Annotated in this window: 56 protein-coding genes (2 of these 56 running past the window's edge); 29 read left to right on the forward strand and 27 right to left on the reverse strand. The window is 36.7% G+C overall.

Annotation, left to right across the window (positions count from 1 at the left end; genetic code table 11):
• Window positions 1–167, reverse strand: partial view of a hydroxymethylglutaryl-CoA reductase, degradative gene (locus FT993_RS09305; protein ID WP_147862347.1) — the start only. 1,150 nt of this gene lie to the left of the window's left edge; 167 of the gene's 1,317 nt are visible here — the first part of the coding sequence; it begins with the start codon at window positions 165–167; its stop codon lies beyond the left edge, outside the window.
• Between the two features lie 168 nt (window positions 168–335).
• Here FT993_RS09305 and FT993_RS09310 point away from each other — a divergent pair, with 168 nt between their 5' ends.
• The 4 genes from FT993_RS09310 to FT993_RS09325 are packed head-to-tail and all read left to right on the forward strand — an operon-like array spanning window position 336 to window position 7,055.
• Complete coding sequence (locus FT993_RS09310; protein WP_147862272.1) at window positions 336–2,519, forward strand: S9 family peptidase; 2,184 nt, start codon at window positions 336–338, stop codon at window positions 2,517–2,519.
• Window positions 2,520–2,535: 16 nt separating this feature from the next.
• Window positions 2,536–4,350 carry a peptide MFS transporter gene (locus tag FT993_RS09315; protein ID WP_147862273.1) on the forward strand — a complete coding sequence of 605 codons (1,815 nt, stop codon included), beginning with the start codon at window positions 2,536–2,538 and terminating at the stop codon, window positions 4,348–4,350.
• A gap of 11 nt (window positions 4,351–4,361) precedes the next feature.
• Window positions 4,362–6,470, forward strand: coding sequence for a peptide MFS transporter (locus FT993_RS09320; RefSeq protein ID WP_147862274.1), 2,109 nt, complete (start codon window positions 4,362–4,364; stop codon window positions 6,468–6,470).
• Window positions 6,471–6,515: 45 nt separating this feature from the next.
• Window positions 6,516–7,055 carry a thioredoxin fold domain-containing protein gene (locus FT993_RS09325; RefSeq protein WP_147862275.1) on the forward strand — a complete coding sequence of 180 codons (540 nt, stop codon included), beginning with the start codon at window positions 6,516–6,518 and terminating at the stop codon, window positions 7,053–7,055.
• Here FT993_RS09325 and FT993_RS09330 read toward each other — a convergent pair.
• The 5 genes from FT993_RS09330 to surE are packed head-to-tail and all read right to left on the reverse strand — an operon-like array spanning window position 7,052 to window position 11,758.
• Window positions 7,052–9,073 (reverse strand): ComEC/Rec2 family competence protein, encoded by a 2,022-nt coding sequence (locus tag FT993_RS09330; protein WP_147862276.1) that lies wholly within the window; start codon window positions 9,071–9,073, stop codon window positions 7,052–7,054. The two genes, FT993_RS09325 and FT993_RS09330, sit on opposite strands and share 4 nt — an antisense overlap.
• Window positions 9,074–9,100: 27 nt before the next feature.
• The gene (locus tag FT993_RS09335; RefSeq protein ID WP_147862277.1) at window positions 9,101–9,577 is read right to left on the reverse strand and encodes a C40 family peptidase; all 477 of its coding nucleotides are present in this window, start codon (window positions 9,575–9,577) and stop codon (window positions 9,101–9,103) included.
• The gene (gene lpxB, locus FT993_RS09340) at window positions 9,574–10,689 is read right to left on the reverse strand and encodes a lipid-A-disaccharide synthase (protein ID WP_147862278.1); all 1,116 of its coding nucleotides are present in this window, start codon (window positions 10,687–10,689) and stop codon (window positions 9,574–9,576) included. Before lpxB ends, FT993_RS09335 begins: the two co-directional genes overlap by 4 nt.
• Before the next feature lie 12 nt (window positions 10,690–10,701).
• Window positions 10,702–10,983, reverse strand: coding sequence for a hypothetical protein (locus FT993_RS09345; protein ID WP_147862279.1), 282 nt, complete (start codon window positions 10,981–10,983; stop codon window positions 10,702–10,704).
• A complete protein-coding gene (gene surE, locus FT993_RS09350) occupies window positions 10,976–11,758 on the reverse strand; it encodes a 5'/3'-nucleotidase SurE (RefSeq protein ID WP_147862280.1) in 783 nt (260 codons plus the stop codon). Before surE ends, FT993_RS09345 begins: the two co-directional genes overlap by 8 nt.
• A 271-nt stretch (window positions 11,759–12,029) precedes the next feature.
• Between surE and FT993_RS09355 the strand changes: the two genes are divergently transcribed.
• The 3 genes from FT993_RS09355 to FT993_RS09365 are packed head-to-tail and all read left to right on the forward strand — an operon-like array spanning window position 12,030 to window position 15,696.
• On the forward strand, window positions 12,030–14,174 hold the full coding sequence (locus tag FT993_RS09355) for a carboxy terminal-processing peptidase (RefSeq protein WP_147862281.1): 2,145 nt from the start codon (window positions 12,030–12,032) through the stop codon (window positions 14,172–14,174).
• On the forward strand, window positions 14,174–15,289 hold the full coding sequence (locus tag FT993_RS09360) for an ABC transporter permease (protein WP_147862282.1): 1,116 nt from the start codon (window positions 14,174–14,176) through the stop codon (window positions 15,287–15,289). Before FT993_RS09355 ends, FT993_RS09360 begins: the two co-directional genes overlap by 1 nt.
• A gap of 17 nt (window positions 15,290–15,306) precedes the next feature.
• Entirely contained in the window at window positions 15,307–15,696 is a 390-nt protein-coding gene (locus tag FT993_RS09365; protein ID WP_147862283.1) for an HIT family protein, read from the forward strand.
• Here the strand turns inward: FT993_RS09365 and FT993_RS09370 are convergent.
• Window positions 15,686–16,843, reverse strand: a complete 1,158-nt coding sequence (locus FT993_RS09370; protein ID WP_147862284.1) for a HAMP domain-containing sensor histidine kinase — start codon at window positions 16,841–16,843, stop codon at window positions 15,686–15,688. The two genes, FT993_RS09365 and FT993_RS09370, sit on opposite strands and share 11 nt — an antisense overlap.
• Window positions 16,844–16,941: 98 nt before the next feature.
• Between FT993_RS09370 and FT993_RS09375 the strand changes: the two genes are divergently transcribed.
• The 3 genes from FT993_RS09375 to aat are packed head-to-tail and all read left to right on the forward strand — an operon-like array spanning window position 16,942 to window position 18,892.
• Window positions 16,942–17,820: a flavin reductase gene (locus FT993_RS09375; RefSeq protein WP_147862285.1), complete on the forward strand. Its 879-nt coding sequence runs from the start codon at window positions 16,942–16,944 to the stop codon at window positions 17,818–17,820.
• Between the two features lie 4 nt (window positions 17,821–17,824).
• Complete coding sequence (locus FT993_RS09380; protein ID WP_147862286.1) at window positions 17,825–18,193, forward strand: DUF3127 domain-containing protein; 369 nt, start codon at window positions 17,825–17,827, stop codon at window positions 18,191–18,193.
• Window positions 18,194–18,247: 54 nt separating this feature from the next.
• On the forward strand, window positions 18,248–18,892 hold the full coding sequence (gene aat, locus FT993_RS09385; protein WP_147862287.1) for a leucyl/phenylalanyl-tRNA--protein transferase: 645 nt from the start codon (window positions 18,248–18,250) through the stop codon (window positions 18,890–18,892).
• 3 nt (window positions 18,893–18,895) lie between these two features.
• Here the strand turns inward: aat and FT993_RS09390 are convergent, their stop codons facing one another.
• Window positions 18,896–19,612, reverse strand: a complete 717-nt coding sequence (locus tag FT993_RS09390; protein WP_147862288.1) for a DUF2490 domain-containing protein — start codon at window positions 19,610–19,612, stop codon at window positions 18,896–18,898.
• A gap of 152 nt (window positions 19,613–19,764) precedes the next feature.
• A complete protein-coding gene (locus FT993_RS09395; RefSeq protein ID WP_147862289.1) occupies window positions 19,765–20,328 on the reverse strand; it encodes a DNA-3-methyladenine glycosylase I in 564 nt (187 codons plus the stop codon).
• 50 nt (window positions 20,329–20,378) lie between these two features.
• Between FT993_RS09395 and FT993_RS09400 the strand changes: the two genes are divergently transcribed.
• Window positions 20,379–20,987 carry a thioredoxin family protein gene (locus FT993_RS09400; protein WP_147862290.1) on the forward strand — a complete coding sequence of 203 codons (609 nt, stop codon included), beginning with the start codon at window positions 20,379–20,381 and terminating at the stop codon, window positions 20,985–20,987.
• Here the strand turns inward: FT993_RS09400 and truB are convergent.
• Genes truB through FT993_RS09420 form a run of 4 tightly spaced genes read right to left on the reverse strand, consistent with a single transcriptional unit; the run spans window position 20,979 to window position 23,663 of the window.
• The gene (gene truB / locus FT993_RS09405; protein ID WP_147862291.1) at window positions 20,979–21,692 is read right to left on the reverse strand and encodes a tRNA pseudouridine(55) synthase TruB; all 714 of its coding nucleotides are present in this window, start codon (window positions 21,690–21,692) and stop codon (window positions 20,979–20,981) included. The genes FT993_RS09400 and truB overlap by 9 nt on opposite strands.
• 10 nt (window positions 21,693–21,702) lie before the next feature.
• Window positions 21,703–22,488 (reverse strand): undecaprenyl-diphosphate phosphatase, encoded by a 786-nt coding sequence (locus FT993_RS09410; protein WP_147862292.1) that lies wholly within the window; start codon window positions 22,486–22,488, stop codon window positions 21,703–21,705.
• Window positions 22,488–22,757, reverse strand: a complete 270-nt coding sequence (locus FT993_RS09415) for a DUF3098 domain-containing protein (protein WP_147862293.1) — start codon at window positions 22,755–22,757, stop codon at window positions 22,488–22,490. Before FT993_RS09415 ends, FT993_RS09410 begins: the two co-directional genes overlap by 1 nt.
• Window positions 22,758–22,784: 27 nt before the next feature.
• Complete coding sequence (locus tag FT993_RS09420; RefSeq protein WP_147862348.1) at window positions 22,785–23,663, reverse strand: ABC transporter permease; 879 nt, start codon at window positions 23,661–23,663, stop codon at window positions 22,785–22,787.
• A 145-nt stretch (window positions 23,664–23,808) separates the two neighbouring features.
• On the opposite strand from FT993_RS09420, the gene leuS reads away from it, so the two are divergent.
• A complete protein-coding gene (gene leuS / locus FT993_RS09425) occupies window positions 23,809–26,682 on the forward strand; it encodes a leucine--tRNA ligase (RefSeq protein WP_147862294.1) in 2,874 nt (957 codons plus the stop codon).
• A 50-nt stretch (window positions 26,683–26,732) separates the two neighbouring features.
• Here the strand turns inward: leuS and FT993_RS09430 are convergent, their stop codons facing one another.
• A complete protein-coding gene (locus FT993_RS09430; RefSeq protein ID WP_147862295.1) occupies window positions 26,733–27,203 on the reverse strand; it encodes a LysM peptidoglycan-binding domain-containing protein in 471 nt (156 codons plus the stop codon).
• Between the two features lie 173 nt (window positions 27,204–27,376).
• Here FT993_RS09430 and FT993_RS09435 point away from each other — a divergent pair, with 173 nt between their 5' ends.
• Complete coding sequence (locus FT993_RS09435; RefSeq protein ID WP_147862296.1) at window positions 27,377–28,069, forward strand: zinc metallopeptidase; 693 nt, start codon at window positions 27,377–27,379, stop codon at window positions 28,067–28,069.
• A 52-nt stretch (window positions 28,070–28,121) separates the two neighbouring features.
• Here the strand turns inward: FT993_RS09435 and FT993_RS09440 are convergent, their stop codons facing one another.
• A complete protein-coding gene (locus FT993_RS09440) occupies window positions 28,122–29,492 on the reverse strand; it encodes a saccharopine dehydrogenase family protein (protein ID WP_147862297.1) in 1,371 nt (456 codons plus the stop codon).
• A gap of 70 nt (window positions 29,493–29,562) precedes the next feature.
• Here FT993_RS09440 and FT993_RS09445 point away from each other — a divergent pair, with 70 nt between their 5' ends.
• The gene (locus FT993_RS09445; protein WP_147862298.1) at window positions 29,563–29,952 is read left to right on the forward strand and encodes a DUF423 domain-containing protein; all 390 of its coding nucleotides are present in this window, start codon (window positions 29,563–29,565) and stop codon (window positions 29,950–29,952) included.
• A gap of 71 nt (window positions 29,953–30,023) precedes the next feature.
• On the forward strand, window positions 30,024–31,619 hold the full coding sequence (gene pckA / locus FT993_RS09450) for a phosphoenolpyruvate carboxykinase (ATP) (protein WP_147862299.1): 1,596 nt from the start codon (window positions 30,024–30,026) through the stop codon (window positions 31,617–31,619).
• 78 nt (window positions 31,620–31,697) lie between these two features.
• On the opposite strand, the gene FT993_RS09455 is transcribed toward pckA, so the two are convergent.
• Window positions 31,698–32,444 carry a uroporphyrinogen-III synthase gene (locus FT993_RS09455; RefSeq protein WP_147862300.1) on the reverse strand — a complete coding sequence of 249 codons (747 nt, stop codon included), beginning with the start codon at window positions 32,442–32,444 and terminating at the stop codon, window positions 31,698–31,700.
• Between the two features lie 29 nt (window positions 32,445–32,473).
• Window positions 32,474–33,127, reverse strand: coding sequence for a DUF4271 domain-containing protein (locus tag FT993_RS09460; protein WP_147862301.1), 654 nt, complete (start codon window positions 33,125–33,127; stop codon window positions 32,474–32,476).
• A 91-nt stretch (window positions 33,128–33,218) separates the two neighbouring features.
• On the opposite strand from FT993_RS09460, the gene FT993_RS09465 reads away from it, so the two are divergent.
• From FT993_RS09465 to FT993_RS09475, 3 genes are read left to right on the forward strand one after another with little or no spacing between them, the layout of a single operon-like run.
• The gene (locus tag FT993_RS09465; RefSeq protein ID WP_147862302.1) at window positions 33,219–33,947 is read left to right on the forward strand and encodes a polyprenol monophosphomannose synthase; all 729 of its coding nucleotides are present in this window, start codon (window positions 33,219–33,221) and stop codon (window positions 33,945–33,947) included.
• Window positions 33,944–35,287 carry a dihydroorotase gene (locus FT993_RS09470; RefSeq protein ID WP_147862303.1) on the forward strand — a complete coding sequence of 448 codons (1,344 nt, stop codon included), beginning with the start codon at window positions 33,944–33,946 and terminating at the stop codon, window positions 35,285–35,287. Before FT993_RS09465 ends, FT993_RS09470 begins: the two co-directional genes overlap by 4 nt.
• The gene (locus tag FT993_RS09475) at window positions 35,284–35,670 is read left to right on the forward strand and encodes a DUF4296 domain-containing protein (RefSeq protein WP_147862304.1); all 387 of its coding nucleotides are present in this window, start codon (window positions 35,284–35,286) and stop codon (window positions 35,668–35,670) included. The genes FT993_RS09470 and FT993_RS09475 overlap by 4 nt, the downstream gene beginning before the upstream one ends.
• Before the next feature lie 10 nt (window positions 35,671–35,680).
• Here the strand turns inward: FT993_RS09475 and FT993_RS09480 are convergent, their stop codons facing one another.
• Window positions 35,681–36,700 (reverse strand): NAD-dependent epimerase/dehydratase family protein, encoded by a 1,020-nt coding sequence (locus FT993_RS09480; protein ID WP_147862305.1) that lies wholly within the window; start codon window positions 36,698–36,700, stop codon window positions 35,681–35,683.
• A 72-nt stretch (window positions 36,701–36,772) separates the two neighbouring features.
• On the opposite strand from FT993_RS09480, the gene tyrS reads away from it, so the two are divergent.
• Window positions 36,773–38,071, forward strand: a complete 1,299-nt coding sequence (tyrS, locus tag FT993_RS09485; RefSeq protein ID WP_147862306.1) for a tyrosine--tRNA ligase — start codon at window positions 36,773–36,775, stop codon at window positions 38,069–38,071.
• Window positions 38,072–38,229: 158 nt separating this feature from the next.
• On the opposite strand, the gene FT993_RS09490 is transcribed toward tyrS, so the two are convergent.
• The 4 genes from FT993_RS09490 to FT993_RS09505 all read right to left on the reverse strand — a co-directional run bounded on the left by FT993_RS09490 (window position 38,230) and on the right by FT993_RS09505 (window position 45,204).
• Window positions 38,230–39,213, reverse strand: coding sequence for an acyl transferase (locus tag FT993_RS09490; protein WP_147862307.1), 984 nt, complete (start codon window positions 39,211–39,213; stop codon window positions 38,230–38,232).
• A gap of 84 nt (window positions 39,214–39,297) precedes the next feature.
• On the reverse strand, window positions 39,298–41,031 hold the full coding sequence (locus FT993_RS09495) for a T9SS type A sorting domain-containing protein (protein ID WP_187240796.1): 1,734 nt from the start codon (window positions 41,029–41,031) through the stop codon (window positions 39,298–39,300).
• A 198-nt stretch (window positions 41,032–41,229) separates the two neighbouring features.
• Entirely contained in the window at window positions 41,230–42,399 is a 1,170-nt protein-coding gene (locus FT993_RS09500) for a hypothetical protein (RefSeq protein WP_147862309.1), read from the reverse strand.
• Between the two features lie 18 nt (window positions 42,400–42,417).
• On the reverse strand, window positions 42,418–45,204 hold the full coding sequence (locus FT993_RS09505) for a TonB-dependent receptor (protein WP_187240797.1): 2,787 nt from the start codon (window positions 45,202–45,204) through the stop codon (window positions 42,418–42,420).
• 184 nt (window positions 45,205–45,388) lie between these two features.
• Between FT993_RS09505 and FT993_RS09510 the strand changes: the two genes are divergently transcribed.
• Complete coding sequence (locus FT993_RS09510) at window positions 45,389–46,072, forward strand: response regulator transcription factor (RefSeq protein ID WP_147862311.1); 684 nt, start codon at window positions 45,389–45,391, stop codon at window positions 46,070–46,072.
• A 6-nt stretch (window positions 46,073–46,078) separates the two neighbouring features.
• Window positions 46,079–47,131 (forward strand): cell wall metabolism sensor histidine kinase WalK, encoded by a 1,053-nt coding sequence (locus FT993_RS09515; protein WP_147862312.1) that lies wholly within the window; start codon window positions 46,079–46,081, stop codon window positions 47,129–47,131.
• Here FT993_RS09515 and FT993_RS09520 read toward each other — a convergent pair.
• Window positions 47,100–48,155: a glycosyltransferase gene (locus FT993_RS09520; RefSeq protein WP_147862313.1), complete on the reverse strand. Its 1,056-nt coding sequence runs from the start codon at window positions 48,153–48,155 to the stop codon at window positions 47,100–47,102. The two genes, FT993_RS09515 and FT993_RS09520, sit on opposite strands and share 32 nt — an antisense overlap.
• A gap of 88 nt (window positions 48,156–48,243) precedes the next feature.
• Between FT993_RS09520 and trmB the strand changes: the two genes are divergently transcribed.
• The 7 genes from trmB to FT993_RS09555 all read left to right on the forward strand — a co-directional run bounded on the left by trmB (window position 48,244) and on the right by FT993_RS09555 (window position 52,855).
• The gene (trmB, locus tag FT993_RS09525) at window positions 48,244–48,918 is read left to right on the forward strand and encodes a tRNA (guanosine(46)-N7)-methyltransferase TrmB (protein ID WP_147862349.1); all 675 of its coding nucleotides are present in this window, start codon (window positions 48,244–48,246) and stop codon (window positions 48,916–48,918) included.
• 3 nt (window positions 48,919–48,921) lie between these two features.
• The gene (locus FT993_RS09530) at window positions 48,922–49,542 is read left to right on the forward strand and encodes a LysE family translocator (protein ID WP_255504460.1); all 621 of its coding nucleotides are present in this window, start codon (window positions 48,922–48,924) and stop codon (window positions 49,540–49,542) included.
• Window positions 49,543–49,552: 10 nt separating this feature from the next.
• Entirely contained in the window at window positions 49,553–49,888 is a 336-nt protein-coding gene (locus tag FT993_RS09535; protein ID WP_147862314.1) for an MGMT family protein, read from the forward strand.
• Between the two features lie 101 nt (window positions 49,889–49,989).
• Complete coding sequence (locus tag FT993_RS09540) at window positions 49,990–51,123, forward strand: Mrp/NBP35 family ATP-binding protein (protein WP_147862315.1); 1,134 nt, start codon at window positions 49,990–49,992, stop codon at window positions 51,121–51,123.
• An 8-nt stretch (window positions 51,124–51,131) separates the two neighbouring features.
• Window positions 51,132–51,386: a NifU family protein gene (locus tag FT993_RS09545; RefSeq protein ID WP_147862316.1), complete on the forward strand. Its 255-nt coding sequence runs from the start codon at window positions 51,132–51,134 to the stop codon at window positions 51,384–51,386.
• 68 nt (window positions 51,387–51,454) lie between these two features.
• Window positions 51,455–52,516, forward strand: a complete 1,062-nt coding sequence (locus FT993_RS09550; protein WP_147862317.1) for an NAD(P)/FAD-dependent oxidoreductase — start codon at window positions 51,455–51,457, stop codon at window positions 52,514–52,516.
• Window positions 52,517–52,519: 3 nt separating this feature from the next.
• Window positions 52,520–52,855 (forward strand): 2Fe-2S iron-sulfur cluster-binding protein, encoded by a 336-nt coding sequence (locus FT993_RS09555; protein ID WP_147862318.1) that lies wholly within the window; start codon window positions 52,520–52,522, stop codon window positions 52,853–52,855.
• A 216-nt stretch (window positions 52,856–53,071) separates the two neighbouring features.
• On the opposite strand, the gene FT993_RS09560 is transcribed toward FT993_RS09555, so the two are convergent.
• From FT993_RS09560 to FT993_RS09575, 4 genes are all read right to left on the reverse strand, one after another.
• The gene (locus FT993_RS09560) at window positions 53,072–54,250 is read right to left on the reverse strand and encodes an acyl-CoA dehydrogenase family protein (protein ID WP_147862319.1); all 1,179 of its coding nucleotides are present in this window, start codon (window positions 54,248–54,250) and stop codon (window positions 53,072–53,074) included.
• A 1,197-nt stretch (window positions 54,251–55,447) separates the two neighbouring features.
• Window positions 55,448–56,170, reverse strand: a complete 723-nt coding sequence (locus FT993_RS09565; RefSeq protein ID WP_147862320.1) for a tRNA1(Val) (adenine(37)-N6)-methyltransferase — start codon at window positions 56,168–56,170, stop codon at window positions 55,448–55,450.
• A gap of 39 nt (window positions 56,171–56,209) precedes the next feature.
• Window positions 56,210–56,734, reverse strand: a complete 525-nt coding sequence (gene rimM, locus FT993_RS09570; protein ID WP_147862321.1) for a ribosome maturation factor RimM — start codon at window positions 56,732–56,734, stop codon at window positions 56,210–56,212.
• Window positions 56,735–56,751: 17 nt separating this feature from the next.
• A complete protein-coding gene (locus FT993_RS09575; RefSeq protein ID WP_147862322.1) occupies window positions 56,752–57,294 on the reverse strand; it encodes a 30S ribosomal protein S16 in 543 nt (180 codons plus the stop codon).
• 134 nt (window positions 57,295–57,428) lie between these two features.
• Between FT993_RS09575 and FT993_RS09580 the strand changes: the two genes are divergently transcribed.
• A protein-coding gene (locus tag FT993_RS09580) for a DUF6252 family protein (protein WP_147862323.1) crosses the window boundary here: on the forward strand, window positions 57,429–57,671 show its 5' end (the start). Its footprint extends 426 nt past the window's final position; the window shows 243 of its 669 coding nt (coding positions 1–243); it begins with the start codon at window positions 57,429–57,431; its stop codon lies off the right edge, out of view.

Below are 57,671 nucleotides of genomic sequence, written 5' to 3' on the forward strand. Positions count from 1 at the left end.
GTGTTTTCGGTAAATTCATCGTGTAATTGTTGTAGTTGTTGGTTCGAATTCCAATACTGCATCAAAGTTTGTTTGGCCAAATCTGCATTTTGAAAAAAATGAGTTGCTAGCCATTCGATCTTATCTTGCTTACTTAATTTAGAAAAACCTTGAATTTGCTTCATTATATTTGAATTATTACTGGGCAAAGATACTAAGCTCAATTCAATTAAAAGCTAAGAAGATAATGAAGCTAACTTTTTTACTTAACATAATCTTAGTATTTAACAACAAAAACCCGTAAAAATCCGTTAATTTTTAGTAAACTTGGATTCGTAAAAAATGAAATATAGATTATGAGAATTTTTAGGCCTTTCGCGCTAGTTTTTTTTATGGGTATTTTTTCGTTAAGTGCTCAAAATAAGCAAGTTACTTTAGAAGAGATTTGGGGAGGAGCTTTTAGGCTGGCCTATATGGAATCTTTAACTTCATTAAACAACGGAAAAGAATATATAGTGCAACATTACGACCGCAGTAACCAAAATATGCGGGTTGATGCCTATAGCTACGAGACGGGCGAGCAAACGAGAAATATTTTATCTTCAAATAAAATCAAACAACTTAATTATTTCGAGACCTACCAGTTAAGTCCTAATGAAAATTTTGCTTTGTTGGGAGTAAATACAGAGGCGATCTATAGACGTTCTACCCGCGCCATTTACTTTGTTTATAATTTAAACAATGGAGAGAATATTATGTTAGCTGCTCATCCAGTTCAAGAGCCTCAATTTTCGCCAGACGAAACCAAAGTAGCCTATGTTTACGAAAACAATATTTACGTTAAAGATTTAGCTTCTGGAAACACCACTCAGTTAACCCAAGATGGTAAAAAGAATGAAATCATAAACGGGATTACCGATTGGGTTTACGAAGAAGAGTTCGCTTTTGTTCGCGCATTTGATTGGAGTGCAGATGCTTCTAAGATAGCTTACTTGAAGTTTGACGAAACCCGTGTTCCTGAGTTTTCAATGGATATTTATGGGAGTTATAACAATCAGTTATATCCTAGTCAACAGGTGTTTAAATACCCTAAAGCGGGTGATGATAATGCTAAAGTGAGTTTGCATATTTTTGATTTAAACCAGAAAGAAAGTAAGTCGGTTAAGCTGCCAAAAAATTATGAATATTTGCCGCGTTTAAAATGGACCAAAGACAAAGATGTTTTAAGTGTACAGGCTTTAAACAGACATCAAAATGAAATGGATTTATTGTTTGTAAATGCTACTTCGCTTGAAGCGGATGTAATTCTAGAAGAAAGAGATGAGGCCTATGTAGATGTTACCGATAATCTTACTTTCTTAAACAACAATAGCTTTATTTGGACAAGTGAAAAAGACGGCTATAACCATATTTATCATTATAGCAAAAAGGGTGAGTTAATCAAACAAGTAACTCAAGGTGATTGGGAAGTGACAGCGTTTTACGGATTTGACCCCAATACGGGAAGAATCTTTTTTCAAAGTACAGAGAACGGTAGTGTAAACCGCGATGTATATAGCATTTTGGCTAATGGAAAAAATAAGCTGCGTTTAACGCCTAAAACTGGAACCAATAATGCAGACTTTAGTGCAGATTATAGTTATTTTATCAATGATTATTCAAGTGTTAATACGCCAAGCGTCTACACTTTACATCAAGCTAAAAATGGCAAGTTGGTACGTAAAATACAAGACAATAGTGCTTTAGCAGAAAAAGTAAAAGACTACGGTTTTTCTCCAAAAGAATTAAGCACCATCCGTGTAAACGGCGAAGATTTAAATATGTACATGATTAAACCCCAAGATTTTGATGAGAATAAAAAATACCCGATGCTGATGTATCAATATTCGGGTCCTGGTTCGCAATCGGTGGCCAATACTTACTTTTCTACTAATGATTATTGGTGCCAATTATTGGCCAACCAAGGCTATATAGTAGTTACCGTTGATGGTCGAGGTACGGGGTTTAAAGGAGCTCAGTTTAAGAAAGTCACCCAGAAAGAATTGGGTAAATATGAATTAGAAGATCAAATCGCTGCTGCAAAATTATTGGGGGAGCGTGATTATATAGACGAAGATCGTATTGGAATATGGGGTTGGAGTTTTGGTGGTTATATGTCTTCAAATGCAATTTTTAGAGCAGGAGATGTATTCAATTTAGCCATCGCAGTAGCACCCGTTACAAGCTGGCGTTTTTATGATACTATATATACAGAGCGTTACATGACTACACCTCAAGAGAATCCTACGGGTTACGATGAGAATTCACCCATTACGCACGTCAGCAAATTTGACGATACCAATCATTTTTTGCTTATACATGGTAGCGCAGATGATAATGTTCACGTACAAAATACCATGCAATTAATCGAAGCTTTGGTGCAAGAAAATAAACAATTTGATTGGCGCATATATCCCGATAAAAACCACGGAATTTACGGAGGAAATACCCGCTTGCACTTGTATACACTAATGACAAATTATATTTTAAAAAACTTATAAATCAACCTAAACATAAATGGCAGCAATTACGAGAGAAAGAAGAGAAATTTTTGGACACCCAGTAGGGCTTTTTATATTGTTTTTCACCGAAATGTGGGAGCGATTCTCCTACTATGGAATGCGGAGTATTTTAACCTTGTATATTGCGGCCTCGGCCACAGCGGTAGATCCGGGTTTGGGATGGAGTAGTAAAGATGCCATTTGGCTGTACGGTTGGTATACTATGTTGGTATATGTTGCCTCAATTCCTGGAGGTTGGATTGCCGATAAATTTTTAGGCCAAAAGAAAACGGTAATGTGGGGAGGTATACTGCTGTGTTTAGGGCATGGTATTTTAGCGATTCCCCAAGACTGGGCATTTTTTACCGGCTTACTGCTTATTGTGTTGGGAGTAGGAGGACTTAAGCCAAATATTTCAACAATGGTAGGTGGTCTCTATGAAGAGGGTGATATTAGAAGAGATAGTGGTTTTACTATTTTTTATATTGGTATTAACATCGGTGCGTTTTTAGCTAGTATAAGTGTAGGTTTGGTGGCCTATTATTACGGATGGCACTATGGATTTGGTCTAGCTGGTATAGGAATGTTGTTAGGTCAAGCCGTTTATATTTGGGGACAAAAGTTTTTAAAAGGTGTTGGAGAATTTAGTGGAGGCTCTTTGGTAAGTGCCGAAGAAAAGGAAGCAGCCAAAAGACCACTAACTAAGATAGAGAAAGATCGAGTAATCGTCTTATTCATTTCTTTCTTGATTGTTATTGTTTTTTGGGGTGCCTTTGAACAAGCTGGTGGATTAATGAACTTGTACACCGATGCTAAAATAGATAGAAGCATTGGTTTAAGTTGGTTAGAAGAGATTCCAGCTGGTGTTTTTCAATCGCTTAACGCCGCTTACATCATAATTTTTGGAACCGCAATTGGAGCCTTCTGGGTATGGTGGAAAAAGAAGGGTAGAGAGTCTTCTTCACTTTTCAAAATGGCCATAGGTACTATTATTATGGGACTTGGATATGTATTCATGATGTTTGCATCACAAGAAGCCAGTCAAGAGACTTTTGGTAAAGCAGCTATGTTTTGGATTTTCTTGGCTTACTTATTTCACACTATTGGTGAATTGAGTACATCTCCTGTAGCCTTATCTTTTATCACTAAGCTTGCACCGCTTAAATATGCCTCGATAATGATGGGGGTTTATTTTGCAGCCACTGGTTTTGGTAATAAATTGGCAGGAAGCATTGGGGAGTCTGCTCAGTTAGAGCCCTATTCGGGAACGATGCTATACAACAAAGAACAGATTATTCCTTTTATGTCAAAAGATAGCATTGAGATTAAAAACGAGCAAAATAAAGTGGTTACGGTTTATGATTACCCGATAAACCAAGATAAAAATTTCACCCTTAAATCAACCGTTTTCTTAGAAAATGATCAGGTTAAATTTAAACAATACCAAGCAGAAAAAATCTTAAACCCGATTTTTGAATTGGATGATGAGGCGGTGAATAAGTTCAAAACAACACTTCAAGAAAATCAAGTAACAGCAGAAAATCCTTATCACGCGATCTTAACATTTGAGAAAGATCCAGATGCCGCCCAGCAAGTAGAAAATAAGGGAGATGGTAAAAACTATCAGGTTTCTTTTGTCTTGAGCGAAGAGCAGAACAAACAAGAATACAATACCTTTTTGTTCTTGACTATTTTTACAGTGGCCTTCGGATTTTTAGTAATCCTATTTCTGAAGAAACTAAAGAAACTAACCCACGGAGCAGAAGATAAAGAAGTAGAAAAATTGGAACAAGAGGGCTACGAAATAGCCGATACAGAAATAAAAGAATAATTTAAACACCTATGTCAGCAATTAGTGATACTCAGCACAGTGAGTTTTTTAAAAGTAAAGTTTTAGGCCATCCAGCCGGTTTATTTGTCTTATTTTTCACAGAAATGTGGGAACGCTTCTCTTTTTACGGGATGCGTGTGTTATTGATTAACTTCTTAACCATGGCAGCCATTGGTTATAATCCTGGTTGGGAGTGGACTACCGAAAATGCTGGAGCACTTTTTGGTACCTATGCCATGTTGCTTTATATCACGCCAATTATTGGTGGAGTTATCGCCGATAAATTTACAGGGTATAGATGGGCAGTAGTTATTGGTGCAGTAATAATGACTTTGGGACACGCCGCAATGGCCGTTGAAACTGAGTTTTGGTTATACATAGGATTAGCTTTACTGGTAATTGGTACTGGATTCTTTAAGCCTACAATGACCTCAATAATCTCCGAAATGTATAAAGATTTGCCCAAGAAAAAAGATGGTGCATATACCATTTTTTATATGGGTGTAAATGCCGGTGCATTTTTTGGAATGATGCTTTGTGGTTACTTAGCTGAGCGCGTGGGTTGGTCCTGGGGATTTGGTCTAGCGGGAGTTTTTATGCTATTAGGGACACTGCAATTTTGGTTAGCTAAACCATTATTTGGGAAAATAGGAGATGTACCTTCTAAAGAAGAGCAAAACGTTAAGCAAGAAGTAGAAAGTGACGGAGAACCTGTAAAATACAATCCGTTTACTAGTATAGATAAAATCTTAATAGTCATTACCTCTATAATAGGATTAGCATATGCCATTAATGACCCGCTTTCTAAAATCGCTGACATCAATTTGTTTCCATTTGAGATGTTTGGAATGGAAGGGCAGTATGTAGTAGTACTATTTGGTTTGGTGCTCTTTTTGTATCTTACTTTAGGGCGTATAAACAGATATGCGACCGTCGTGCGTAATAGGATGTACGCTGTTATTGTTTTTGCATTCTTTACCGTTCTCTTTTTCTTAGGTTTTGAGCAGGGCGCTACCTCTTTGGTTCTTTTTGCTCGTGATTATATCGATCGAGAACTCATTGGCAATGCAGCTATTACTTTTAACATTGTAAACGCCTTATTAACCATAGTTCCATTAGCTATAATTACCTATGTTTTGGTGCTTTTAGCGAAACAGACCTTCGCAAAAATTCCTGGATCAAATATTGTTCTAGCGATTTGTTTTGTCGGAATATGGGGAGTGGTTATTTATATGCTAAACAGAGATTTTAATACCACTGCCTATGAAGTGGAGTTTCAAGCTCAAAAGGTTGCGGTTATAGATGAAGAAACCAATGAGCCTAAATTGGCAAAGAATGGTGAGTTAATTTTTATGGAAACACCAATCTCTGTTGATCAAGATATTTCCCAAATTGAAAATGATATTATCACTAAAAAAGTGGTGATAGGTGAGGCTTTTAGTGATTTTAAAGAAGGACAAGAAATCAATATCATTACCAAAGACGCAAACTTCGCTAAGTTTGGCTATTTAACTCCAGAAAGATTAGAAGCCGCTAAGAAAAATGCCGAAAACTTAGGTCGAGATAGTGGCGTGATTCAAGCTAAAGTTACACAGGTTAAAAATCACTGGGTTGAGATTACTGCTTCTTGGTTTAGTATTTTAAATTCATTCTTTATCATTGCGTTTGCAAGTTTATTCTCTAAATGGTGGGAGAGCAAATACAACCCTTCTGCACCACAGAAATATGGTATAGGCCTTATCCTATTGGCACTAGGTTTTGGTATGCTTGCTTTTGGTACCTTTGGAGTAGAAGACGGGGTTAAAGTTAGTATGATCTGGTTAATATTGGCTTATCTCTTTCATACCTTTGGAGAGCTCTGTATTTCACCTGTAGGTTTATCTTACGTATCCAAATTAGTTCCTGCCCGTATGATTGCCTTTATGTTTGGTATGTGGTACTTGGCAATCGCAATAGGTAATAAATTTGCCGCCGTACTGGGTGGGCAACTAGAGAATATTAGAGAAGAATATTCACTAACTACCTTTTTCTTGATTTTTACGGTGGTCCCAATCGCTGCTGGTCTATTGATAATCGCGGTGAATAAACCTATTAAAAAGTTAATGAAAGGGGTAGATTAAAAAAGTGGAACAATAATTGTTTCTTAATGCATTAAAATTTATCGTATGAAAAAAATAATAGGGGCGCTAGTTTTATTACTTAGTTTTAGCACGCAAGCCCAAGAAATCAATTGGATGACTATGAATGAAGCTTTAGAAGCTCAAAAAGAAAATCCAAAGAAGATCTTTATGGATGTTTATACTGATTGGTGCGGACCTTGTAAATTGCTAGATAAAAACACATTTAGTAATAAGCAAGTTGCGCAGTATGTGAATAAACATTTTTATCCGGTGAAGTTTAATGCAGAGGGAACAGAGGAAGTAACCTATAAAGATTTCACCTATACAAACCCAAAATATAAGCCGGGAAGAAAAGGTAGAAATAGTCAGCATCTTTTTGCTCACGCTCTTAAAATTACAGCTTACCCTAGTATGGTCTTCTTTGATGAAAAAGGAGAAGTTATTTCTCCAGTAGCGGGATATCATACCCCTTCTCAGCTTGAGATTTATTTAAAGATGATTGCCAACGACGATTACAAAAATTTAAAAACAAGCGAAGCCTGGACAAGTTATCAAAAAAACTTTAAGGGAGAATTTAAAGATTAAGGTTTAGACATAATGTAAAAGGTCCCTTTCTTTGCGCTGTCAAAGAAAGGGATTTTTTCTTTTAAGGCAGTTCTTTGCCAACGGGTAACGTAACTTTTGTAATTGCTTTGATCGGCTACAATGGTTTTAGGCTGTACGAGTTTTATTACGCGCTCTAAATTGATACGAGGAGAATGACTTAACCACAATACGTCTACTGGTGTTTTAGAAGGTTTTGTGTAAAATTCATTGTCAATACGTAGCACCGATATACCATCTATTTCTAAAGCCCGATTTAAGCGTTTATTTTGCTGAATATCGTTGATGAAATACTTAGTTTTATAATTGTCTAAAACCTTTGTAGGCACAATAGAATCGGTGTAGATCTGCATTGCGTTAGGATTATGTATAGCTAGGGTGCTGGTTTTATAATAAGGTAAAATCATAGCTTTACGGATTTGTTTTGCATTTTGATAGTCTATGATATAAACCAACTGTGTGGCTATTAGTGCACTCAGTGCAAACAATCCGAATATTCTTTTTTGCGAACTATAAAAAAATCCGATAAGGCTAAAAAAAGAAAAGACAGACAAAGCTAACATGTATTTAGAAAAATACACGTGGTCAAAGTAATACGCATCTTGCTGGGCAATAGACTCAATAACCCACATTAAACCATCAATTATGTGTGTAGTTAATTCTTGAATCCATTCTAATTCAATAAAATAAAAGCTCCCCATAATGCTGATGATGCAACTAAGAAGCACCAAAAATAGGAAGGGCAAAATCAATAGGTTAGAAATAAGAAATAATCCTGGAATCTGATTAAAATAATAAAGCGTAAAGGGCAGTACTCCTATTTGCGCACTTAAGGTAACCGAGGCCAATGCCCAAGGCTTACGAATCAACCAGGTCTTTTTAGAAAATAAATTATAAATAATTGGGTAAAAAAATAATATAGAGGCTACCGCAAAATAACTGAGTTGAAACCCTACATCAAATACCAACCAAGGATCTATAAACAGTAACAACATAGCCGATAGCGCCAAACTTGTAACCCCATTGGTTTTCCGCTTATTTAAAGTAAGAAGAATAAAGAAACTAAACATCGTTACGGCACGGGTTATAGAAGGGCTAAAACCAACCAGCCAGGCATACAACCATAGAACAATAACTATAAGAAAAACGCGCAATGCCCGAGTCCATTTATTATATTTTAAAAAATAGGTAATTCCCTGCAACAATAAAACGATGAGCCCAACGTGTAATCCAGATACCGCCAATATGTGAACTACACCTGCTTTTTGAAACTGTTGATAAGTGCTACGCTCTAAAAGATCTTTATTTCCTAAAACTAGAGCATTGATAAAAGCTATATGCCGTGGCTTTAATTTAGTTTTTTTAAGTTGATGATTTATTTTCTTTTTGATGACTCCAGAGTGGTCTAACCAAGTTGGATTACTATTTTTATGATGAATAATTTCGTTACTAGCTACCCGAGTCTCCCGTGTCACGTGTTTATTGGCTAAGTATTGTTTGTAGTTAAACTGTTCGGGAAATTGGGGCTCTTTTAAAGGAGTTAAATTTGTTTTAGTAATGATTGCATCTCCAGGTTGATAATTAACTGTACTATCTTTTAAATACACCCGTAATAAAACAAGATTGTTTTGCCGAGAATCGGTTGGGTTTTTAATTTGTGCAATATAGTTGCTAAAAGAAGTTGAACCTTTTAATTCTTGCTTTAATTTTAAGTGTAAGAGCTGGTTAGGTTGTGTTTTTATTTCTTGATATAAATAATGCTTTTGCAATTTGACACAAAAAAATCCTATAACTAAGAAGGTTATCAAACTGGTTACACTAAAAATTCTTAGGGGCAACCAACTTCTCTTTTGGTAAAGAAATACAATTAACCAACTAAATAGGGTGGCAAGCAATAAAGAGAAAGCAAAGTCAAATTTACATGTGTAATTATGCCCTAAGAATATGCCTATTACAAATGCAAGAAAAAGCCACAAAAAAGAGGTGTTGAGTAACTTCATTTGGTTAAGTTACTCAAAAATAGTAATTTATAAAATCCTTTTTGCTAAAACATAAGCCTTCTTCCAATAGTTTTCCTCTAATTTTGATACTATTACACCACGAGAGGTTGAAGAGTGTATAAAATAAATGCCAGATTTGTTATGATTAACTACTAGCCCAACGTGATTAATACGTCTACGGCGTTTATTTGTTCTAAAAAAAACCAAGTCGCCAGGTCTTATCTCTCTTTGTCTAAGTGTTTTCCCTTTTTTAGCCATTTCGCTAGAAACACGCGGTAAGCTAATATTCTGACTTAAAAATGAGGTGTAAATAAGCCCAGAGCAATCCATACCTCGCTTCGTGGTTCCGCCAAATTTATATGGTGTGCCTTCAAAACTACGTGCGTGGGAAATGATTTTTTCGGCTGTGGTTTTATTTTTATAATTTTTTGATGCCACCTCGCGCTTGCTTCCACAGGCAGATAGTATTAAAAGTAAGAGTAGAGAAAAGGCTTTTATTTTCATGCTTTTATAGAATTATAAATTAATTTGGCGGTTCTTTCGCTAGCACCTTTACCTCCCAATTTTTCGCGTAACTGCTGATAATCTTCTAAGATTTGCTTACGTTTTGCCGATTGGAGAATTAAATTCAATTCCTCTCGCAGCTTTCGCGGATTAAAATCATTCTGAATCAATTCTGTTACAACAGGCTTATCCATGATAAGGTTCACCAAAGAAATATAGTTAAGCTTAATAATGCGTTTAGCGATTTGGTAAGAAATATAACTCCCTTTGTAGCATACCACTTCTGGAATATTAAATAAAGCGGTTTCGAGAGTAGCTGTTCCCGATGTAACAAGTGCTGCGGTAGACACCTCTAGCAAATCGTAGGTTTTATTGTTAATGACAGATACCCTATTCTTAGCTAAAAATGGCTCATAATAAGCTAGGTCTTGACTAGGAGCACCGGCTATTACAAATTGGTAATTGGGAAAATGCGGTACCATTTCCAGCATGGTTTTTAGCATTTTGCTAATTTCTTGCTGTCGAGAACCGGGCAGCAAAGCAATGATGGGTAAATCGTTTAAATTATGTTCAGCGATAAAAGCTTGATGAGAAATCGAGGGCCGTTGATCTATGGCATCAAGTAAAGGATGCCCCACGAAATGCACCGGAAACTTATGCTTTTGCTCGTAAAAATCTTTTTCAAAGGGCAAAATAACATACATGGCATCGATGTCTCGTTTAATGGCTTTAATCCGGTTTTCTTTCCAAGCCCAAATTTGTGGAGAAATATAATAATGCGTTTTAAAACCTTGTTTTTTGGCCCATTTGGCAATTCTAAAATTAAAGCCTGGATAGTCTACAAAGATTATAACGTCTGGTTGAAAAGTACTAATATCGGCTTTGCAAATTTTTATATTTTTAAAAATGGTATTTAAATTGGCTACCACTTCAATAAAGCCCATGAAGGCTAAATCTCTGTAATGTTTTACCAACTTTCCGCCTACAGCTTGCATCAAATCGCCTCCCCAAAATCGAAATTCTGCTTTTGCATCCTGCTTTAATAAAGCCTTCATAAGATTGGCGGCGTGCAAATCTCCAGAGGCTTCTCCTGCAATCAAATAATACTTCATAAACGTTTGAGGTTATAAAAATTCAAAATATATGATACTTAAGCCGGCAAGTAAGGTGGCTAAAATTACGCCGCGAGCACGGTATATTTTATTTTTTTTAATGTATACAAAAAATGGTAAAAAATTAGCAATTGCACCCAATGCGATAACATTTCCTAGTACGTTATTTTCATAAGCCATAGCCAAAGAAGTCTCAACTTTATATTCTGAAAAAAAATATAAATACATAAATAGTCCGGCCATGTTGGCAAAAATTCCAACAACAAAACCGATAAATATTTCCTTTTTAATCATTTAAATTCCAGTTATTTATGGTGTTAATGGCTTTGTGAGCAGTAAGGTCAAATTGTATAGGTACAAGCGAAATATAATTATTAGCCAGAGCCCACTCATCTGTATCTTCGCCTTCATCTTCGTTTATAAAAGTGCCGGTAAGCCAGTAATAATCTCTACCTTGCGGATTGGTGCGCTTGTCAAATTCTTCACGCCAATGCGCTTTTGCTTGTCTGCAAACCTTTATTCCTTTAATCTCCTCTCGTTTGAGCTTAGGTATATTTACATTTAGAACCACACCAGGGGGAAGTTTATTTTCTAAAACATTACGAGCAATGCGTTCCACAAAATCCTCACAAGCAGAAAAATCGGCTGACAGACTGTAATCTAATAAAGAAAAGCCTATAGCAGGTATGCCTTCTAAACCGGCTTCTACGGCTGCACTCATAGTGCCAGAATAAATCACATTTATTGAGGCGTTTGAGCCGTGATTAATACCACTCACGCATAAATCGGGTTTTCGCTTTAAAATTTCCTGCTTGGCTATTTTTACGCAGTCAGCAGGGGTTCCCGAACAGCTATACTCTAAATGATTGGCCGATTCTTCAACGTTTAACGGGTCGCAATAGAGATTGTCGTTTAGTGTAATGGCATGTCCCATTCCGCTTTGCGGACTATCTGGAGCCACCACTACCACATCTCCAAGTTTATTCATTATTTTTATAAGAGTGCGTATTCCTGGTGCAGTAATCCCGTCATCATTGGTAACGAGAATCAAAGGCCTTTTGTCTTCCATTCTTTTTTTAAGCTAAAATAAGCAAATTGATAGAAACTACGATTAAAGTAGCTATTAAGTGATAAATTCAATTATTTTTACGGCTATGCATTGTTTCGGTTAAACCGATTAATGCAAAATACTTATTCAGCCTAGGCTGCTATGCTAACTCTGTTTTAGCAAAAATTTATTAGCTGATTATTCAATAAAACTATTTATTATTTTTAATTTAGACCTTGGCATAATTTTTATGCTTGTAGTAAGAAGAAATTCTATGATAATAAAAACGTTTATGAAAAGAAATTCAATTATATGGTTACTTGGGCTGCTGTTTGCGGTTGCCTCTTGCAGCTTTACCACCAAAAAATTTGATACCGATGAAAACTCAGATAAAGACCAAGTTCTTATTGAGTTAATTACTTATGTTTTAGAAAAAGGTCATTATGATCCCAAAGATATAAACGATCAATTTTCACAATCTGTTTATGATGATTTTTTAAATAAAATCGATCCGCGAAAGCGCTATTTTACCACAGCAGATATAGGTGATTTTTCGGTGTATGAAGAGCAAATAGATGATCAGATAAGATCGAGAAATTTAGATTTCTTTAATTTGGTTTATGAACGTTTTCTAGAGCGTATTGAAGATTCTAAATCGTATTACACCGAAATATTAAACGAGCCTTTTGATTTTTCTGAAAAAGAAAGTATTAATCTAAATTATGAAAATTTACCTTTTGCCAGTTCTAAACGAGAGATAAGAGAACGCTGGCGTAAGCAATTAAAATATTCAACCCTAGGTTACTTTTATGATCTAAAAGAAGAACAAAAGCTAAAGAAAGAAAATGAAACTGAAGATTTTGTTGAAAAAACAGACAAGGAGTTGGAGCGAGAAGCACGAGAGAAGGTGAAAAATTCTTTAGATGAATTTTTTGATTTGACAGATGATTTAGAACGTAAAGATTGGTTTACCGTTTATGTTAATGCCATTGTAGAAGGTTTTGATCCGCATTCGTTTTATTTTGCACCGCAAGACAAAGAACGCTTTGATATACAAATGTCTGGTAGTCTAGAGGGTATTGGTGCTCGCTTGCAAAAAAAGATGGACGAGATTAAAATTATGGATATTATCTCTGGCGGTCCCGCCTGGAGAGGAGAAGAACTTGAGGTTGGCGATGTAATTCAAAAGGTAAGGCAGGAAGATGAAGAAAAGGCAGTTGATATCTCAGGAATGCGATTGGATGATGCTGTAGGTTTAATAAAAGGTCCAAAAGGCACCACCGTACATCTTACGGTTAAGAAGGTGTCGGGAGCTATTGAAGAAATTTCAATTGTTCGTGATGTGGTTGAAATTGAAGAGACTTATGCCAAAAGCGCTATGGTAGAAAAAGACGATCAGAAATTTGGTCTTATTTATTTACCAAAGTTTTACTTTAATATAAATGATGCCAAAGAACGTAATGCGGCTAGCGATGTGCGCAAAGAAATAATTGAACTCAAGAAAGAAAATATGGACGGTTTGGTGATTGACTTGAGAAATAACGGAGGAGGATCTTTATCTACCGTTGTTGATATTGCCGGACTTTTTATAGAGAAAGGACCTGTAGTTCAAGTTCAAGACGGAGATAAACGCAAAGAGATTTTAAAAGATAAAGATGGCGAAGTACTATGGGACGGTCCGTTGGTAATTTTGGTGAATGAGCTGTCTGCTTCAGCTTCAGAAATTTTAGCCGCAGCTATGCAAGATTATAAGCGCGCCGTAATTATTGGTGGCAAACAAACCTATGGTAAAGGTACCGTACAAGGTGTAATCGACCTGAATAGATGGATGCGAAATAGCGATTTGGGAGATATGGGAGCTTTGAAGGTTACACGCCAGAAGTTTTACAGAATTAACGGAGGTTCTACCCAGTTAGAAGGAGTAAAAAGCGATGTGGTAGTGCCCGATAAATACAGTTATATAGATCTTGGAGAGAAAGACCTAAACAACCCCTTGCCCTGGGATCAAATACAACCAGCGAATTATAGCTTGTGGGACGGGTACGATAATATTGATGCTGTGATTGCAAAAAGTAAAAGTAGAATTTCACAAAATAAACAGTTTAATTTAATCGATAAAAACGCAAAGTGGATTAAAGCACAAAGAGATCTAAATCAATACAGTATAAATTATGAAGACTACGTTGCAGATTTAGAACAGAGTGAGGCTGTATTTGAGGAGTTCGAAAGTATAAACGATTATAAAACCAATTTGAGTTTTTCATCTTTAACAGTAGAGGAAATGTTGTTTGAAACCGATACTACCTTGCAAGAGAAGAGAAAACGCTGGCATAAAAATTTGAGTAAAGATGTGTATGTAGAAGAAGCTATTTTTGTTTTAGAAGACCTGGGTGCAGGCAGCCAAAACAAGAAAACAGCTGCAAACTTTAGAGACTAATGCAATACGAGTCTGGGTCACCAACCAAAATGGCACTCCAAAAATTTAAGTCAAATTTTTGGGGTGTTTTTTGTTTGATTTATATTATGGTAATTGGGTTTATGGCCCTTTTCGCATATGTTATAGCTCCAGACAGCTCTGTCAATGCAAATACGATGAATCTGAGCATTCATTCTCAGCCACCAGGCTTTCAGGTTGAAATGTTAATCCTTCCGCAGAGAAGTGGTAATCATCACAAAAACAACTGGGAATGGTTATTGGGTGAAGAGGATACGCCACAACAAATACCATTTAGTCGGTTAAAAATTGAAGAAAATGAAGTTTTGGTGTATCCATATAAAAAAGATGCACAAACTTCTTTAGGCTTGCCCCAGCGTTTTGAACTTTCTCGCTTTAACGGATTAACAAATTTAGAAGCTATACAAGAGGCATTTGTTAAAAAACATACATTTTTATTGGGTACAGATAAATACGGTAGAGACCTATTTAGTCGCTTATTGGTTGGGAGTAGAATCTCACTATCTATCGGTTTTGTTGCCGTATTTATTTCATTAATAATAGGACTTAGTCTGGGTGCGCTTGCGGGATATTTTGGAGGTTTTATAGATGCCACTATTATGTGGTTGATTAACGTAATGTGGTCTATACCCACTCTACTATTAGTAATAGCGATTACCTTAGCTTTGGGTAAAGGTTTTTGGCAAGTTTTTATTGCTGTAGGTTTAACCATGTGGGTTGAGGTGGCGCGAGTAGTTCGCGGGCAGGTGATGGGAGTGAAAAAATTACAATATATAACAGCTGCTAAGGCATTGGGTTACTCGCACAGCAGAGTAATTTTAAAGCATATCTTACCTCAAGTAATAGCGCCTTTAATTGTTATCTCTGCAGCCAATTTTGCGGCAGCCATTTTAATTGAAAGCGGATTGAGTTTCTTGGGTATAGGTGCTCAACCGCCAACACCAAGTTGGGGCGGTATGATCAAAGATCATTATAGTTATATTTTGCTGGGCAAACCCTACTTGGCATTGGTTCCTGGATTAGCCATTATGAGTTTGGTCATGGCCTTTATGCTAATAGGAAATGCTTTACGCGATGCTTTAGATGTTAAAACATAAATTAAAAATAAATAATTATGGCTAGTATTTTTTCAAAAATAGTGGCGGGTGAAATCCCGAGTTATAAAATTGCAGAAGATGATAAATTTTATGCCTTCTTAGATGTAAATCCTAATGCAAAAGGACACACTTTATGCATTCCCAAACAAGAAGTAGATAAAATATTCGACTTGGATGAAGAAACTTATATAGAATTGATGCGGTTTTCTAGAAAGGTGGCTAAAGCAATAGAGAAATCTATTCCGTGTAAACGGGTAGGTATGGCTGTTATCGGGTTAGAGGTGCCTCACGTGCATGTGCATTTAATTCCGCTACAGCGTATGGAGGACGCCAGCTTTAAAACCAAAGTGAAATTGAATGAAGAAGAGATGAAAACAACCTGTGAGGCAATACGTTCTAACTTTTAATCTTTTTTAATTTTATTTCAAAACAAGTACCTTGATTCAATTCGCTTTTGAGCACCCTAACTTTGCCCTTATGGTAGGTTTCTATAATGCGTTTGACTAAAGATAAACCAAGACCCCAGCCTCTTTTTTTGGTTGTAAAACCAGGTTTGAAAATCTTTTTAAAATCAGATTTAGGAATTCCTTTTCCTGTATCTGAAATGTATAGTAACACCCATTGCGCGTCTTCTCGCATCTCAATTTTGAGCGTGCCTTTACCCTTCATTGCGTCGATCGCATTTTTTACTAGATTTTCAATCGTCCAGCTGAATAGCTGTTCGTTTAGATTTACAAAAATAGAATGCTTGGGTAAATCTACATTAAATTGAACCAGTTTTGAGGTTCTGATTTGCAAATATTGACTCGTCTCAAGTGTAGCTTGAACCAGATTAGTAGGTGTTAAATTAGGAACAGAGCCTATCTTACTAAAACGATCGGTTATGGTTTGTAGCCGATTTATATCTTTTTGTATTTCTTGAACATAATCGGGGTTGATGTTTTCACTTTTAAGAATTTCGATCCATCCCACTAAGGAAGACAAGGGTGTACCGATTTGATGCGCAGTTTCTTTGGCCATTCCCGCCCATAACAAACTTTGTTCTTCACTTTTTGAAGTGATATGGAAATAGTAAATTATACTCAAAAAAAGAATAATTATAAAAATGACAAAAGCTGGGAAGTAAGTGAGTCGCTTTAGGGTGTCTGAATAGCCATAATAAACTATATTAATGGTTTCATTGTCATCTTTAATCTCTATGGGTTGGTATTGTTTTTTAAACTCTTCGATTAAAGCCAACTTTTTTTCGCGTGTGTTAACTTTATCTTCTTCAATGTTTCTCGAATTATAGCTGTCGTCACCAACCGAGTAAACCAACATGGGTGTGGTTGTGTTTGAACTAAAGATTTCAATAACATTATTACTGAGACTTGTGCCAGAATTGGGGGTTGACACTTCAGTAAAGGCATTTACCCAGATCTCCATTTTATTTTTCTCTTCTTCTTTGATGCGCTCAAAAAAAATAGAAACATTCCATAAAAATAAACCTACAATTACTAGAGAGGCTATGGTCACAAACCAACGGGCAAAACTACGTTCTTTAAGGTAAAGCATAGGTTGTTTTAAAATTGAAAGATAATCTTTTTTATAAAAACAAAGCTATTTTTTATTAGCTCGGTACTTTCCTTATCTTTGCAAAAACATCTTAACTCATGCTGACAATAAACCCAAAAGAAGTTGAAATTGCTAGAAACTATGGTATTATGGCTGGTAGCGTAGGGCCTAGGCCTATTGCTTTTGCCAGTACAATAAATGAGGAGGGGCAAGCCAATCTAGCCCCATTTAGTTTTTTTAATGTTGTAAGTGCCAATCCGCCTATGCTTATGTTTTCACCTCTATTACGCATTAGTGATGGCAGCGCTAAGGACACCTTGAATAATGTACGCACACAAGGTGAGGTGGTGATTAATATTGTTAATTATGATATGGTGCAGCAAATGTCACTAGCTAGTACAGATTACGCGACTGGTGTTAATGAATTCGTGAAAACGGGTCTAACGCCACTGGAGTCAGATGTAGTGAAGCCATTTCGAGTAAAAGAAAGTCCTGTGCAATTTGAATGCGTGGTGAAAGAGGTGGTAAGTTTGGGTGAAGAAGGAGGCGCAGGTAATGTGGTGCTGTGTGAAGTTGTGCGTATGCATATTGCCGAAGAGGTTATGGATGAGCATTTAAATATTATCGATCAAACAAAGATTGATCAAGTGGCACGCATGGGAAGCAATTATTATTCACGTGCCAATCAGGGTATGTTTGAAATTCCTAAACCCAAAACAATTATGGGTATAGGTGTAGATGCTTTTCCTGAAGATGTGCGTACAAGTAATGTGTTAACCGGGAATGACCTAGGGAAATTAGGAACAATTGAGCGTTTACCCAATAAAGAGGAAATCGATGCTTTTTTGAATGAATTGAATTTAGAAGAATATATAAAAGAAGGCTCTGTAGAGAAAATTCATGCAGTAGCCCAAGAGTATTTAAAACAAGAGGAAATAGAGAAAGCCTGGAAGGTATTATTATCAAAATTAAATTAGAAATATGGAAGTACAAGGAACGATAAAGAAAATAGACGAGACCAAAACTTACGGGAACAACGGATTTAGAAAGCGTGAAGTTGTTGTAACTACCCAAGAACAATATCCGCAACACCTGCTTATTGAATTTGTTCAGGATAAATGCGACTTACTGAACAATTTTCAAGTAGGTCAGCCGGTAAAAATTGGTGTAAATTTACGCGGAAGAGAGTGGGTAAGCCCACAAGGTGAAACCAAATACTTTAACTCTATTCAGGGCTGGCGTATTGAAGATTTAGGCGGTAGTGCTCCACAAGGAAATGTACCTCCTGTAGATCAGTTTGAACCCGCAAACGATTTCAATGATGACGATAATGACGATTTACCGTTCTAAATTGATAATTTAAAAACTTTTAGCTGTTTTAAACATTTTAAAGCAGCTTTTTTTATGTCTATACCTTTTTTAGATACAAAGCAAGAATTCCCGCATCCCAATACTTCAAACGAAATGGGATTGGTTGCTTATGGTGGTCATTTAACCCCAGAACGCATTTTAAGGGCGTATAAAAAAGGTATTTTTCCTTGGTATGAAAACGATCAACCCGTATTGTGGTGGTCGCCAAATCCAAGAATGGTTTTGTTTCCAGAGAAGTTAAAGGTATCAAAAAGTATGAGGAAACTTCTTGATAGGGAGACATTTAAAGTCACTTTTAATCAAGAATTTGAGCAGGTGATTCAAGCCTGTGCACAAGTAAAAAGACCAGGCCAAAACGGAACTTGGATTACTAAAGACATTATAAATACCTACACCCAATTGCACCAGCAAGGATTTGCCCATTCGGTAGAGGTTTGGCAAAACGAAAGATTGGTAGGAGGGCTTTACGGAATTTGGCTAAAACCTCAAAGGATATTTTGTGGAGAAAGCATGTTTTCTTTAGTAAGTAATGCATCTAAATATGCATTCATAACTTGGGTTCAATTTTTGGAGAGACAAAAGGTTAGCTTAATTGATTGCCAGGTGCACACCAACCATTTAGCCAGCTTGGGAGCCGAAGAAATTGAACGGGAAGCTTTTTTAAGCTATTTGCAGTAAATTTTACAAATTGATATTTAATCCGCTTATCAAAAACAATTCTGTAAAGGGTTGGTGGGTATAATTTCGGTGCCGATATTCTAAACCTAAATCTACTTTTGAATTAGCGCCAATTGGTAAACTAAATTTTCCTGTAAAACGCTGACCCAAACTGGGCTTGTTGTATTTACCGAATTCCCAAACGCTTTCTGTTGAGGCATTAAAGACTACAGGTTGTTTATCGGCTAAGGCCGGGCTTAAATTAAAACTAGCTCCTATGCGGTAGCGCCATCTTAATACCAGTTCTTCTCTAAATCGTTGTGCAAAGCGCAGCCGTTGTTCTAATGAGAAACTGTTCAATTTTATTTTGTGGCTGTATTGTTGCAGAAGTCTTAACTCGTTATGCTTGTCAATAAAAATATCTTTAAAGCGATAGCGAGCTGCCACTGTTGCTTTACCCTTTTCGCCTAGTTTATAATGAGTATATTGATTTAACTCTATAAACTCAGCTTCGTATTTTACTTGTTCATCAAATTGGCTGTTATCTTCAATATCGGTGAATACAATCGATCGGTGTGCGATGCCAAAAGTATAACTCCAAGGCGTTTCGGTCTTGAGATTTAAATTAATTTCTGGATTAATGAAACCATCAAAATGTGTCTGCGAATTGGCTGAAAGGCTAATTAAAATCAAGGTTAAAAGAGCGAAACTACTTTTTCTGTATTTATAAAGACACTCCATAAATGCAAAGATTTTTTTAATCTAAAGTTGACAATTTTTTAAAGTGGCGAAAATAATTATTCTTAGCTGCTTTTTTTAACTTTATTCTATTTTTATTGAAAATTAAATATCAAGTTGCCGTTTTATTAAATTATACACCAGTAATTGCCTTGTTAAGTTTGCTGTTGTTTAAAACAATATTCCAGATGATCATTCACCAATCCAGCAGCCTGCATAAAGCTATAAACGGTTGTAGCTCCTAAAAATTTAAATCCTTTCGCTTTTAGATTTTTACAAATATCAGCACTTAGCTTTGTACTAGAGGGAACCTCTTTTGCGGTTCGGGGGTTGTTATTTTTTGGTATGTGATTAACAAATGACCAAATGTATTTGCTAAAACTACCAAATTCTTGTTGCAGCCGTATAAAAACTTGGGCATTATGAATCGTAGCTTCAATTTTAGCTCTATGCCTAATGATTCCGCTATCGTTTAGTAGTGCTAGAACCCGTTTAGAATCATATTGGGCAACCATAACCGGATTAAATTCATCAAAGGCTTTACGGAAATTATCTCGTTTTTTTAATACCGTAATCCAGCTCAAACCAGCTTGAAAGACCTCTAAAGAAAGGATTTCAAATAACTTTTGGTCGTTATATTCGGGTTCACCCCATTCTAAATCGTGATATTTCTCATATAAATCATTTCCTTGACACCAAAGACAACGCTGCTTGCTCATAATTGTGTAATTTTGAATCAACCTTAAAGGTGCAAAAAATATAAGAAAAAATGAAGGTAAAAGAATTACAATCCGAAGTGGCGAAAGCATTAGAAAACGCAATGACTTATCCTGATTTTAAAGAATTGGTGATTAAAAGTTTTGAAGAAGGCCGCGTAACGGGGCATACACAATCTGAAGATTTATTAAACTATACCCAACTCAATTTAAAAAGGATTAAGCGATGGGATAAAACCCTAAAGGTTGATGAGGCGTTAGCCGATAAAGTTGTAGCCTTTCAAAAAAAAGTGTTTTGGATAGTTGTTGCCGAAGGTTGGTGCGGTGATGTAGCCCATATTTTGCCAGTTATAAATAAGTTGGCTGAGTTAAATGAGAACATTGAACTAAAAATTGTTCTTCGCGATGACAATAGTTTTTTTATAGATCAATTCTTGACAAATGGCGCGAGGTCTATTCCTAAATTAGTAATGGTCGATCAAAAATCGCTCGAGGTTTTAGGCGTTTGGGGAGAGCGTCCGGCGCCAGCTAAAAAATTAATAACCGACTATAAAGCTGCGCATGGGCAAGTAGATGCCACCGTAAAAGAGGAACTTCAACGTTGGTACAACAAAGACAAAGGTAAAACCGTTATGAAAGAATTAAGTTTGCTTCTAGCTTAAATCTTTTGGCAATTTGGCAATAAAAGTATCTAAAGTATAGGCGTTTTCAACGTTGAAATCGCCTATTTTTGTGCGTCTTAACTCGGTAAGGTGAGCACCATTGTTTACAACTTGACCTAAATCGTGAGCCAAGCTTCTAATATAAGTTCCTTTGCTGCATTTTACCTTAAACTCTACATCGGGTAAATTTATTTTCCCAATAGAAAATTCGTCTATGCGAACAGGGCGACCTTCTATTTTTATTTCTTGGCCTTTGCGTGCATATTCATACAGTCTTTTGCCATCCTTCTTTAAGGCCGAGAAAACAGGGGGTTTTTGAATGATGTCTCCTTCAAAGCTGGCCGCTTTTGTTTTTATAATTGCCGGTTGCAAATCATTAATCGGATAAGTTTTGTCGATATCCGTTTCTAAATCGTAAGAAGGAGTAGTTGCCCCAAAACGAATAGTCCCTGTATATTCCTTGGGTAAGCCTTGAATTTCATGAATGGTTTTGGTAAATTTTCCCGTACAAATAATCAATAATCCAGTGGCTAAGGGATCTAGAGTCCCTGCGTGACCTACTTTAATTTTTTTTATGCCATAATTTTTTTTGATTAACCAGCGTACCTTATTAACTAATTGGAAAGAGGTCCACTCCAAGGGTTTATCAAATAATAAAACTTGGCCTTCTTTAAAATCTTCTAGACTAAAAAAACTCAAAAAAATAATATTTTAATTAATAACTTACCGCTAAGGCTATGATTCCCACCACTAAGCAATATATAGCAAAATAAGAAAGTTTGCTTTTACGTACCAGTGCAATCATCCAAGTACAAGCGAAGAGGCCAGCAACAAAGGCACTTATAAAACCAACAAATAATGCCGTACTGTTGCCAGTATGGCTTAAATCGCCGCTAAGTATATCTTTAGCAATTTTCCCCAATATTAATGGGACCACCATTAAAAAAGAAAATCGTGCTGCCTTGGTTTTGTCATTTCCCAATAAAACAGAAGTAGATATAGTGGCACCACTTCGGGAAATACCAGGAAGCATGGCAATAGCTTGAGCTAACCCAATAACAAATGCATTGGAGTAGCTAACCGGCTTTAAAGTACTTTTTGCTTTATCGGCCAACCATAGAAGCAAAGCAGTTACAATCAGCATAGCTCCTACTAGAAACACGCTTCCTCCAAATAATTGTTCTAACTGTTCTTCAAATAGCACCCCAATTATGGCTGCTGGAATCATCGATAATATAATCTTTAAGGTAAATTGAGTTTCCTCGTTCCATTTGAATGCTACCACCCCTTTAACTATAGTGTAAATATCTTTACGGAATATTACCAAGGTGCTCAGCGCAGTAGCAAAATGCATCACAACGGTGAATAGCATACTCTCTTGAGGTATACTATCATCACCCAAAATCGCTTTGCCTAGCTCTAAATGACCACTTGAAGATACCGGTAAGAACTCGGTTAATCCTTGAATAATGCCAAGAACAAGCGCATCTAAAACATCCATTATTTCTTTTTACTTGGATTTAAAAGAATGGCGTAAACCTCAATACCAAAACCTAGTAGCACAAGACTAGGTGCGAGATGAATACGTCTCCAACTGTAAATATCGGGATTAAATACTTCTGGATTATCGCTTCCGCCTCCGGCCATCAATAAATAACCCAAGGCAATAACGGCTAAACCAACAGCCATAAAAATGTAGTTCTTCTTCTCAAAAATGAAATAGGCCTCTGGCTTTTCCTGTTCTCTTTCTCGTCTCTTTTGCTCTCCCATAATTTTTTTTAAAGCTATAGATAGCGCTTAATAATATAATTCGTCTGTTTTTAAGTTTAAAAATCTTGAGGTAGCAAAGAAGGTGCTAATCCAAGATATAACCAAACCTAAAATGAATACACCGGCAAATATAGCAATAAGTAGTCGATGATCGGTTAGTAATTGCAATTCAGGAAAAGCTTTGTCTAAATAATAAAGAACGGCAGCCATCCCCGAGAGCGCTAGAATAGAACCAATAATTCCTAGCTTTATACTTTTCCAAATAAACGGTCTGCGTATAAAACCTTTGGTAGCACCAACCATTTGCATAGTTTTAATGGTAAATCGCTTGGAGTACACCGAGAGTCTTATACTGCTGTTGATCAACAATACGGCTATAAAGGTGAAAATACCACTAATGATTAAAATCCAAAAGCTTATGCGTTTAATATTGTCATTGAGCAGGGCGATCAAAGGCTTGTCATACACCACTTCTTCAATAAAATTTTTATTGCTAAGATCTTTCGATATTTCTGCAATCTTAGCTTCAGAAACATAATCGGCTTTAAAATAAACGTCTATAGAGTTTTTTAGGGGGTTATATCCTAAAAAATCCATAAAGTCTTCACCAATCTCTTGACTATGCGCTTTAGCGGCATCTTCCTTGCTAACAAATTGAGTAGATTTGGTGTAATCGGCTAAAGCTAAGCTTTTCTCTAATTGATTAATTTCTACTTCTTTGGCGCTATCTTTTAAAAATATACTCAAGGCGATTTGCTCTTTAAAGTGGTCGGCTACTTTTTTGGTGTTTAAAACCAGCAATCCTAATAAACCTAATAAAAATAATACCAATGCGATACTTATTACCACAGAAAAGTAAGAAGAGATTAAACGCCTTTTTTGGTATTTTTCAAAAGAAGAACTCATAAAGAATAGGCTTGTAATTTTTGTAAAAATAATAAAGTAATTGAAACTAGTTTCTTTAAAACGATCAAACTTTTCACTTTCGTACATTAATAGTACTTTTGCCAATCAAAATAATTATTAATGGCATTTTTCGAACGCGTTAACCATGAGTTATAATTTTAATACTATAGAAGCCAAATGGCAAAAATACTGGGAACAGAACCATACTTTTAAATCCAGTAATAAAAGCGATAAACCAAAATATTATGTGTTAGACATGTTTCCTTATCCTTCTGGGGCTGGTTTGCACGTGGGGCACCCCTTGGGGTATATTGCCAGCGATATTTTTGCACGTTATAAAAGACATACCGGCTTTAATGTATTGCATCCTCAGGGTTATGATTCATTTGGTCTACCCGCCGAACAATATGCTATTTTAACAGGACAACACCCCGCCGATACTACCAAAGTTAATATTGAAGGAGGAACAGATAAAGCTGGAAACCAAATTGCTGGTTATAGAAATCAATTAGATAAAATTGGTTTTTCTTTTGATTGGAGTAGAGAGGTGCGTACCAGTGATCCCGAGTATTATAAGTGGACCCAATGGATTTTTATACAGCTTTTTGAGTCTTATTACTGTTTTGATGAAAACAAAGCCAGACCGATAACTGAGTTAGTACAAGTGTTTGAGGCAAGTGGTAACCAAGAAGTCAATGTGGCTTGCGATGAAGAAGTTCTTAGTTTTACTGCAGCACAATGGAGAGAATGGGATAGGAAAGAGCAGGAGGCAATCTTATTGCAATACCGCTTAGCTTTCTTGGCAGAAACAGAAGTTAATTGGTGCCCTGAATTGGGTACGGTTTTAGCTAACGATGAAATTGTGAATGGTGTTTCTGAACGCGGTGGACACCCCGTAGTTAGAAAAAAAATGAAGCAGTGGAGTATGCGCATTTCTGCTTACGCCGAAAGACTTTTACAGGATTTAGAAAGCTTAGACTGGACAGAGAGCTTAAAAGAAACTCAACGCAATTGGATAGGAAGGTCAACTGGGGCTCAGGTAAAATTTAAAGTGCAAAATGATGAAGCTTTTATCGAAGTATTTACTACCCGACCAGATACTATTTTTGGTGTTAGCTTTATGACGCTAGCTCCAGAGCATTCATTGGTTCAAAAAATAACTACAGAAAAGCAAAAAGAGGCTGTGAAGCAGTATGTAGAAGCTGCAGCCAAGAGAAGTGAGCGAGAAAGAATGTCCGATGTAAAGCATATTTCTGGTGTATTTACTGGCGCATATGCCTTGCACCCTTTTACTCAAGAACCTATCCCTATCTGGGTAGGTGATTATGTGTTGGCTAGTTATGGTACAGGGGCAGTTATGGCAGTTCCTTGTGGCGATCAGCGCGATTATGATTTTGCTAAACATTTTGATATACCTATAATAAACATTTTTGAAGGTGTAGACATTAGCCAAGAGGCTTTTACAGAAAAAGATAATCAGGTTAAACTTACCAACTCTGATTTTCTAAATGGCTTGACCTATGAATCGGGTATGCAAAAAGCGATAGAAAAGTTAGAGCAAGAAAAACAAGGAGTAGAAAAAACAAATTATCGCTTACGTGATGCTGTCTTTAGTAGACAACGTTATTGGGGCGAGCCTTTTCCTGTATATTACAAAAACGGGTTGCCTCAAACAATTGCACCTAAGCATCTTCCTATAGTATTACCTGAGATAGAAAAGTATTTACCAACAGAAAGTGGAGAGCCGCCGCTAGGTCGTGCAGATATTTGGGCCTGGGATACCGTTAAAAACCAAGTGGTGAGTAATCAAGAAATAGATCATAAAAATATTTTCCCTTTAGAGTTAAACACCATGCCTGGATGGGCAGGTAGCTCTTGGTACTTCTTTAGGTATATGGAGCCTGGTAAACACGAAGAAAACTCAAAACGAGATAGTGTTTTTGCTTCCGCGGAAGCGTTAAATTACTGGGAAAATGTAGATTTATATATTGGTGGAAGCGAGCACGCAACCGGTCATTTATTGTATGCTAGGTTTTGGACTAAATTCTTAAATGATCGGCAATTTGTACCCGTTAATGAGCCTTTTAAAAAGTTGATCAACCAAGGTATGATTTTAGGAGAAAGTGCTTTTGTTTACCGTATAGCAAATCAAAACAAATTTGTTAGTGCCGGATTAAAAGATAATTACGACACACAAGCTATTCACGTAGATGTATCTTTGGTGAATAACTCAAATGAGCTAGATATAGAAGGCTTTAAAAATTGGCGTGAGGAATATAAAGAGGCTACTTTTATTACTGAAGATGATGCGACTTATCAAGTAGGGCGTGAGGTCGAAAAAATGTCTAAGTCTAAATACAATGTGGTAAATCCTGATGTGATATGCCAGGAATATGGTGCGGACACTTTGCGTATGTATGAAATGTTTTTAGGACCTTTAGAGCAATCTAAGCCTTGGAATACAGCGGGTCTTTCTGGAGTTCATAATTTCCTAAAGAAATTATGGAAGCTATACCATAAAGGAGATGAGTTTGTGATAAGCGAGGAGCAACCTAGCAATGATGCCTTAAAAATTTTACATAAAACTATTAAAAAAGTTAGAGAAGATATTGAGGCGTTCAGTTTTAATACATCGGTTTCTACTTTTATGATATGTGTGAACGAATTGGCAGCCTTGAAATGTAATGCTCGTGCAGTTTTAGAACCACTTGTTATATTAATCGCTCCTTATGCCCCTCATATTGCCGAAGAGCTTTGGGAAAAAATGGGTCATAAACAAAGTATTAGCTTTGCCGATTATCCTATTTTCGAAGAAAAATTTTTGAAGGAGAGTTCGAAGAATTACCCTATTTCTTTTAATGGAAAAATGCGATTTACCCTAGAGTTAAGTTTAGAGCTTTCTAAAGATGAAATTGAACAAATCGTTATGGCAGATGAGAGAACCCAAAAACAATTAGCAGGGCGTACCCCAAAAAAGGTTATTATTGTGCCAGGTAAAATTGTAAATATTGTAGGTTAAAAACATAACCATATAAGTCAAAACGCGTTACTTAAAAGTAGCGCGTTTTTTTAATTCGGTATACGAATTACTAAACCACTAAAAACATCAGTGGGCCCCGTTAGAAGTGGCTTATTAGCATTTATTATTTTATCGATATAGCTTTCATCCCCATAAAATCGTTTGGCAATTTTTTTTAAATTGTCTGTAGGAGTTATTTCATAAAACTGCGAAGGTTTATTAGCGTTAGCTGGGCCGTTAGTTAATTCTTGGTAAAGAGACATTTTGTCATTCACACAAGCAATACCTTTGGCGTTTCCTAAAAGCAATATAACTATTTCTTTGGTTTTTTGGCAATTTACTTCACCATAAACCGTCAAGATGCCGTCTGCTAACTCTAAATTTAAATCGTGAATGCTCATCTTGTGGATATTCAATAAATTGCGCATATTTTGTATGGCTTGCGCATTGGACTCGGCGGTAGTTTGCTCAAAATCAAAAAGGCAAACTCCTTTGTTTTTATTAAACAAAAAAGATTTCATGGAATACTTTTTATTTAAAGATACAGCAGCGAAAAGCCTAAAGGAAATTTTTGTTTATAAATACTTGTTAAAAAAAATAACAAAAAGAGGTATTGACTGTCAGGTGGCTTTTAAATATCAAATTTGGTGCTATTTTTGCTAATTGAATGCTAAACAATTAAAGTGAATCTACCATGATGGGATATTATATAATTGCTGGTTTAATTATGCTTGTAAGCTGGTATGTAAGTAATAAGTTAAAAACTAAGTTTAAAAAATACAGCAAAACGCATTTGCAAAACGGTATGAGCGGAGCAGAAATAGCGCGCAAAATGCTAGAGGATAATGGAATTTATGATGTTAAGGTAATATCAACACCAGGACAACTAACAGATCATTATAATCCTAAAGACAAAACTGTTAATCTAAGTGAGGCGGTGTATAATCAACGAAATGCTGCTGCGGCAGCTGTGGCGGCCCATGAATGCGGACATGCAGTACAACACGCGACGGCTTATAACTGGTTAACAATGAGAAGTCAACTAGTTCCTATAGTAAGTGTGGCGGCAAATTATAGTCAATGGGTGATTATGGGAGGTCTTATATTAATGTCTGCTGTTTCTTTGGGTGTGGGTAAAACTGTATTATTGGCCGGAATTATTATGTTTGGTTTGGGTACACTCTTTAGTTTTATTACGCTTCCTGTAGAATATGATGCCAGTAACCGTGCTTTGGCTTGGCTTGAAGAGAAACAAATTGTTACCCCTACAGAATATGATGATTCTAAAGATGCCCTTAAATGGGCCGCCAGAACTTATGTGGTAGCAGCTGTAGGCTCATTAGCCACGCTATTGTATTTTGTAAGTGTTTATTTGAGTAGAGATTAAAAGCATAATTAATAAAAAAAGCCGACTTACCACCTGGTAAGTCGGTTTTTTTTTATCCCACAACATTATCAATGTTATAGCCTAGGTAAGGAACTTCCTTTTCTTTAAATGCAATCCCAAAGTCTTCTAGCTCTTTTAAAATGGGTTCATACACCTCCTTACTTATGGGGCGTAAAACACCTGGGGTTTTAATTTCTTTATTAAGTATTTTTAAAGTGGCAATACCCACCGGTAAGCCAACCGTTTTAGCCATAGCAGTGAAAGTCTGATCTTCACCAATATGCACCATAGTAGAGTCAATTTGTTTTTTCTCTCCGTTCAATTCATATCCAAATTTATGGTACATAACAATCATATCTTTGTCATTAGGAGCTAAAGTCCATTTTTCTTCTAATATTTTTTGCAACGCTTGTGCGGGCGTTGCATCTTTAATACCTATGGTTTTGGTTTTGTTAAATAAATCGAGTTCAAGTAACTTTTCCCACATCAAATCATCTTGATCAATTTTTAAAGAATGACGCATTTTCAACTCTACCGAGTCTGTAGGAGAATAAGGTAAGAAAGCATTCACAAAATCACGGTAGCTCATATGCTCTGAATTTTGCATAGTATAGGTATCATCGGTCATTCCAAGTTGAACAAACATATTCCAAGCTTTGCTAAAGCCCACACGGCGTAAAGTTCCGCGATAAAGAGTTTTAATATCTTCTAGCCCGTACACCTTTTGGTAAGCTAGCGAGTTGCGATTGGCTAAACCTTCAAATTTTCCATAACCTTCAACTTCAAGAAATTCAGTTCTTCTAAAAAGGCGGTGATACGGAATGTATTTGTACTGGCCTTCTTGAATAAATTCGGCTGCGCCACCTTGTCCAGCCACCACTACATTTCTAGGATTCCAAGTAAATTTATAATGCCAAAGATTATTATCGCTTTCGGGAGCAACTAAGCCTCCTGTAAACGATTCAAATAAAAGCATTTTCCCGCCAGTGTGGCGAATGCGATCAATCACCTGCATAGCGCTCATATGGTCAATACCGGGATCTACACCTATTTCATTCATGAAAATAAGCCCTTTGTCTTTTACTTGTTCTTGCAGAGCTTCCATTTCTTTACTTACGTAAGAGGCAGTTACCAAATTTTTTTCTAAGTTAATACAATCTTTTGCCACCTCGATATGAAAGCGAGCAGGAAGCATCGAGATAACAATATCGGCTTCGCTTATAGCGGATTTTCTATCTTCTTCATTAAAAATATCTAATTTTAAGGCTTGAGAATGTCGATGTTCTCCAGCTAATTGTTGAGCCTGTGCCAGATTTAAATCGGCGATTATTAATTTTAAATTTTCTTGGTCTGATTTGTTTTGTAAATATTGTATGAGAGCCGAGGTTGATTTTCCGGCACCAATAATAAGAATTCTTCTCATAAGTTAAACTAAGTTGATTAAATTTGTGTTTCGTTTCCGAAAGTAATAAAATTTAATTCGGCTTAAAAATATGAAAAAGAAATTATTGATTTTGGGTGCCGTACTAGGTCTATTGGGAGTAATTTTAGGCGCTTTTGCTAGTCACGGTTTAGAAAAATTATTAACTAATGAACAGCTTGAAACCTTTCAAGTAGGGGTGCGTTACCAGTTTTACCACGCCTTTTTAGCGTTAATTTTGGGGAGCACCACATTTATACCTAATAAAGCAAAAATTATTTTATTTGTGCTGTTGGTCTCTGGGGTAACATTATTTTCAGGGTCAATTTATGGGCTGGCAACCAACGATTTAACTGGCTTTGATTTTACCAAAATTGCGCTACTAACGCCAACAGGAGGCTTACTTCTGATTAGCGCTTGGGTGCTGATTTTATTTCAAGCATTAAAAATGAAAACTAAATAAAAGAAAGCTAATTCTTTATATGTTAGTGAATATTGTTATTTTTGTTCAAAGAACACAACTCAAAATTTTTTATGGTGGACAATAATAAAACCACGCAAGAATTTTCGCTAGAAAATTACGGTATAAAAGACGCAAAAATCAATTATCAACTTTCTTCTGAAGAACTTCACGCTATCACAGTGCAAAAAGGCCAAGGTGTAACGGTGAACTCTGGTGCTCTGGCTGTAAATACGGGAGAGTTTACGGGAAGATCGCCCAAAGATCGATTTATTGTTAAAGATGATGTAACTCAAGATGAGGTATGGTGGGGAGATGTAAATATACCTTTTGACCCAGCTAAATTTGATGCCCTTTATGCAAAGGTTGTAGATTACCTATCGGGGAAAGAAGTTTTTGTAAGAGATGCATATGCTTGTGCAGATAAAGCATACCAATTAAACATTCGCGTTATCAATGAGTTGCCTTGGAGCAATATGTTTGCGCATAATATGTTTTTAAGACCAACCGAAGAAGAGTTGAAAGATTTTTCTCCAGAATGGACGGTGGTAAACGCACCTAACTTTATGGCCGATCCAGAAATAGACGGTACAAGGCAGCATAATTTTGCAATCTTAAACTTTAAAAAGAAGATTGCGCTTATCGGTGGTACAGGTTACACAGGCGAGATCAAAAAAGGTATTTTTTCTGCTTTAAACTTTATTTTACCCGTAAATAAAAACACCCTTCCTATGCACTGTTCTGCTAATGTAGGCGAGGCAGGTGATACGGCTATATTTTTCGGCTTGTCGGGTACTGGTAAAACTACCTTGTCGGCCGATCCAGAACGTAAACTTATAGGTGATGATGAGCACGGATGGACAGCCGAAAACAAGATCTTTAATTTTGAAGGAGGTTGCTACGCCAAAGTAATAAACCTTTCTGCCGAAAAAGAACCAGATATTTATGGAGCTATTAAGCCGGGAGCTATTCTTGAGAACGTAATTATTAAAGATGGAGAGGTAGATTTTGATGATACTAGTATTACTCAAAATACAAGAGTGAGCTACCCTATTTATCATATTAATAACATTAAAGAGCCTTCTGTAGGCGAAAACCCAAAGAATATTTTCTTTTTAACCGCAGATGCCTTTGGGGTGTTGCCTCCTATAAGTAAACTTACGCCAGGACAAGCAGCTTACCATTTTATTAGTGGGTACACTGCAAAAGTAGCAGGAACAGAAGCAGGTATTACAGAGCCTGTACCTAGTTTCTCTGCTTGTTTTGGAGCGCCATTTATGCCGCTACATCCTACGCGTTATGCAGAAATGCTAAGCCATAAAATGCAAGAGGCAAATGTAAATGTTTGGTTGATTAATACGGGTTGGACAGGTGGCCCTTACGGAATCGGTTCGAGAATGAAATTGAAATACACGCGCGAAATGATCTCTTCAGCTTTAGAAGGATTACTATCCGATGTTGAGTTTCAAGAGCATCCTATATTTGGTCTACAAATGCCAAAAACTTGCCCAAATGTACCCGATGAGGTGCTTAATCCGAGAGATACTTGGAAAGATAAAGAAGCTTATGATGTTAAAGCTAAAGAGCTAGCCTTATTCTTTAAAAATAACTTTAAGAAGTTTGAAGAATATGCCAATGAGGAAATTATGAATGGCGGACCCAAGGCATAAATCTTAAATCTACACTATAATGTAAAAAGAGGCGGTTGTAAAACCGCCTCTTTTTTATAACGATAAAAAAACTTGAAACTATTTTTTGTTATGCTCTTTTATGTATTTTTCTAAAGCCATTGTCATGGATGGAGTCTCTGGAGTTGGTGCTTTGATATTTACCTCCAAGCCATGCTCTTTGGCCGCTCTAATTGTAGAATTTCCAAAAACAGCTACACGCGTATTATTTTGTTTGAAGTCTGGGAAATTTTCAAAAAGAGATTTAATACCACTCGGGCTAAAAAAGACTAACACATCATAAAAAACTTTTTCTAAATGAGAAAGATCGCTTACCACGGTTTTATAAAAAATACCACGTTTCCAATTTACTTTTATCTTGTCTAATTCTTTTGGAATAAGTGGTTTGAGCATATCAGAAGAAGGGAGCAAAAACTTCTCAGTCTTATACTTTTTAATTAATGGGATTAGCTCAGGAAAGGTGCGCTTACCTACATAAATCTTTCTTTTGCGGTATACTACATATTTTTGCAAATAATAGGCAACAGCTTCGCTCTGGCAAAAATATTTCATAGTGTCGGGTACCTCATAGCGCATCTCTTTGGCAATTCTAAAAAAATGATCTACAGCGTTCCGGCTCGTAAGAATTATAGCCGTGAATTGACTCAGATCTATTTTTTGCTGCCTAACATCTTTTGAGGTTACCCCTTCTACGTGAATAAAAGGAATAAAATCAATTTTTACTTTTTGTCTCTCCTCCAACTCAGTATAGGGAGAATTCTCCATTTTTGGTTCTGGCTGAGAAATTAAAATTGTTTTTACTTTCATCGATAAGCTATTTGTTAAATGCTATTTTTTTATGTAATCACTTTATACAAAATAATATAGGGAGCGATTTCAAGGCTGCAAAGGTACAAAATAAAATAATACCAGTACAACATAAGAGACTTTTGCTTTTTTCTGTAATAAACAATTAAGCCACCTATTTGTAGAAGAACCATCAATCCAATGCAAATTATACTGATTAATCTAGGGTAGTTTAAGGTGTAAACCAATAAAAATAATATGGGTATAAAGTATAAGCTAAAAAGGTTGCGATAAGTGATTTTATAAAAAATATAATTGTCGATTAAGGGTTCGATTTTAAATACTACTGCAGTTATTTTCTCGACCAAATATTTTAAAATACTCAGCGCAGCAAAAATTACAAGAATTTGAAGGTATAAATTAAAATTATAAGTTGAAGACAGTAAATCGGTAGCTTTGAAAAGGACAAATAGACCTAAACTAGCAATTAACTGATGAGCCAAAAACAAAAGTAAACTGAAAAGGCTTACAACATTAGGACTCTTTTTGTATTGTGTGAAATAAACATTTGAGCGGTACAATTCTTTAAACTGAATAAAGCGATTGCCAAAGGCAAGAGCCGTACCAGCTATAAGGGTCATAGCGATGAGAAGAACAAAAATAATCCAATCTTGTTGTATTAAATTTCTAAGGCCGATATCCAAGCTACACTGTTTATTTGCAAATTTAAGACTAAATTGACGGATAGGTGCTAATATTTCATTCTAAAAATAAGTACATTTGTGACCAAAAAATATGTCCAATCGCTTAGTCATCATTCCTACTTATATCGAGGCCGAGAATATTGGGCATATTCTGGAAGCGATTTTGAGGCTTCCGCTCAGCTTTGATGTGCTAGTGGTAGATGATAACTCCCCAGACGGCACCGCAGCCTTGGTAGAAGAGAAAAAGAAATTGTATAGCGATTGCATTCACTTGCTTTCTAGATCTGGCAAATCGGGATTGGGTACTGCCTATATTGCCGGATTTAAATGGGCTCTTGCGCGTAGCTATACCCATATTTTCGAAATGGATGCCGATTTTTCTCACAACCCAAAAGATTTGGTACGTTTGTTTAATGCATGCGAAGAAAACAACGCTCAAGTAAGCATCGGTTCTCGTTATGTCACTGGTGTTAATGTAGTAAATTGGCCTATGAAGCGTATTTTATTGTCGTATACAGCCTCTAAATACGTTAAGTTTATTACCGGTATGCCCATTCACGATACAACGGCTGGTTTTGTCTGCTATAAGCGAGAAGTATTAACAAGTATTAATTTAGATAAAATACAATTTATAGGCTATGCTTTTCAAATTGAAATGAAGTTTAAAGCTTATATTAAAAAATTTAAAATCGTAGAAGTTCCAGTAATTTTTACGGATAGAGAAAGAGGTAAGTCAAAGATGAACGGACGAATAATTTCGGAGGCAATTTTTGGCGTTTTAAAAATGAAATTTAAGAGTTTATTCGGTAAAGAATTATGAAAAAGATATTGATTAAAAATGCTAAAATTGTAAATGAAGGCAAGGTTGAAGAAGGTGAGGTTTACATTGAAAATGATACTATTGTTGAGGTGGCGCCAATCATTAGTGTTAAATCGCATGATATTCAAGTAGTAGATGCCGAGGGTAAATATTTACTACCTGGTGCTATTGATGATCAGGTGCATTTTAGAGAGCCAGGCTTAACGCATAAAGAAGATATAGAGCACGGAAGTAGGGCAGCTGTGGCAGGAGGAATAACTTCGTTCATAGAGATGCCCAATACTCAACCACAAACTACTACACACGAGAGGTTTGCAGAAAAGTTTGCTATAGCAGCTAAATCTGCTTATGCTAATTACTCTTTTATGTTTGGCGGTACGAACGATAACTTAGAGGAAATCAAAAAAATTGATCCAAAAACAACCCCAGCACTAAAGTTATTTTTGGGTTCTTCTACTGGAAATATGTTGGTTGATAATGAGGAAGTTTTAAAAGAAATTTTTACGCATTCTCCTGTTTTGATTTGCGTTCATTGTGAAGATGAAACTACCATAAAAGATAATTTAGAAGAGTATATAAGCAAATATGGAGAGGACATCCCCATAGAGAATCATCCCAAGATTAGAAGTGAAAAGGCCTGCTATTTATCTTCATCACGCGCTATTGCGCTAGCTAAAGAAACCGGGGCAAGACTTCACGTGTTTCATTTAAGCACTGCTAAAGAAATGGAACTTTTTGATGGGAAAAAAGCCTTAAAAGATAAAAAGATAACCGCCGAGGTTTGCATACATCACCTTTGGTTTAATGACACCCATTATGCCGATAAAAAGACCTTAATTAAGTGGAACCCTGCTGTTAAAACACAACAAGATCAAGAAGCCTTGTTAAAGGCCTTATTGCAAGACAAAATAGATGTAATCGCTACAGACCATGCGCCACATACTTTAGAAGAGAAAAATAACGTTTACACCAAAGCACCAAGTGGCGGACCATTGGTGCAGCATGCTTTACCGGCCATGCTACAATTTTATCATCAAGGAAAGATTACTTTACCTAAGATTGTCGAAAAAATGTGTCATAATCCGGCCATTCTTTTTCAAATTGAAAAGAGAGGTTTTATCCGTGAAGGCTATAAAGCCGATTTGGTTTTAGTTGATTTAAATGCGCCTTGGACAGTGCAAAAAGAAAATATACTATACAAATGCGGGTGGTCGCCATTTGAAAAAACAACTTTCAAGTCACGAATCACGCATACTTTTGTAAATGGTGCATTGGTTTACCATAATTTTAAAGTATTGGGTGTCAAAAATGCACAAGCTTTAAGTTTTCAAAGATCATGAAACATCTAGTAGTACTTATTCTAATGCTTTTTTTTGTAATAACCGGTTGCCAGAATATCGAAAAGGTTTCTAAACCAGATTCGCTTATAGATGAAAAAACCATGGTAAATTTGTTATTTGATTTGCATTATACCGATGCAATTCAAGGGTATAGCGGCACTAAGTTCATGCAAAGAGATGTAAAAGTGAACAAGTTAATTTTGAAAAAATACAATATAGACAGTCTAACCTTTGTAGAAAATGCAAATTACTATTTTGAAGATGCCGAAAGAAACGAAAAAATCTATCGAGAAGTTTTAGAGCGTTTAGAGGCTAAAAAGGCGTTTAATGATAGTTTAATGAAAAAAGAAAAAGAGGTTGAGAAAGCAAATGCCTTACCCTAGATATTCACTTTTATTTTTGGCGAAGATAGTGCTGGCAAACCCGTTTGATGCTAAGATTCAAATCGGTAAATTGAAAGTCTAAATGCTTTAGTAATTTTTCTGAGCTATACAGCCTCATGGTATCGCTGTTTCGTACAAAGGTTTTGCTGATGTGTTGTCGTGTGCCCAAAAGTTTTCTGCCTATAAATTGTATGAACCACAACAAATATAGTATAGGTTTCTTGGCTTCAAATTTTGGAGCCGGCACTCCTAGTTGCAATGCTGCTTTTGTAAAAAAATCTTTAAATCCTAGCGATTGGTTAACAACGATAAACGACTCATTTTGTATAGGGCCCTGCATTAATAAAACCATAATTTTGCAAAGGTCTTGCACGTCGGTAAAACCCGTTTGTTTGGTAATGTAAAACTTTAGACCTTTTGCAATTTTTTGAAATAACCGACCACTACTTTGTTCATAGAATCCGGCTCCTAGAATAACGCCAGGATTAACAATTATTACCGGTAGCTTTTCTTGAGAACCGCGCCATACTTCCATTTCGGCACCATACTTTGTGATGCTATAATTGCTGTAAACCCGATTGTTTTCTCGAATAGAGGTTTCGGTAATGGGGGTTGTAGGTTTTATCTCTTGCCCTAAAGTGGCAATAGAGCTAACGTGACATAGTTTTTGTACTCCAGCTGTAAGCGCGAGGTTTACTACGTTAGCCGTACCTTCAACATTAACTTTATACAGTTTTTTAAAACCACGATTAGAAGGTTCGTCGGCTACTAAGCCTGCACAATGGAATACCCATTTCACGTTTTGCATAGCCTTTTCTAGTTGAGGGATATCTAGAATAGAAAGTTTAACCCAATGTATCCGTTCTAAAAGCGAATGAGAAAGTTGATAATAAGAAGCTAATAGCCTTAAGCTGTACTCTTTTTTATAATCTTCTCTATAAATCGCACGTATGTTACTTTCTTGCTTTTCAAGCAGTTCAGCCAGCAGGTGTGTGCCCACCAAACCTGTTGCTCCCGTCACTAAAATCATAGTGTAAATATAGGAATTTTTGTGTTTAATAAATACAGAAACCAGTATCTTTGCTAAGATAAATCAGTAACAATGGAGAATAAAAACTTTGTACAAGAACTCAAGTGGAGAGGTATGTTAAATGATGTGATGCCAGGAACAGAAGAGCATCTACTTGAAAAAATGCGTTCGGCTTATGTAGGTATAGATCCTACCGCAGATTCGCTGCATATTGGCCACTTGGTAGGTGTTATGATGCTGCGTCACTTTCAACTGGCGGGGCATAAACCAATGGCTTTAATAGGTGGTGCCACGGGTATGATTGGAGACCCTTCTGGAAAATCGGCAGAGCGTAATCTATTAGACGAAGAAACGCTTAAGCATAACCAAGACAGCATTAAAAAGCAATTAGAACGTTTTCTTGATTTTTCTGAAGGAGAAAACAACGCAATTTTGGTCAATAACTATGACTGGATGAAGAATTTTTCTTTTTTAGACTTTGCACGTGATATAGGTAAACATATCACGGTAAATTATATGATGGCAAAAGATTCTGTGAAGAAACGTTTTAGTGCTGAATCTAAAGAAGGGATGAGTTTTACTGAATTTACTTATCAATTGATTCAAGGTTATGATTTTTTACACCTTTACCAGCAAAAAGATTGCACCTTACAAATGGGAGGTAGCGATCAATGGGGTAATATTACTACCGGTACAGAAATGATTAGAAGAATCGGTAAAGGTAAAGCCTATGCTTTAACCTGTCCGTTGATTACTAAAGCCGATGGTACAAAATTTGGAAAAACAGAAGGGGGTAATATTTGGTTAGATAAAGAGCGTACCTCACCCTACAAATTTTACCAATATTGGTTAAATACTAGCGATAAAGATGCCGAAAAATATATTAAGATATTTACCTTTTTAAGTCAGCAAGAAATCCAGAACCTTTTGAAAGAACATCAGGAGGCTCCTCATTTACGTCTACTTCAAAAACGATTAGGAGAGGAGGTGACCAAAATGGTACACGGCGAAGAGGATTATGAAAAAGCTATTCAGGCCTCACAAGTCCTTTTTGGAAAGAGTACGTCAGAAGACTTAAAACAATTAGATAAAGCTACTTTTCTAGATGTCTTTGAAGGGGTGCCACAGGCAGTGGTGAGCAGAGCCGATATTAGGCAAGGCTTAGATATGATTGCAGCTCTCTCGGCTAAGACTAATTTTTTATCTAGTAATGGTGAAGCGAGAAGAGCTCTTCAAGCCAATAGTATTGCGGTAAATAAAGAAAAGGTAAAGGAGGATTTTGTTATTCAACTAGAAGATCTAATCAATGATCAATATGTGATTCTTAATAAAGGAAAGAAGAATACCTATATTATCGCTATTGCGGATTAAACCGAAGTTTTAAAATACCGGTATAAAAAAAGAAACCCCAGCACTGCTGGGGTTTCCTACTAACTAACCAATCTATTATGAAAAAACTTTCATCTTAGCATAATATAAGACGAATTTAAGGCAAAAAACTTACATTTAAAAATAACTTTAACAAAATTTTATAATAAAAGTAAATTACAGCCGCGAATATCACTTGCGTCAAAGCGGCCAATAACCCTGAATTCATTGGCGTTGAGCTTACTTCCGAGGTCTTGTGTTGCAATAAAAGAACATGAGTGCAAATTGGCTAAATCAATGACGTTTATACCTCCAGTTTTTCCGTTTTTAAGAATTCTAGTGGGTTCTTCAGGATCACGTATTAAAATATCCATCCAGGCTGCCGGTTTAAATATTCCTTCTCCCTTCGAGTACGCCTGTGAGAGCAGTTCTGTCATTCCGTATTCACTATGAATGTTTGATAAATTAAATGCTCTACCAATTACTTGATGCAATTCTTTCCGAATCATTTCTTTTCGTCTGCCTTTCATGCCTCCCGTTTCCATTATTATTGTGTGCTTTAATTCCATCGGAAACTGCTCGGCTAGATCCAATAAGGCAAAAGAAACACCTAATAATAAAGTTTTTTGTTTTTGTGACTCTAGCAATTTTAAGGTTTGCACTAATTCTTCTAAATTGTTGAGGTAAAATCCGCTTTTAGCATGATTGCTTTCTGCGATTAAATCTTGCGCCATAAAAATGAGAGAGGAGCCTTCTCTTTCTAAATACGCAGGTAACAGAGCTAGTACAGCATAGTCTTTAATATTGCCGTAAAATTGTTTAAAAGTAGTTCTAAAGCTTTTTTTATAAAGGTTAAGCTCATTTACATAGTGTTTGCTAGTTGTCTGACCTGTGGTTCCGCTACTACTAAAGACTACTTCGGCAGGGGTGCTTGCACTATATATTTTATTGGATTTAAAAAACTGAATGGGTAAAAAGGGAATCTCCTCTTTTTGGTTTACCTGTTCTGGTGCTACCTTAAGGTAATCGCAAAACTGTTTGTAAATTGGTACTTTATGGTATTGATATTGGAAAACTTCAAGACAAACCTCGTCAAAAGTACGCTGGTTGGAAATGGCAAATATTTTATTTTCTAATTTCGTCATTTTGCGAATGCATTTGCGGCAAAATTACGAATAAAAAAAGCGCTCTGGTGTAGAGCGCTTTTTTTAATTGAGAAACGAATTAAATTATTCTACAATTAACTTTTGGGTTACAGTGTTACCATCTGCTTTGATTTGTACCAAGTACATACCAGCAGCAAAGTTAGAAACGTCGATAGTTTTTACAGCGTTATTTGCCTTAAAAATTCGCTCTCCTAAAATTGTGTAAACACTCACTTCTACCTGATTTAAATCGCGGTATTCTAAGTTAACCACAGCTCCTTTAGCAGGGTTAGGATACATATTGATTTTGCTTAATAGCTCGATAGATTGAGTAGATAAAGCAGCATTAAAATCGTTTGAACTTCTTGGGAATATTTGAGCAGTTACGTTTGTTCCGTCATCATAAGATGAAGCGATTCCTACTACATTTTGGTATTGTCCCGCGATTACGGTACCAATATAATCTGCACTGTAGAAGTTGGTTCTTAATACAGTATTATCATTACCATCATTTAAAGTATAGTTAGTACCAGTAGCAAAAGTTGCTGTACCGTCTGCTTCGGTAATGGTAACGTTTTGAAATGCAATTAACTCAGACTCATACATCTCAGGATTAGCATTATAAGCACTGATAGTAAGAATTTGTGGAGCAACGTTATTACCTGTTGAAGTAGCTGCACCTGGATCGGTTTCTGGTACAAATTGCATAATACCACCAAACTCGGTTAAGGTACCCTCAATTCCTGTAATTCCGTCACCTATGTTATAAGTTGTAGTAATGATACCGTTATTATCATCAATTAAAATTGCAGCAGTAGCATCTTGAATATACTTCTGGCCTCTAAAAGATTGTTGCATAGTAAGTACAGCTTCACCAGTTAAGATGTATTTCTCGTTTAAGGTTTGTGTTCTTAAGGTAGCTAAATCTGCTATAGGAGTAGACGGGTCACAAGTAGGAGAAGTTATGGTTCCTGAAATGTTACAGTTAGCACTGGTAATGGTATAGTTTAAGTCGGTTCCTTCGGTAATACCAGAAATAGTAACCGTACCTGTTGCTTGTGTATTGGCATCGTCACCTCCTAAAGTACCTTCATTAAGGTTAAGCGTATAAGTTTCTGTTCCTCCACCTGAAAATGAAGCAGTAACGGTATACGTGTCTGTACCACTAGTTTTTGCATCACAACTTACGTCTGTAATAGTAAAGCTTAATGGGCATGGAGTACCAGCTGTAGTATAAGTTCCTAAACCAATGATGCTCTCAAAAGTAGCACCACCTTGGCAAGTACCTAAACCATCTAATGATCCGTTATAGAAATCCCAATCTGCTGCGGCAAATGTACCAGCCGTAGTACCAGACTTACGCTTAGAGTAGCCATCTTTGTATTCCCAAACTTCTCCTGTACCGTCTTGGCTGTCTACGCCGTACTCATCTACAGAAACGCCGGGGTTGCTATCTAAAACTAGGCGAATACGGTCATCACCGTTAAAACTCATTACACTTGCTGTAGTAGCAAAAGTATTGGTCGCGCTGGGAAACTCGGTTGCAAAACTCGGGTCATCTGCATACACATAAGCAAAAGCATCGGTAAGAGTACCAAGAGAAGCTAAGTTTAAAGCGTTACCCCAAGTGGTATTGGCATTGGTTTGGTTCTCTAAAGAATACAAAGAAAAATCTACAGTACCTTGAGCGTAGATTTCTAAAACTTTAGGATTACCACCTGAACAATCCCCATCGGAAATCATGGTAATAATAGGTCCTTGAGCAAAACTAAATAAGCCTGTAAGGAGCATGAAAGTTAAAAAAGTAATTTTTTGCATAATAAATTTATTTAATGATGTCATCAAAGGTACAAATATGTACTAGGATTTGGTATGATTTTAATCAATTTTTTTATTTCTTAACTAATCGGGCGATAATATATATGTCTGATTGCTAATTGATTAAAAACTAATTTTAGATTTTATTTATTTATCAGCAGGAAAGTTTTTAAAACTTTCCCGCTGTTATTGTGTGAGTTACTGATTGAATCCGCCTTGAGCCGAGAAATTAGTCCAATTGTCAAAAGCGCTTTCATCTGCACCACTTGCTGCAGGGTTTTCATCGATTAATTGAGAGGCAATGTCGGTCTGATCTACGTTATTAACCACTAAGTTGTTGTACTGGTCAAAGAAAGTATTGGTAAAAGATAATTCACCATTATTTACTTCTTGTGTTTGATCGTTTACAAAAATCATACTGTCATAATTATATCCTACGATGTTGTCAAAAATACCAGCAGTACCTTGCTTTAAATCAAATGCGGCTTTACCTGGTCTATTGTGTCCTCGTAGGGTTACATTACTTACTTGTGCACCAGAGCGTGGGCTAGCATTGTTTTCTCCACTTCTGTTGGCTAATTCAAAAGCAAAATCTCCAGTAGCATCGTATTGGTAAATCACAACGTTGTTTAAGCTTCCGCGGAAACCTTCATCCCAATCGATTGAATCATCTTCCATTCCTACGGCTGAAAGGTTTTTGGCATTTACCGTACCTCCATAAAATTCAAAACCGTCATCTGCGCCTTCAAATGCTTCGCAATACTCTACTACAGTACCGCTTCCCACTGCAAAAAACGAGAAAGCATTGAATTCAAATTGACCATCTGAAGAGGCTTGACCGGCATACTCAACACGAACATATCGTAAAACTCCAGAGTTGTCGTTATCGTCGTTTCCGCCATAAGGCAACTGTCCTGCTTCAGATAAAGAAGTGCCGCCGGGAGCGTTCATTTTAGCTTTACCGTGTATGCCAATACCACCCCAATCGCCATCGCCTCCTTCTGCATTTTTATTTTCAGAAGTAAATACAATTGGCTCTTGTGCTGTACCTTCAGCCATTATTTTACCACCTTGCTCAACGAACAAAAGGTTGATTCCGGCAGCTTGATCTTCGGCAGTTACCGTAAAAGTAGTACCTTTTTCTATGGTTAAAGTAGCACCATCTTTAACAGAGACCGCTCCGCGAAGAGCGTAATTTCCTTTAGGAACAAATAAGTCTTGCGTGATGTCACCTGCAAGTACGTCACCTTGAAGAATATCCTCATTCACAGGGTTGTTGCTTGAGTTTCCTTCGTCATCGCTGCTGCACGAGAACAGCATACCCAAAAGGGCTGTGGCTAAAATTGTTTTGCTGATTGTTTTTTTCATTGTTTTAAAATTTAAAGGTTAAAATGTATATGTAAAGTTTAATCCAAAAGTAATTCCCTGGTCAAAACGTTCAATTTGATTGCTAAAGCGGTCGGGAAAACGAACGTTTTGCGTTGGGTCTTGTGTAAATAAAGTTTCTTCATTTAAGAGGTTACGTACAGTGAGTTTAACACCAAACCTTTTGTTGAATTGGGTGTTCCAGGTAAGATCTAATTGGTTGAGAGGTTTTTCATAAATCTCGTCTGCACCTTCAACTCCAACGGCATAGATACGTTTTCCGTAGGTGTTAAAAATCAGGTTGATTTTAGATTCTAGTTGCTCTTTATCAAATAATTGATAGCCTAAATCGGCATTTAAGCCCCAGTTAGAAGCACCTTGTAATTTTCTCTCTTTATGGGTAACCACTGCAAAACGAGGGTCATTCTCGTCGGCCTGAGCCTTTGAATTCATAAGTATTGCATTTAAACCAAATTGCCAAGGTTTAAGCTGATCAATTTTACTAACATTCCCTAGGTTTAATTTCATTTCAAATTCCAATCCGTAAAGGTGGGCGCTTTCAAAATTGTCGAAAAAGGTACGGTAACCAACCGAGGTAGAACGCGCCAAACGCTCAATAGGATTTTTTAAATACTTACCAAATGCGGTTACGGCAAGTAGCTCGGCATTACTAGGGAAAATTTCGTACTTGATGTCTAGGTTATAATTGGTAGAGTTTAATAAATCGGGGTTACCAATTACTTGATTGCCATCACCATTTTGGTATACTGTGGGTAAAATTTCGCGTAAGCGTGGTCTGGTATTGGTGATTGATGAGGTGAAACGCAAATTAGACAACTCGTTTAAACTGTATTTTAAATTTAAAGATGGATTGATATCTAGCGGATCATACTTAATCTTGCTAAAGGGGGTGTCGGGACGGTCTAAAGGCTCACGATAGCTGATCTCTCGTATAGCTTTTTCTACGCGTACCCCTGCTTCTAAGACTATTTTTTTCCATTGTCTGTTGAATTGTAAATAACCCGCATGAATACCTTGGGTGATTTCACTTTTGGCAGTCGGATCAAATGTACTCGAATAACTTAAAAACCCGTTGGCAAATCCTGTCTCGAAGAAATCTTGTGGGTTGTTGGTATTCAATGCGGGAAGATCGTTGGTATTAACTTGGGCAGTAATAAATTTATTAAAGAAGTCATGGGTAATTAGATCGGTTTGATAACCTATCTCTAGATGACCCATAAAATCTTCTGATTCGGTAGGGAGTAATCCTAAGCGGTAAGCTACTCTAGCATTAAAGTTCTGGTTGTCTAATTCTTGGTAAAACTTAAAAGGATTAATCCCATTAGTGGTAATGTACTCTGCATCTTCGCCTACTCCAGCAGCACGTAGTACACGTCTATCAGGTACTTGATTATTTCCGAGACCAACAGCGCTGGCAAAGTGTAATTCTTGTCTTTTTCCGTCTAGAGCATATTTACCTAAAAGTTGAAAATTTACTTGCTGATTCTCGGTATACCGCATATCTCGAATAAAAAAATCTCGATTATTCAACTGGGTAAATCCATCATTTCGGCCATAGGCTTCTCGAATGAAATTAGAACTGTTTTGTAGATAAATTGTATTAAAGGTTAGATCTAATTTTTCATATAAATTGTAGTCTAAACTTAGCAAAGCCGATTTTTGTGTACGGTACTCATAGGTAGATGAGGTAAAATCTTGTCCGGCTGTACCTTCAGAGTTCAAAGTACGTTCAACACCGTCTTGGGCGCGATGTGAATTTCTAAAATTCATACTTAAAACCATACCAAGATTACTATTGTCTGAACTAAAAAGGCGCTGACCGTGGGTAATCCCAAAGCGTGTGTCTAGTGGTGCTTTTCTTTTTTTTGGTGTCCAAGAGGTCGAAAAAAGCTCACCCGATTCACCCGGTGAAGCACTGTAACTCAGGTCGCCAATTTCAGAAGGTAATGCACGCGAGTCACCCGTGTAACCAAATAATTCGGTTCCGCTGGCATCATCGGTATAAAAATCTTTAAAAGTGGTTTTCGTATTATAATTTACGCCAAAATTTATTTGTGTTTTAGGCTTAGCAGGAGCTTTTGGTGTATTTATTTTAAAGGTAGCTCCGGCAAAATCACTATACAAATTGGGAGAGAAAGTTTTTAAGACATCAACCGAACTTACAATCGAAGTGGCGATATAGCTAAGCGGAATGATTTTGAAATCGGGATCAGAGGAGGCTAATGGCAAGCCGTTTACCAATAAGTAGTTGTAACGGTCATCTAATCCGCGCACAAAGACACCACGATCTTGAACCATAGTAATTCCTGACACTTTAGAGACGCCTTGTTCTACATTGCTTACAGCTTTTCGCGATAATTCTTCGGCACCAATCGATTGCTGCATCTGAATCGCATTTTTTTGATCGAGTAAAAGGGCTACTTCAGAGTCTCTGCTCTTTACTGCAGTAATCATTACTTCTTCTAATGCTGCTGCACTCGATTTTAACCCAGTGCTTAAACGTGTAGTTTGATTGGCTTTAATAATAACTCCAGGAATGCTTACGGTTTCATACCCAACAAAACTGAATATAACAGTATAGGTACCTTCAGGTATTTGGGTAATTTCATAATTTCCATCAAAATCAGAGGTGGTACCTTTGTTGGTGCCTTTAAGAGTAATGTTGGCAAAGGGTAGAGGTTCATTGTTCACTTCCTCATCGGTAAGGTTACCGCTAATGCTTCCAAATTCTTGCGCCCAGACCAGCGGTGTTAGGCAAATTAATAATAATGTTAATGTAGTTTTCATTGCAGTTTTCATTTACGCTGCAAAGAAATTTTATAATCACAAGAAAAAAGTTATCCCGTTGTTAAGTATCTTTAAACCCATGTTAGCAAATGGTTATCTGTGTTAAGTTGGTAGCGTCAATTCTTAACAAAGGGGGTAGCTTAATTTTAACTATTTTTACACCTGCATAAATATTATATAAAGCATGAATAAAAGTGATATAAAGATTCTGTTAGTCGATGATGAACCCGATATTTTAGAAATCATAAGCTATAATTTAAAGCAAGAGGGGTATCAAGTGATAACGGCCGAAAATGGGAAAGAAGGAGTTCGAAAAGCCAAAAAGCATCTACCCCAATTAATTGTATTAGATGTTATGATGCCCGAAATGGACGGCATGGAGGCTTGCGAAAAAATTCGTCAAGAGCCCCAATTAGAAGATAGCTTGATCTGTTTTCTTACCGCTAGAGGAGAAGACTATTCTCAAATGGCAGGTTTTGATGCTGGAGCAGACGATTATATCACCAAGCCTATTAAGCCAAAGGTGCTGGTGAGTAAGGTTAAGGCTTTATTGAGACGAACTCAGCCTTCAAATAGCGATCAGGGAATTACAGAAATTGGTGATATTACCATCAATCAAGAAGAGTATAAAGTAATGCTAGGCAAAAAAGAATTGATTTTACCCCGAAAAGAATTCGAACTCTTAGCCTTACTAGCATCTAAACCAGGAAAAGTCTTTAAGCGCGAAGATATTCTAGCTAATGTTTGGGGCAACGAGGTGGTTGTAGGCGGAAGAACCATAGATGTGCACATCAGGAAATTACGCGAGAAAATGGGTGATAAACGCTTTAAAACCGTCAAAGGTGTTGGCTATAAATTTGTAGTCTAAAAAACTATGGGTAAAGAAATACAGAAATCCTATAAATTTGCAACCGCTAGTGCCAGCCTCATTAGTGTAGTAATGCTAGGCTTAGCCGTGCTCCTGCAAGCCATTTATATCGAGGTGTATATTTGGCCAAGTATCCTGTTTTTTGCACTCGCGTGGGTGACTACTTTTTTACTGATTCAATTGCGGTTAGAAAGCTACATTTTTAAACGGGTTAAAGAGGTTTATGATAAGGTTGAATTAATTGAAAGCTCTGCCATAAAAAGTCCGAGAATCACAACCGACATGAATACCCTAATTCAAGAACTCGAGCATTTTGCCGAAGTTAAAAAACTTGAAATAGAGACCTTAAAAGATCGTGAAAACTACCGCAAAGAGTTTATGGGTAACATCTCTCACGAGCTTAAAACACCCCTTTTTACTGTGCAAGGCTATATTTTAACCTTATTAGATGGCGCGATTAACGATAAAAAAGTACGTGAAAAATATCTACATCGTGCCAGCAAAGGTGTTGATAGGTTGGTTTATATTGTAAAAGACCTTGACTTAATCACCCGGCTCGAGATGGAAGATATACAGTTAGAAAAACAAGATTTTAACTTGGTGTCTCTTATACAAAATGTATTTGATTTGTTAGAAATGAAAGCGCATAAAAAAGATATTAGCTTTACATTTGATACCGACTATAATTCGCCTATTTATGTACATGCCAATAAAGATAAAATACAACAGGTTTTAATCAATTTGTTTGTAAATTCAATAAAATATGGAAAGCACGGGGGCACTACAGAAGTAGCGATTGAACCTCTGGTAAAAAATAAATTGATTTTGCGCATTACAGATAACGGTGAAGGAATACAAAAAGAAAACCTTAATCGCATTTTTGAACGTTTTTACCGCATAGATAAAAGCGGATCTAGAAAAGAGGGTGGTGCAGGCCTAGGCTTAGCTATTGTTAAACATATACTCGAGGCGCATCAAGAAAGCATTTACGTAGAGAGTGATTTTGGTACAGGCAGTGAATTTTCTTTTACGCTCGAAAAATCGAAAACAAAGTTTTAAAATCGGGAGCTTCAAAAGTGGGAAAACCTTTTATGTTTTCTAGTGCCTCTAATTTACGCCATGTAAAGGCTTCTTGTTTACAGCTTGTCGCCCAACCTTGCTTAGAAAAATAACTTGCCAAATACTCTTGTTCAGGTTGCCCCGGTGTGGGAATTAAAAACGCCTTAATGCCTAAAGCGCAGAAATCCATCAAACTACTATAACCAGAACGGGCAATAACAAAATGACTGCGTTCTAAAATATGCTGTACTTGAGTTTTAGTAGCAAAATCAATTATTTTTAAGTGGCTAAGAGCCTTTTTTAGTTTTAACTCTTTATCGCTTCCGCGGATTAAGACAACGGGTACTTCGCTAAATTCAACCGCCTGAAGTAAAATGGCTTCTAGTTGACTGCGTTGCGGCTCGGGCCCAGACAATAGTATGCAAATGTGTTTTTTCGTCACCGGGGGAGTATCCGCTTTAAGCTGACTTAATAAGCCGATTTTTTTTATCTTAACTTTTTTTGAGGTTGTGTGTTGACTCAGCTTTCCGGCAAAAGCCAAATTATGGGTGAAGTCCGGGATCCAACAATGCGAATGTGCTCGAATGAGACGCCAGTGTAAGGCATTGGCAATAGATTGGCCTGCGCCCAAAATATTGGTTTGATGGGTGAGGTAAACACTAGGAATACCCAATAACACCGCTCCGGGTCGGTTATCACTAATTACTCCAGAAAGTTTTTCTTTTTTGTGTATGGCTAGAATCTGCTTTTTATCAAAATAAATATTCTTAATCCAACTAAACACCTGCAAAGCCAATACGGCCTTTAAAAAAGTAGGCTTTCGGCTATAGCGTACTTCATAAGCTTGCAAACGATAAGAATTAAGATGCGGAAAGTTTTTTGTGAGCAAAGCTAAAGCCAGGCCATCTGAAGCCATAATTGGTTCAAAACCTTGCTGTTCGAGTGCAGTGATTAGGGGTATGCAACGGCTGGCATGCCCCAGCCCCCAATTTAAAACAACTACTAAAATTTTTGGTTTTTGCATAGCTTAAAAATACAACATTCAGCAATATTGAAATCAATTCTTAAAGCTGCGTATAAATTGTTTAATTTTGCCAAAAATTAATGCAGCAGTGGGAAGCAAAAATAAATTAAAAAGATTTAGAGAAAACGAAAGTTTTGAAAATGTAATACAGCCAAGTCGAGAAGAGATTACCTCGGGTAGCTTTAAATACCAAGGCAAATGGAAATCAGATTTCTTTAAAAATGATTTACCCTTAGTGCTAGAATTAGGTTGTGGAAAAGGAGAGTATTGTTTGGGACTCTCGGCAATGTATCCCGAAAAAAACTTCTTAGGTATTGATATTAAGGGCGCGCGTTTTTGGCGTGGAGCCAAAACCGCTTTAACCGAAAACAACAAACGGGTTGGTTTTTTGCGTACGCAAATCGAATTAATAGATCAAATTTTTGCACCTGGAGAGGTCGATGAAATTTGGATTACCTTTCCAGATCCGCAAATAAAATACAAACGTACTAAGCACCGCTTAACCAATGCAGAATTTCTGCAGAAATATAAAGTAATTTTAAAAGAAGATGGCGTAGTAAACCTTAAAACAGATAGTGAGTTTATGCACGGCTATACCTTAGGACTTCTGCACGGAGAAGGGCACGAGATTATCGAAGCCAATCACGATGTGTATAAAAATGAATACAGTGCACCAGAAGTGGTAGGTATACAGACCTTCTATGAAAAACAATATCTTGAAAAAAACAAATCAATTACGTATATTAGATTTAAGATAAGCTAAGATTTGTTAGACACGACCCAATTTATTGTAATTACTTATTTTGCTGCCATGGTGGGCGTTATTCCTCCGGGATTAGTTAATATGACGGTGGCAAAAACTTGTGTTAACAAAGGTAAACGCAGTGGTTTACGGGTAGCTGTGGGAGCTTCCTTAGTTGTTTTTTTTCAAGCTTTGGTAGCCATTCTAATGGCCAAATACATATTTAATCATCCTTATGTTCAAAAGATGATTTTGCGAGCAGGTCTAGTGGTTTTCTTGATTATGGGCGTTTATTTTTTTATAGCCGCACGCAAATCCAATAAAAAAGTAGCTCTTAGAAAACAAGAATCAACCCGCAATCTGATAAAAGGTATGATGATTGCTGCTGTAAACGTGTTTCCTATACCTTATTTTGTAACCATAAGTGCCGCCTTTCACGCAGATGATTTTAATTTTAGCCGTACCACCATAGTTCTTTTTGCTTTAGCTGCGAGTTTAGGAACTTTCACTACTTTGTATATGTATGTGGTTTCTTTTATGAAAATAGAAAAATACAATCAGTCTTTCTCTAAATACAGCAATTACTTTATGGCTGGATTGATGTTTATTTTGGTCGTAATTACTTTATTCCGAATCTTTTATTAAGTAAAAAACTATGCCGCAAAACGATTTTTATGAACGCGTATATTATTTGACTCGTCAAATACCTTACGGGCGCGTAACTTCCTATGGCGCCATAGCCAAAGCTATTGGTTCGCCCAAAAGTGCACGGGTGGTAGGATATGCTTTAAATGCCAGTGCCGGCAATATAGATATTCCAGCTCATCGTGTAGTCAATAGAAATGGGATGCTTACAGGTAAAGCCCATTTTCTAGGTTCTCAAGCCATGCAAGCCCAGATTGAAGCAGAAGGAATTAGCGTTAAAAACAATCAAGTCCAAAACTTGCAAAAGTATTTTTGGCAGCCTCCTGTGTTGTCGTTAGATAATTAATAAATGCCTCTTAAAAGAGCTTTATAGTTAGAAGCTTAAACCTTATATTTGCATTTAGACTTAATCCAAATTAAGTGCTCATTATAAAATAGATATACTTCATGAAATTAAATAAACAAGATATTTATAAGGCCCTAGAAAAAATAAGCGTTTCTGGCGAAGGGCAAAATATGGTAGAGAGTGGTGCAGTAAAGAACATTGTTACTTTTGGTGATGAGGTCGTGGTTGATCTTGAGTTGGCCACACCAGCTTTGCACATAAAAAAACGAGCAGAGGTAGATGTGATGAAGGCAATTCATGAACATGTGTATGCCAAAGCTAAGGTAAAAGTAAACGTGAAAGTAAATGCACCTTCTAAACCAAAAAATGAGATTAAAGGTAAGCCTATACCCGGTATTAAAAATATCGTTGCGGTGGCTTCTGGTAAAGGTGGGGTGGGTAAATCTACTGTTACCGCCAACCTAGCGGTTAGTTTAGCGAATAAAGGTTTTAAAGTGGGTCTGCTTGACGCAGATATTTATGGCCCTTCGGCAACCATTATGTTTGACGTAGAACGCGAAAGACCGCTGTCTGTTCAAGTTAATGATAAATCTAAGATGAAGCCAGTTGAAAATCACGGGGTAAAAATTCTTTCAATAGGATTTTTCACCCAACCCAACCAAGCGGTAATCTGGCGCGGACCTATGGCGGCGAAAGCTTTAAACCAAATGATCTTTGATGCCGATTGGGGTGAGCTTGATTTTCTTTTAATCGATTTGCCTCCAGGTACAGGAGATATCCATTTGTCTATTATGCAATCCTTACCTATTACAGGAGCAGTAATGGTAAGCACACCGCAAAATGTAGCATTAGCCGATGCAAAAAAGGGTGTGGCGATGTTCAGACAAGAAAGTATCAATGTTCCTGTTATCGGTATCGTAGAAAATATGGCCTATTTTACGCCTGAAGAATTACCAGACAATAAATATTACATCTTCGGAAAACACGGAGCTAAAAACTTGGCAGAAGACCTAGAAATTCCTTTTTTAGGAGAACTTCCGTTGGTGCAAAGTATTCGTGAAGCTGGCGACATAGGTAGACCGGCTGCGTTACAGAAAGATACGCCAACCGCTCAAGCAATTGAGGCTATTACCAAGCAGGTAGTGCAAGAAACTGTAGCAAGAAACGAAAGCTTGCCACCTACCGAAGCTATCAAAATAACCACTATGGCAGGTTGCAGTGCTGTAAAAAAATAGGAAAGAGAATGAATTTAGAACTTAGGAAAAAGGTAGAAAAGGCACTAGAAGAAATTAGACCTTTTTTAAAGAATGACGGGGGAGATATTTCTTTGCTTGATATCGACGAAAAAGAAAATATAGTGCGCGTGCAACTTGAAGGAGCTTGCGTAGGTTGTAGTGTAAACCAAATGACTTTAAAATCTGGAGTAGAAATGACCATTAAAAAATATGCTCCGCAAATTGATAAAGTTATCAACGTTGCTCCCGAATTATCAAATTGATAATTGTCATTCTTTGTGAAATCTATAACCGCTAATTTTGTATAAAATACTAAGCGATTAAATAAGCTATGATTAAAACAGATATTCTTATAATCGGTGCAGGTCCAACCGGACTTTTTACCGTATTTGAAGCCGGTTTACTCAAATTAAAATGCCACTTGATAGATGCTTTGCCACAGCCTGGCGGGCAATGTGCAGAAATATATCCCAAAAAACCTATTTACGATATTCCAGCTTTTCCCGAGGTTTTAGCCGGAGATTTAGTAGATAACTTGATGGAGCAAATCAAACCTTTTGAACCCGGTTTTACGCTGGGAGAACGTGCAGATACCATTGAAAAATTAGACGATGGTACTTTTGTCGTAACAACTAATAAAGGTACAAAACACCACGCTCCCGTGGTGGCTATTGCAGGTGGTCTAGGTAGTTTTGAGCCTCGTAAACCCTTGATAGAAAATTTAGGGCATTACGAAGATAAAGGCGTTCGCTATATGATTAAAGATCCCGAATTTTACCGTGATAAAAAAGTGGTCATCGCAGGGGGTGGCGATTCGGCTTTAGATTGGAGTATCTTCTTAGCCGATGTAGCAGAAGAGGTGACTTTAGTGCACCGAAGAAATGAATTTAGAGGGGCTTTAGATTCTGTTGATAAGGTGAAGGAATTAAAAGATTTGGGAAAAATCAATTTGATTACCCCAGCCGAAATTGTACAGTTAGAAGGTAAAAACTTTCTCGAGGCGGTACTCATAAGAAAAAGCAACGAGGCGAAAGAAGAATTTTGGTTGCCAGTAGATGAATTTATTCCTCTCTTTGGCTTGTCTCCAAAACTTGGTCCTATAGCTGACTGGGGATTAGAAATAGAGAAAAATGCGATTAAGGTTGACAATAGCCTAGATTACCAAACCAATATTCCTGGTATATACGCTATTGGCGATGTAAATACCTATCCTGGTAAACTAAAACTGATTCTTTGTGGTTTTCACGAAGCTACTCTAATGTGTCAGAGTGCATACCAACGTATTTTCCCCGATAAAAAATACGTAATGAAATATACAACTGTAGGAGGAGTTACTGGCTTTGATGGAAGCAAAAAAGAAGCTCCCAAAGCTGTAGTAAAGGCAATAAATTAGGCTATGAATCCAGATATAAATATAATCATTACAGATCGTGAGGGTCAAAAACACGAAGTGGTAGCCCCAACCGATATGAATATGAACATTATGGAGCTAGTTCGCTCGTATGAGTTGGCTCCCGAAGGTACTATTGGTGTTTGCGGAGGAATGGCCATGTGTGCATCTTGCCAATGCTATATTTTAACCCCTCAAATTGAGTTGCCAGAAATGCAGGATGATGAAGAGGCCATGCTCTCGGAAGCATTTTATACGAAAGAAAATAGTCGTTTAGGTTGTCAAATACAACTTACTCCCGAGATGGAGGGATTAGCAATAGAATTAGCACCAGAGTCTTAACTGCCGCCTTTGTTGGTGATTGACTGAAATAAAAATGGAATTTTAAAAAGGTCGTTATTTTTTAATAACGACCTTTTTATTTTATCGAGATCTAAAAAGTGATTCTTCTATTTTTTATCAGCTGCTCTATTAAATTATTTTACCACGAATAAGCACGTAAACAAGAGGCAAGGTTGAAACCCTTACCTCTTTATTTATAACTTATGTATGTTTCGACTATTTAAAAGCTGGAATTCCGGTTATATCGGCACCGGTAATTAAAAGGTGAATATCGTGCGTTCCTTCGTAGGTGATTACACTTTCTAAATTCATCATATGACGCATTATGCTGTATTCTCCTGTAATTCCCATACCACCAAGCATTTGTCTAGCTTCACGTGCAATATTGATAGCCATTTCAACATTGTTTCTTTTGGCCATTGATATTTGCGCTGTAGTCGTTCGATCCTCATTTTTAAGTTGTCCCAAACGCAAGGCCATTAGTTGAGCTTTGGTGATTTCGGTAATCATTTCGGCTAGCTTCTTTTGTTGTAACTGAAAGCTGGCAATAGGTTTACCAAATTGTATACGCTCTTTGGCATAGCGCAAAGCCGTATCATAGCAATCCATTGCTGCACCAATTGCGCCCCACGAAATTCCGTATCGAGCAGAATCTAAACAACCAAGTGGAGCTCCTAAACCAGATTTATTGGGTAATAAATTCTCTTTAGGTACTTTTACGTCTTGAAATATAAGCTCTCCGGTTGCAGATGCACGAAGAGACCATTTATTATGTGTTTCGGGAGTACTAAAGCCTTCCATACCACGCTCTACTATAAGTCCGTGAATGCGGCCTTCTTCATTTTTGGCCCATACTACGGCTACGTCACAAAAAGGGGAGTTAGAGATCCACATCTTGGCTCCGTTTAATAAGTAATGGTCACCCATATCTTTGTAGTTGGTAGTCATTCCACCAGGGTTAGATCCATGGTCAGGTTCAGTAAGACCAAAACTTCCCATCCATTCGCCACTAGCCAATTTAGGTAAATACTTTTGACGTTGTTCTTCTGTTCCATATTTATAAATAGGGTACATCACCAAAGAAGATTGTACCGAGGCGGTAGAACGCACGCCACTGTCTCCTCGTTCAATTTCTTGCATGATTAAGCCGTATGAAATTTGATCTAAGCCCGCACCGCCATACTCAGCTGGAATATAAGGTCCAAAGGCACCAATTTCGGCTAAACCTTTAATGATTGATTTTGGGAATTCTGCCTTTTGAGCGGCATCTTCTATAATTGGCGACACCTCTTTTTTAACCCAGTCTCGGGCGGCAGTACGTACCATTTTGTGTTCGTCGCTAAGCAAATCATCTATTTGGTAATAATCAGGGGCTTGAAATAAATCGGGTTTCATAGGTTTATTTTGTTTTTTTTGGTAGCCGTAAAGTTAACCAAATCAAGCCGACTAAGCAATTAAATGGGTTGAATAAATTAGTGCTTTGCAGTAAAATTATTTAAGCGAATGTACTCTTTACAGACCAATCTTAATTCGCTATAAGTTGTATTAAAATTTTGACTTTAAGAAAAAAAATCTTTGTATATGGGTTATTTTAGGAAATGCGCTAGGGGAAAACCAAGAAATTTTTAGTTAAGTTTTTATTTTTTTAAGTAAATTAAGATCAGTCATAACTTCAAAGAAACGCTCATTGGTAATAAGGGTGTCACTTCTAATTTCAATTTTCTATTTACCTAATTCTTTTGTTGGAATGTATTTTTTCAAAGAATCTTGTTGGATCATAGAATTAATCTCTGCAGCATTATAAATATAGCTTTTATTGTTAACCTTAGCCTAGAGGTGATCGATATTAAAAAGTGATTTTTCACGCTATTTTACCGAGGTGTTGTTTTTATACTATCTTGCTTTTACTTCATGATTTGTAAAGGAAACATCACTTAAGGTGGCTTTTATATTGTTTAAAATGTGAAATAAAATAGCTAGAGTAATAGAATAATTAAGGGTTAAACAACTAAACAAAAAAACTGAAGCTAATAAATAAATTCTCCCAATTCAAAATGTCATCAGCAATATGAAGAAATGCAAATAAAAGGCTATTGACTAAGGAGAAGATTGCTATTTAAAAATTAGCTGAATATTTTGCTTTAAAATCAGGTGATAAAATATATTGACAGCATTAAAATGAAGCACAACCACTTGAACCAATCGTAGAGACTTTCATGAAATAGGATAACCATTAGAAGTAAAAAGCATAGAAAACCAATTGCTTTAAAATACTTGTTTTTGATTAATGTCTCGCGAAGTGCTAGCTCTTCGAATAAAGATATATAAGAACATAGGCGAAAAATGATACCCTAGCGTCTAGGTTTGATCTTATAATTTCAACATCATAAAGCTAGCTTTTACCCCTATTAGGCCCTTTGCCTTTATTATAAAAAATGGCAAAAAAGTATTCCTGCCAGTGGCAATAACCAATTTTGTTTTTTGCTTCTAAAGTAATTTGTTATAAAACGTATATAGAGAATCTTTATTTAATAGAAAATAAAATAAATCTGCTAAATAAAATCAAAAACAGTAAGCGCAGCTTCTCTTACCTTACATTTTTAAATAAAAATCTTTTACTAGCTCTTTATAGGCTTGGGTGTACTGGTGCCTTTTGGTCTCTATAATCAACTCGGCTTTTTCTGGTGTTTGCACGGAGGTGAAACCAAACTGTAGCAAACAGCGTTTGATGGGACTGTTTTTATTGCCTTTTACGAAAGTTACTTTCTGTAGATGCAGTTGCTCTGCTTCCGCGAAAGCGAGGAAAGCCTCATAATGTTTATACGGAATAATGGTGCAAAAAATACCCTCTTCTGAAAGTAATTGGGAAGTATATTTTAATAATTCTTGAAAAGGAAGAGCATCTGTAAATCGGGCTTGGTTGCGCGAGGTGTTTTTTGATTTATAGTTTTCTTCATAAAACGGCGGATTACTCACAATTAAATCATAGGTATCTTCTATTTCGGTTGCAAATTCATCTAAGCTAGCGTGATAACAAAAAAGTCGGTCGTTCCAGTCGCTGGCTTCAAAATTATCGACACATTGCTCATAAGCATTTGCTTCGATTTCAATAGCGTCTATGATTTCTGCAGTGCTACGTTGTGCTAGCATCAAAGCGATAACGCCAGTTCCTGCCCCAATATCGAGTATAGAAAAAGGATTTTGGGAAATGCTTGCCCAAGCACCCAGCAATACGCCATCGGTGCCAACTTTCATAGCACAGCGGTCTTGCGCTACACTAAATGCTTTAAATTTAAATGCTTTTTCGTGGTTCATACGCTTTGCGGTTAAGTTTATAAATCCGCTTTAAGCGAATTACAAATACAAATCTAATAAACCGGGAGGAGTTTCTAGATGTATTTTTTTATTGACCTTGTCTACCTGCTTCAAGAAATGATCGTGAATCGGAACTAAGATTTCTTTACCTTGAAAGGAGATTTCGAACAGGGCTTGAGCGGTGGTATCATTAACACCCGTAATCTTACCTATAGGTCCCAATTGATTGTCGATTACCTCAAAACCAATTACTTCGTGATAGTAAAACTGGTCCTCTTTTAATTCGGGTAAAAAACTTAGGGGGAGGTAAACTTCTTTTTTTAGTAAGGCATCAGCATCTGCCTCGTTATTCACGTCTTCTAATTTAAGGCGTAGCAGCTGACTTTTTTGAAGGGAAGATTTTTCAATAAAAAATGGAATCAATCGCTTGTGTTTTTCGACAAGGATTGATTCCATTTCAAGAAAACTTTCGGGATCATCGGTGTCTAGTTTAACCAGTACCTCTCCCTTAAAACTAAATTTACTTACGATTTTGCCTACATAAAAACAATCTTCTTTACGCATACCGTAAGCAAGTAAAATTAATCTTCTTTAGTCTCTTCTGTTTCTTCGCTAGCTTCTTCGGCCTGAGCTTCTGCTTCGGCAGCCTTTGCGGCAGCTTCGGCTTCATCTGCAGCGGCTTTTGCTTCTGCTTCGCGCTTCTCATTTACCTCTTTTTCTGCAGCAAGCGCTTGAGCTTTAGCTTCTTGGTCGGCTTTTGAGATAGAATCTTTTTTGGCATCGATACGGTTTGCTTTATCTTCTAACCAAGCGTTGAATTTCTTCTCTGCTTCTTCTTCGGTTAAAGCACCTTTACGAACACCTACCATTAAATGGTTTTTTAATAAAGCACCTTTGTAAGAAAGAATGTTTCTTGCTGTGCTTGTGGGTTGAGCTCCGTTTTGAAGCCACTCTACAGCTTTGTCTACGTTTAATTCGATAGTAGCCGGGTTAGAAACCGGGTTGTAAATACCAATTTTTTCTAAGTATTTACCATCTCTTTTAGCACGTGCATCTGCTGCAACGATCCAGTAAAAAGGTTTACCTTTTTTACCGTGTCTTTGTAATCTTATTTTTACTGACATAAAAATTAAATTTTGAGGTTCTCGACCTCGATTATTAATAATTTGGCAAAGATACGAGATATTTTTTTTCTGCGATTAATTTAGTTCTTAATTTTTATTATAAATTTGCAGGTGTACCCAATAACTTTAAACTTATGAAAAAATTTTTCTTACTTAATTTAATGGCTTTGTTTTTAGTGAGCTGTGGCGATGATGTAGAATCTAATGCTCCCTCTATTCAAGGAGAATTAGAAGGCGTCTTTTTTAGGACCTCTACTTCTTATGCTGATGTAGCTACCGATAATTCACTGCAAATTGTGGGGAACACAGCCGATGAAACCATTACTTTAAACACAGAGAATTTTAAAGTTGGTAATTACTTGATTACACCAGAGGGT

The organism is Mesonia sp. HuA40 (genome assembly GCF_008017835.1).
Lineage (GTDB): Bacteria > Bacteroidota > Bacteroidia > Flavobacteriales > Flavobacteriaceae > Mesonia.

Bases quoted from the DNA above. Each gene is read 5' to 3' on its own strand.
- rimM (WP_147862321.1), bottom strand. From the start codon at position 56,734: ATGCGTAAAGAAGATTGTTTTTATGTAGGCAAAATCGTAAGTAAATTT.
- FT993_RS09375 (WP_147862285.1), top strand. From the start codon at position 16,942: ATGCTGACAATAAACCCAAAAGAAGTTGAAATTGCTAGAAACTATGGT.
- FT993_RS09520 (WP_147862313.1), bottom strand. From the start codon at position 48,155: ATGCAAAAACCAAAAATTTTAGTAGTTGTTTTAAATTGGGGGCTGGGG.
- FT993_RS09335 (WP_147862277.1), bottom strand. From the start codon at position 9,577: ATGAAAATAAAAGCCTTTTCTCTACTCTTACTTTTAATACTATCTGCC.
- FT993_RS09355 (WP_147862281.1), top strand. From the start codon at position 12,030: ATGAAAAGAAATTCAATTATATGGTTACTTGGGCTGCTGTTTGCGGTT.
- FT993_RS09440 (WP_147862297.1), bottom strand. From the start codon at position 29,492: ATGAGAAGAATTCTTATTATTGGTGCCGGAAAATCAACCTCGGCTCTC.
- FT993_RS09545 (WP_147862316.1), top strand. From the start codon at position 51,132: ATGAATTTAGAACTTAGGAAAAAGGTAGAAAAGGCACTAGAAGAAATT.
- lpxB (WP_147862278.1), bottom strand. From the start codon at position 10,689: ATGAAGTATTATTTGATTGCAGGAGAAGCCTCTGGAGATTTGCACGCC.
- aat (WP_147862287.1), top strand. From the start codon at position 18,248: ATGTCTATACCTTTTTTAGATACAAAGCAAGAATTCCCGCATCCCAAT.
- FT993_RS09330 (WP_147862276.1), bottom strand. From the start codon at position 9,073: ATGAAGTTACTCAACACCTCTTTTTTGTGGCTTTTTCTTGCATTTGTA.
- surE (WP_147862280.1), bottom strand. From the start codon at position 11,758: ATGGAAGACAAAAGGCCTTTGATTCTCGTTACCAATGATGACGGGATT.
- FT993_RS09455 (WP_147862300.1), bottom strand. From the start codon at position 32,444: ATGAAAGTAAAAACAATTTTAATTTCTCAGCCAGAACCAAAAATGGAG.
- FT993_RS09535 (WP_147862314.1), top strand. From the start codon at position 49,553: ATGCCGCAAAACGATTTTTATGAACGCGTATATTATTTGACTCGTCAA.
- FT993_RS09370 (WP_147862284.1), bottom strand. From the start codon at position 16,843: ATGCTTTACCTTAAAGAACGTAGTTTTGCCCGTTGGTTTGTGACCATA.
- FT993_RS09465 (WP_147862302.1), top strand. From the start codon at position 33,219: ATGTCCAATCGCTTAGTCATCATTCCTACTTATATCGAGGCCGAGAAT.
- FT993_RS09490 (WP_147862307.1), bottom strand. From the start codon at position 39,213: ATGACGAAATTAGAAAATAAAATATTTGCCATTTCCAACCAGCGTACT.
- FT993_RS09420 (WP_147862348.1), bottom strand. From the start codon at position 23,663: ATGAGTTCTTCTTTTGAAAAATACCAAAAAAGGCGTTTAATCTCTTCT.
- FT993_RS09575 (WP_147862322.1), bottom strand. From the start codon at position 57,294: ATGTCAGTAAAAATAAGATTACAAAGACACGGTAAAAAAGGTAAACCT.
- FT993_RS09410 (WP_147862292.1), bottom strand. From the start codon at position 22,488: ATGGATGTTTTAGATGCGCTTGTTCTTGGCATTATTCAAGGATTAACC.
- FT993_RS09325 (WP_147862275.1), top strand. From the start codon at position 6,516: ATGAAAAAAATAATAGGGGCGCTAGTTTTATTACTTAGTTTTAGCACG.
- FT993_RS09315 (WP_147862273.1), top strand. From the start codon at position 2,536: ATGGCAGCAATTACGAGAGAAAGAAGAGAAATTTTTGGACACCCAGTA.
- FT993_RS09415 (WP_147862293.1), bottom strand. From the start codon at position 22,757: ATGGGAGAGCAAAAGAGACGAGAAAGAGAACAGGAAAAGCCAGAGGCC.
- FT993_RS09550 (WP_147862317.1), top strand. From the start codon at position 51,455: ATGATTAAAACAGATATTCTTATAATCGGTGCAGGTCCAACCGGACTT.
- FT993_RS09445 (WP_147862298.1), top strand. From the start codon at position 29,563: ATGAAAAAGAAATTATTGATTTTGGGTGCCGTACTAGGTCTATTGGGA.
- pckA (WP_147862299.1), top strand. From the start codon at position 30,024: ATGGTGGACAATAATAAAACCACGCAAGAATTTTCGCTAGAAAATTAC.
- FT993_RS09555 (WP_147862318.1), top strand. From the start codon at position 52,520: ATGAATCCAGATATAAATATAATCATTACAGATCGTGAGGGTCAAAAA.
- FT993_RS09435 (WP_147862296.1), top strand. From the start codon at position 27,377: ATGATGGGATATTATATAATTGCTGGTTTAATTATGCTTGTAAGCTGG.
- FT993_RS09365 (WP_147862283.1), top strand. From the start codon at position 15,307: ATGGCTAGTATTTTTTCAAAAATAGTGGCGGGTGAAATCCCGAGTTAT.
- leuS (WP_147862294.1), top strand. From the start codon at position 23,809: ATGAGTTATAATTTTAATACTATAGAAGCCAAATGGCAAAAATACTGG.
- FT993_RS09345 (WP_147862279.1), bottom strand. From the start codon at position 10,983: ATGATTAAAAAGGAAATATTTATCGGTTTTGTTGTTGGAATTTTTGCC.
- FT993_RS09500 (WP_147862309.1), bottom strand. From the start codon at position 42,399: ATGAAAAAAACAATCAGCAAAACAATTTTAGCCACAGCCCTTTTGGGT.
- FT993_RS09495 (WP_187240796.1), bottom strand. From the start codon at position 41,031: ATGCAAAAAATTACTTTTTTAACTTTCATGCTCCTTACAGGCTTATTT.
- FT993_RS09510 (WP_147862311.1), top strand. From the start codon at position 45,389: ATGAATAAAAGTGATATAAAGATTCTGTTAGTCGATGATGAACCCGAT.
- FT993_RS09395 (WP_147862289.1), bottom strand. From the start codon at position 20,328: ATGAGCAAGCAGCGTTGTCTTTGGTGTCAAGGAAATGATTTATATGAG.
- FT993_RS09470 (WP_147862303.1), top strand. From the start codon at position 33,944: ATGAAAAAGATATTGATTAAAAATGCTAAAATTGTAAATGAAGGCAAG.
- FT993_RS09480 (WP_147862305.1), bottom strand. From the start codon at position 36,700: ATGATTTTAGTGACGGGAGCAACAGGTTTGGTGGGCACACACCTGCTG.
- FT993_RS09475 (WP_147862304.1), top strand. From the start codon at position 35,284: ATGAAACATCTAGTAGTACTTATTCTAATGCTTTTTTTTGTAATAACC.
- FT993_RS09380 (WP_147862286.1), top strand. From the start codon at position 17,825: ATGGAAGTACAAGGAACGATAAAGAAAATAGACGAGACCAAAACTTAC.
- FT993_RS09560 (WP_147862319.1), bottom strand. From the start codon at position 54,250: ATGAAACCCGATTTATTTCAAGCCCCTGATTATTACCAAATAGATGAT.
- tyrS (WP_147862306.1), top strand. From the start codon at position 36,773: ATGGAGAATAAAAACTTTGTACAAGAACTCAAGTGGAGAGGTATGTTA.
- FT993_RS09310 (WP_147862272.1), top strand. From the start codon at position 336: ATGAGAATTTTTAGGCCTTTCGCGCTAGTTTTTTTTATGGGTATTTTT.
- FT993_RS09430 (WP_147862295.1), bottom strand. From the start codon at position 27,203: ATGAAATCTTTTTTGTTTAATAAAAACAAAGGAGTTTGCCTTTTTGAT.
- FT993_RS09390 (WP_147862288.1), bottom strand. From the start codon at position 19,612: ATGGAGTGTCTTTATAAATACAGAAAAAGTAGTTTCGCTCTTTTAACC.
- FT993_RS09515 (WP_147862312.1), top strand. From the start codon at position 46,079: ATGGGTAAAGAAATACAGAAATCCTATAAATTTGCAACCGCTAGTGCC.
- FT993_RS09540 (WP_147862315.1), top strand. From the start codon at position 49,990: ATGAAATTAAATAAACAAGATATTTATAAGGCCCTAGAAAAAATAAGC.
- FT993_RS09565 (WP_147862320.1), bottom strand. From the start codon at position 56,170: ATGAACCACGAAAAAGCATTTAAATTTAAAGCATTTAGTGTAGCGCAA.
- FT993_RS09360 (WP_147862282.1), top strand. From the start codon at position 14,174: ATGCAATACGAGTCTGGGTCACCAACCAAAATGGCACTCCAAAAATTT.
- FT993_RS09505 (WP_187240797.1), bottom strand. From the start codon at position 45,204: ATGAAAACTACATTAACATTATTATTAATTTGCCTAACACCGCTGGTC.
- FT993_RS09320 (WP_147862274.1), top strand. From the start codon at position 4,362: ATGTCAGCAATTAGTGATACTCAGCACAGTGAGTTTTTTAAAAGTAAA.
- FT993_RS09400 (WP_147862290.1), top strand. From the start codon at position 20,379: ATGAAGGTAAAAGAATTACAATCCGAAGTGGCGAAAGCATTAGAAAAC.